This window comes from Streptomyces sp. NPDC041814, assembly GCF_055590565.1.
The window spans coordinates 382,189-439,859 of record NZ_JBVJAM010000001.1 but is presented as its reverse complement, the minus strand read 5'-3'; the positions used below and the strand labels follow the sequence as shown (position 1 = coordinate 439,859).

Annotated in this window: 46 protein-coding genes and 1 riboswitch (2 of these 47 only partly in view); of the genes, 26 read left to right on the top strand and 20 right to left on the bottom strand. The window is 71.9% G+C overall.

The window, feature by feature from the left end; all coding sequences use genetic code 11:
- On the bottom strand, positions 1–317 hold the 5' end (the start) of the coding sequence (locus ACZ6C6_RS01985; RefSeq protein WP_469198094.1) for an adenosylcobinamide-GDP ribazoletransferase. It extends 463 nt beyond the left edge of the window; 317 of the gene's 780 nt are visible here — the first part of the coding sequence; it begins with the start codon at positions 315–317; its stop codon lies off the left edge, out of view.
- Positions 318–404: 87 nt separating this feature from the next.
- On the opposite strand from ACZ6C6_RS01985, the gene ACZ6C6_RS01980 reads away from it, so the two are divergent.
- The gene (locus ACZ6C6_RS01980) at positions 405–1,166 is read left to right on the top strand and encodes a hypothetical protein (RefSeq protein WP_469198092.1); all 762 of its coding nucleotides are present in this window, start codon (positions 405–407) and stop codon (positions 1,164–1,166) included.
- Here ACZ6C6_RS01980 and ACZ6C6_RS01975 read toward each other — a convergent pair.
- From ACZ6C6_RS01975 to ACZ6C6_RS01960, 4 genes are all read right to left on the bottom strand, one after another.
- Positions 1,109–1,834, bottom strand: a complete 726-nt coding sequence (locus tag ACZ6C6_RS01975; protein ID WP_469198090.1) for a hypothetical protein — start codon at positions 1,832–1,834, stop codon at positions 1,109–1,111. The two genes, ACZ6C6_RS01980 and ACZ6C6_RS01975, sit on opposite strands and share 58 nt — an antisense overlap.
- Entirely contained in the window at positions 1,831–3,642 is a 1,812-nt protein-coding gene (locus ACZ6C6_RS01970) for a phosphatidylglycerol lysyltransferase domain-containing protein (protein ID WP_469199283.1), read from the bottom strand. Before ACZ6C6_RS01970 ends, ACZ6C6_RS01975 begins: the two co-directional genes overlap by 4 nt.
- 97 nt (positions 3,643–3,739) lie before the next feature.
- Positions 3,740–4,828: a nicotinate-nucleotide--dimethylbenzimidazole phosphoribosyltransferase gene (gene cobT / locus ACZ6C6_RS01965; RefSeq protein WP_469198088.1), complete on the bottom strand. Its 1,089-nt coding sequence runs from the start codon at positions 4,826–4,828 to the stop codon at positions 3,740–3,742.
- Between the two features lie 134 nt (positions 4,829–4,962).
- Positions 4,963–6,168 (bottom strand): bifunctional adenosylcobinamide kinase/adenosylcobinamide-phosphate guanylyltransferase, encoded by a 1,206-nt coding sequence (locus ACZ6C6_RS01960; RefSeq protein ID WP_469198086.1) that lies wholly within the window; start codon positions 6,166–6,168, stop codon positions 4,963–4,965.
- Between the two features lie 138 nt (positions 6,169–6,306).
- On the opposite strand from ACZ6C6_RS01960, the gene ACZ6C6_RS01955 reads away from it, so the two are divergent.
- Positions 6,307–6,519 carry a hypothetical protein gene (locus tag ACZ6C6_RS01955; protein WP_073863269.1) on the top strand — a complete coding sequence of 71 codons (213 nt, stop codon included), beginning with the start codon at positions 6,307–6,309 and terminating at the stop codon, positions 6,517–6,519.
- Between the two features lie 65 nt (positions 6,520–6,584).
- Here ACZ6C6_RS01955 and ACZ6C6_RS01950 read toward each other — a convergent pair whose 3' ends face one another.
- From ACZ6C6_RS01950 to ACZ6C6_RS01940, 3 genes are all read right to left on the bottom strand, one after another.
- On the bottom strand, positions 6,585–7,676 hold the full coding sequence (locus tag ACZ6C6_RS01950) for a S1C family serine protease (RefSeq protein ID WP_469198084.1): 1,092 nt from the start codon (positions 7,674–7,676) through the stop codon (positions 6,585–6,587).
- A 169-nt stretch (positions 7,677–7,845) separates the two neighbouring features.
- The gene (locus ACZ6C6_RS01945; RefSeq protein WP_469199281.1) at positions 7,846–8,580 is read right to left on the bottom strand and encodes a class I SAM-dependent methyltransferase; all 735 of its coding nucleotides are present in this window, start codon (positions 8,578–8,580) and stop codon (positions 7,846–7,848) included.
- 107 nt (positions 8,581–8,687) lie between these two features.
- Positions 8,688–9,287, bottom strand: a complete 600-nt coding sequence (locus ACZ6C6_RS01940; protein WP_469198082.1) for a DUF3043 domain-containing protein — start codon at positions 9,285–9,287, stop codon at positions 8,688–8,690.
- 274 nt (positions 9,288–9,561) lie between these two features.
- Between ACZ6C6_RS01940 and ACZ6C6_RS01935 the strand changes: the two genes are divergently transcribed.
- The 5 genes from ACZ6C6_RS01935 to ACZ6C6_RS01915 all read left to right on the top strand — a co-directional run bounded on the left by ACZ6C6_RS01935 (position 9,562) and on the right by ACZ6C6_RS01915 (position 16,045).
- Entirely contained in the window at positions 9,562–10,338 is a 777-nt protein-coding gene (locus tag ACZ6C6_RS01935; protein ID WP_469198080.1) for a PspA/IM30 family protein, read from the top strand.
- A 9-nt stretch (positions 10,339–10,347) separates the two neighbouring features.
- Complete coding sequence (gene pspAA / locus ACZ6C6_RS01930; RefSeq protein ID WP_469198078.1) at positions 10,348–10,626, top strand: PspA-associated protein PspAA; 279 nt, start codon at positions 10,348–10,350, stop codon at positions 10,624–10,626.
- 134 nt (positions 10,627–10,760) lie between these two features.
- Positions 10,761–12,029: a sensor histidine kinase gene (locus ACZ6C6_RS01925; protein ID WP_469198076.1), complete on the top strand. Its 1,269-nt coding sequence runs from the start codon at positions 10,761–10,763 to the stop codon at positions 12,027–12,029.
- Complete coding sequence (locus tag ACZ6C6_RS01920) at positions 12,026–12,721, top strand: response regulator (RefSeq protein WP_469198074.1); 696 nt, start codon at positions 12,026–12,028, stop codon at positions 12,719–12,721. The genes ACZ6C6_RS01925 and ACZ6C6_RS01920 overlap by 4 nt, the downstream gene beginning before the upstream one ends.
- A 174-nt stretch (positions 12,722–12,895) precedes the next feature.
- Complete coding sequence (locus ACZ6C6_RS01915) at positions 12,896–16,045, top strand: efflux RND transporter permease subunit (RefSeq protein ID WP_469198072.1); 3,150 nt, start codon at positions 12,896–12,898, stop codon at positions 16,043–16,045.
- A gap of 87 nt (positions 16,046–16,132) precedes the next feature.
- Here the strand turns inward: ACZ6C6_RS01915 and ACZ6C6_RS01910 are convergent, their stop codons facing one another.
- The gene (locus tag ACZ6C6_RS01910) at positions 16,133–21,169 is read right to left on the bottom strand and encodes a tetratricopeptide repeat protein (protein ID WP_469198070.1); all 5,037 of its coding nucleotides are present in this window, start codon (positions 21,167–21,169) and stop codon (positions 16,133–16,135) included.
- A 197-nt stretch (positions 21,170–21,366) separates the two neighbouring features.
- Here ACZ6C6_RS01910 and ACZ6C6_RS01905 point away from each other — a divergent pair, with 197 nt between their 5' ends.
- Positions 21,367–21,690 carry a hypothetical protein gene (locus tag ACZ6C6_RS01905; RefSeq protein ID WP_469198068.1) on the top strand — a complete coding sequence of 108 codons (324 nt, stop codon included), beginning with the start codon at positions 21,367–21,369 and terminating at the stop codon, positions 21,688–21,690.
- Here the strand turns inward: ACZ6C6_RS01905 and ACZ6C6_RS01900 are convergent.
- The 3 genes from ACZ6C6_RS01900 to nadA all read right to left on the bottom strand — a co-directional run bounded on the left by ACZ6C6_RS01900 (position 21,662) and on the right by nadA (position 29,388).
- A complete protein-coding gene (locus ACZ6C6_RS01900; RefSeq protein ID WP_469198066.1) occupies positions 21,662–26,668 on the bottom strand; it encodes a tetratricopeptide repeat protein in 5,007 nt (1,668 codons plus the stop codon). The genes ACZ6C6_RS01905 and ACZ6C6_RS01900 overlap by 29 nt on opposite strands.
- Before the next feature lie 2 nt (positions 26,669–26,670).
- Positions 26,671–28,074: an esterase/lipase family protein gene (locus ACZ6C6_RS01895; RefSeq protein WP_469198064.1), complete on the bottom strand. Its 1,404-nt coding sequence runs from the start codon at positions 28,072–28,074 to the stop codon at positions 26,671–26,673.
- Positions 28,075–28,191: 117 nt separating this feature from the next.
- On the bottom strand, positions 28,192–29,388 hold the full coding sequence (nadA, locus tag ACZ6C6_RS01890) for a quinolinate synthase NadA (protein ID WP_469198063.1): 1,197 nt from the start codon (positions 29,386–29,388) through the stop codon (positions 28,192–28,194).
- 234 nt (positions 29,389–29,622) lie between these two features.
- Here nadA and ACZ6C6_RS01885 point away from each other — a divergent pair, with 234 nt between their 5' ends.
- Entirely contained in the window at positions 29,623–29,979 is a 357-nt protein-coding gene (locus tag ACZ6C6_RS01885) for an iron-sulfur cluster assembly accessory protein (RefSeq protein WP_018103583.1), read from the top strand.
- 72 nt (positions 29,980–30,051) lie between these two features.
- Here ACZ6C6_RS01885 and ACZ6C6_RS01880 read toward each other — a convergent pair whose 3' ends face one another.
- Positions 30,052–31,470, bottom strand: a complete 1,419-nt coding sequence (locus ACZ6C6_RS01880) for a hypothetical protein (protein ID WP_469198060.1) — start codon at positions 31,468–31,470, stop codon at positions 30,052–30,054.
- A gap of 159 nt (positions 31,471–31,629) precedes the next feature.
- Complete coding sequence (locus ACZ6C6_RS01875; protein WP_469198058.1) at positions 31,630–31,824, bottom strand: hypothetical protein; 195 nt, start codon at positions 31,822–31,824, stop codon at positions 31,630–31,632.
- A gap of 156 nt (positions 31,825–31,980) precedes the next feature.
- On the opposite strand from ACZ6C6_RS01875, the gene ACZ6C6_RS01870 reads away from it, so the two are divergent.
- A complete protein-coding gene (locus ACZ6C6_RS01870) occupies positions 31,981–32,955 on the top strand; it encodes a carbohydrate kinase family protein (protein ID WP_469198056.1) in 975 nt (324 codons plus the stop codon).
- Between the two features lie 8 nt (positions 32,956–32,963).
- Here ACZ6C6_RS01870 and ACZ6C6_RS01865 read toward each other — a convergent pair whose 3' ends face one another.
- Positions 32,964–34,346, bottom strand: coding sequence for an aminotransferase class V-fold PLP-dependent enzyme (locus ACZ6C6_RS01865; RefSeq protein WP_469198054.1), 1,383 nt, complete (start codon positions 34,344–34,346; stop codon positions 32,964–32,966).
- A gap of 266 nt (positions 34,347–34,612) precedes the next feature.
- On the opposite strand from ACZ6C6_RS01865, the gene ctaC reads away from it, so the two are divergent.
- The 4 genes from ctaC to ACZ6C6_RS01845 all read left to right on the top strand — a co-directional run bounded on the left by ctaC (position 34,613) and on the right by ACZ6C6_RS01845 (position 39,085).
- Positions 34,613–35,575 (top strand): aa3-type cytochrome oxidase subunit II, encoded by a 963-nt coding sequence (gene ctaC, locus ACZ6C6_RS01860; RefSeq protein ID WP_445067394.1) that lies wholly within the window; start codon positions 34,613–34,615, stop codon positions 35,573–35,575.
- Entirely contained in the window at positions 35,572–37,308 is a 1,737-nt protein-coding gene (gene ctaD, locus ACZ6C6_RS01855) for an aa3-type cytochrome oxidase subunit I (protein ID WP_365685243.1), read from the top strand. The genes ctaC and ctaD overlap by 4 nt, the downstream gene beginning before the upstream one ends.
- The gene (locus tag ACZ6C6_RS01850) at positions 37,305–37,703 is read left to right on the top strand and encodes a cytochrome c oxidase subunit 4 (protein ID WP_161211143.1); all 399 of its coding nucleotides are present in this window, start codon (positions 37,305–37,307) and stop codon (positions 37,701–37,703) included. The genes ctaD and ACZ6C6_RS01850 overlap by 4 nt, the downstream gene beginning before the upstream one ends.
- A gap of 125 nt (positions 37,704–37,828) precedes the next feature.
- Entirely contained in the window at positions 37,829–39,085 is a 1,257-nt protein-coding gene (locus ACZ6C6_RS01845) for a L,D-transpeptidase (protein WP_469198051.1), read from the top strand.
- Between the two features lie 23 nt (positions 39,086–39,108).
- On the opposite strand, the gene ACZ6C6_RS01840 is transcribed toward ACZ6C6_RS01845, so the two are convergent.
- A complete protein-coding gene (locus ACZ6C6_RS01840; protein WP_365685239.1) occupies positions 39,109–39,510 on the bottom strand; it encodes a response regulator transcription factor in 402 nt (133 codons plus the stop codon).
- A 202-nt stretch (positions 39,511–39,712) separates the two neighbouring features.
- Here ACZ6C6_RS01840 and ctaE point away from each other — a divergent pair, with 202 nt between their 5' ends.
- The 6 genes from ctaE to ACZ6C6_RS01810 all read left to right on the top strand — a co-directional run bounded on the left by ctaE (position 39,713) and on the right by ACZ6C6_RS01810 (position 46,840).
- The gene (gene ctaE, locus ACZ6C6_RS01835) at positions 39,713–40,333 is read left to right on the top strand and encodes an aa3-type cytochrome oxidase subunit III (RefSeq protein ID WP_026171689.1); all 621 of its coding nucleotides are present in this window, start codon (positions 39,713–39,715) and stop codon (positions 40,331–40,333) included.
- A 62-nt stretch (positions 40,334–40,395) separates the two neighbouring features.
- Positions 40,396–41,205 carry a cytochrome bc1 complex diheme cytochrome c subunit gene (gene qcrC / locus ACZ6C6_RS01830; RefSeq protein ID WP_469198048.1) on the top strand — a complete coding sequence of 270 codons (810 nt, stop codon included), beginning with the start codon at positions 40,396–40,398 and terminating at the stop codon, positions 41,203–41,205.
- A complete protein-coding gene (qcrA, locus tag ACZ6C6_RS01825) occupies positions 41,202–42,257 on the top strand; it encodes a cytochrome bc1 complex Rieske iron-sulfur subunit (protein ID WP_469198047.1) in 1,056 nt (351 codons plus the stop codon). Before qcrC ends, qcrA begins: the two co-directional genes overlap by 4 nt.
- Entirely contained in the window at positions 42,254–43,900 is a 1,647-nt protein-coding gene (qcrB, locus tag ACZ6C6_RS01820; protein ID WP_469198045.1) for a cytochrome bc1 complex cytochrome b subunit, read from the top strand. Before qcrA ends, qcrB begins: the two co-directional genes overlap by 4 nt.
- 122 nt (positions 43,901–44,022) lie before the next feature.
- The gene (gene trpD / locus ACZ6C6_RS01815) at positions 44,023–45,087 is read left to right on the top strand and encodes an anthranilate phosphoribosyltransferase (RefSeq protein ID WP_469198044.1); all 1,065 of its coding nucleotides are present in this window, start codon (positions 44,023–44,025) and stop codon (positions 45,085–45,087) included.
- Positions 45,088–45,169: 82 nt separating this feature from the next.
- Positions 45,170–45,287: riboswitch (SAM riboswitch) on the top strand.
- Positions 45,288–45,463: 176 nt separating this feature from the next.
- Positions 45,464–46,840 (top strand): aminotransferase class V-fold PLP-dependent enzyme, encoded by a 1,377-nt coding sequence (locus ACZ6C6_RS01810; protein ID WP_469198043.1) that lies wholly within the window; start codon positions 45,464–45,466, stop codon positions 46,838–46,840.
- A 54-nt stretch (positions 46,841–46,894) separates the two neighbouring features.
- On the opposite strand, the gene ACZ6C6_RS01805 is transcribed toward ACZ6C6_RS01810, so the two are convergent.
- Together ACZ6C6_RS01805 and ACZ6C6_RS01800 are read right to left on the bottom strand one after the other, a co-directional pair.
- Positions 46,895–47,176, bottom strand: coding sequence for an Lrp/AsnC family transcriptional regulator (locus ACZ6C6_RS01805; protein ID WP_143622607.1), 282 nt, complete (start codon positions 47,174–47,176; stop codon positions 46,895–46,897).
- The gene (locus ACZ6C6_RS01800) at positions 47,173–47,919 is read right to left on the bottom strand and encodes a rhomboid family intramembrane serine protease (RefSeq protein WP_469198042.1); all 747 of its coding nucleotides are present in this window, start codon (positions 47,917–47,919) and stop codon (positions 47,173–47,175) included. Before ACZ6C6_RS01800 ends, ACZ6C6_RS01805 begins: the two co-directional genes overlap by 4 nt.
- A 159-nt stretch (positions 47,920–48,078) precedes the next feature.
- Here ACZ6C6_RS01800 and ACZ6C6_RS01795 point away from each other — a divergent pair, with 159 nt between their 5' ends.
- The 5 genes from ACZ6C6_RS01795 (at position 48,079) to ACZ6C6_RS01775 (ending at position 53,571) form a co-directional block, all read left to right on the top strand.
- Positions 48,079–48,321: a hypothetical protein gene (locus tag ACZ6C6_RS01795; RefSeq protein ID WP_018104398.1), complete on the top strand. Its 243-nt coding sequence runs from the start codon at positions 48,079–48,081 to the stop codon at positions 48,319–48,321.
- Between the two features lie 35 nt (positions 48,322–48,356).
- Entirely contained in the window at positions 48,357–49,721 is a 1,365-nt protein-coding gene (locus ACZ6C6_RS01790; protein WP_469198040.1) for an NYN domain-containing protein, read from the top strand.
- A gap of 285 nt (positions 49,722–50,006) precedes the next feature.
- Positions 50,007–51,032, top strand: coding sequence for a C40 family peptidase (locus ACZ6C6_RS01785; protein WP_469198038.1), 1,026 nt, complete (start codon positions 50,007–50,009; stop codon positions 51,030–51,032).
- Between the two features lie 237 nt (positions 51,033–51,269).
- Positions 51,270–52,301, top strand: coding sequence for a C40 family peptidase (locus ACZ6C6_RS01780; RefSeq protein ID WP_469198036.1), 1,032 nt, complete (start codon positions 51,270–51,272; stop codon positions 52,299–52,301).
- Between the two features lie 28 nt (positions 52,302–52,329).
- Positions 52,330–53,571 (top strand): hypothetical protein, encoded by a 1,242-nt coding sequence (locus ACZ6C6_RS01775; RefSeq protein ID WP_469198035.1) that lies wholly within the window; start codon positions 52,330–52,332, stop codon positions 53,569–53,571.
- Here the strand turns inward: ACZ6C6_RS01775 and ACZ6C6_RS01770 are convergent.
- On the bottom strand, positions 53,528–54,793 hold the full coding sequence (locus tag ACZ6C6_RS01770; RefSeq protein WP_469198033.1) for a glycosyltransferase 87 family protein: 1,266 nt from the start codon (positions 54,791–54,793) through the stop codon (positions 53,528–53,530). The genes ACZ6C6_RS01775 and ACZ6C6_RS01770 overlap by 44 nt on opposite strands.
- Before the next feature lie 108 nt (positions 54,794–54,901).
- Between ACZ6C6_RS01770 and ACZ6C6_RS01765 the strand changes: the two genes are divergently transcribed.
- Positions 54,902–56,044: a glycosyltransferase family 4 protein gene (locus ACZ6C6_RS01765; protein WP_469198031.1), complete on the top strand. Its 1,143-nt coding sequence runs from the start codon at positions 54,902–54,904 to the stop codon at positions 56,042–56,044.
- A 57-nt stretch (positions 56,045–56,101) separates the two neighbouring features.
- On the opposite strand, the gene ACZ6C6_RS01760 is transcribed toward ACZ6C6_RS01765, so the two are convergent.
- Positions 56,102–57,671, bottom strand: partial view of an AMP-dependent synthetase/ligase gene (locus ACZ6C6_RS01760; protein WP_469198029.1) — the 3' portion only. It continues 227 nt past the right edge of the window; the window shows 1,570 of its 1,797 coding nt (coding positions 228–1,797); its start codon lies beyond the right edge, outside the window — the gene reads right to left on this strand; the stop codon is at positions 56,102–56,104.

The following is a 57,671-nucleotide window of genomic DNA, read 5'->3' as shown; positions in this document are numbered from 1 at the left end:
ATGATCCGCAGCGCGTCGTCGGCCGGCTTGCCGCTGCCCAGGCCGTCCGCGGTGTCCGCGAGACCGTCCAGGTGGAGGCCCCGGGTGAGCGCCGCGGGCACGGCGGCCGAGGCGACCGCGGCGAGCAGCGGGCCCGCCCCGCCCCACAGCAGCAGGCCGCCGGGAACCGCCGCGAGGACGCCGACGACCAGCCCGGCCACGGGGGCACACAGCATCCCGGTCCGGGCGGTCTCCCGGTCCCAGCGGGTGACGCGGACGGGGAGGACGGTCAGGGTGCCGAAGGCGAAACGCAGGCCGTGGCTGTTCAGGGAGGTCACGGCGCGCAGGCTAATCGGTGGGGGTGGCCGCTAGATTGACCGAATGCCGCATAACGGGGCACAGGCGGACGAGTGGGAGTGCGTGGCATGGGTCACTGGTTCAACCAGAACTTCGTGGAGCCGGGCAAGCTGCCCCTGCTCCTGGCCCTGACCGCCTTCGTGCTGACGTTCGCGGTCACCCGGCTCATCACCCGCATGATCCGGGCCGGGAAGGGGCCGTTCCGCAACATCACGCCCGGCGGCGTCCACATCCACCATGTGGTCCCCGGCGTGGTGCTGAGCGTGGTCGGCGGATTCGGTGCGGTGGCGAGCGGGCGGCACGGGGTCACGGCCGGGATCTGCGCGGTCGTCTTCGGCGTCGGCGCGGGCCTGGTGCTGGACGAGTTCGCCCTGATCCTCTACCTGGACGACGTCTACTGGTCCGAGGAGGGACGCCGGAGCGTGGAGGTCGTCGTGCTCACGGCGGCCCTGGTGCTGCTGGTGCTCGGCGGGTTCTCGCCGCTGGGCGTGAACGACCTGAGCGACGATCAGCAGCAGGGCCGGCTGGGTGCCGTGCTCACCGTCGTCATCAACTTCTGCTTCGTGCTGATCACCCTGTCCAAGGGCAAGGCGCGGATGGCGGTGGTCGGCACGCTGGTCCCGTTCGTGGCCCTGATCGGCGCGATCCGGCTGGCCCGGCCGACCTCGCTGTGGGCCAGACGGTTCTATCGCAACCGGCACCGGGCCCGCTCCCGCGCGGTGCTGCGGGCCTACCACCACGACGTGCGCTGGGCCGGCCCGCGCCGCAGGTTTCAGGACCTGATCGGCGGGGCGCCGGACCGGGCCCCGCTCCCGCCCTCCAAGCCCTGACCTCCCGGCCGTCGCCTCCCGCGCAGCGCCCGGGCCGCGCACAGGGCGAGCGCCGCCGCGATGGCCGCCAGGTGTTCCCGGCCCGCCAGGTTGTCCTTGACCGCGGCCTCGGCCACCATCGCCACGATCACCGCCGCCCCGGTGATCCGCGCCCGGTACGCGCAGCAGACGCACACCGCCAGCGCGACGACCGCCGCCGAGGGCCCGGTGTCCACGATCCGCGCGTCCGACGCGGGCAGCCCGAGGAACGCGTCCGGCCCGGCCGCGACGCCGATCCGCGCGTACAGCGTTCCGGCCAGGGTCGCCGCGTACGCGATCAGCAGGGTCCGCCACCGGCCGAGGCAGACCTCCGCGACCCCGAACACCACCAGCATCTGGGCCAGCGCGCCCCACACCGGCAGGTCCAGCGCGGGTACGAACAGCGACAACGGGGTACGCAGCAGGGCCGCCCAGAGCGGATCGTCGGCGCGGACCGCGCCCAGCGACTGCACCGGGCCGTAGCCCCAGGGGCGGTTCTGCACCACCTGGAGCAGCCCCGTCAGCGCCACCGAAGCCAGGGTCAGGGGCACGGCCCGCGGGCCGCGGGCGGCGAGCGGCTCCCGTACGGCCGACCACAGCGGGCCCCACTCCCGGCGGGCCGCCCGGCGCAGGGCGCGTCCGGCTCTCACGCACGCGGCCCGGGCGGTACGCCGCGGCCCCGGGCCAGCCGCGAGCGGTGCAGCCACTTCGGCAGCCCCGGCGCCTCCAGGAATCCCTCCGCGCGGCCGGCCGCGACCCCGATGCGCAGCAGGTCCGCGCTCTTCTCGAAGAGCAGGAACCGGGGCTCCCAGATCGGGCGGTACTTCGCGTTGGCCCGGTACAGCGACTCGATCTGCCACCACCGCGAGAAGAAGCTGAGCAGCGACCGCCACATCCGGAGCACCGGGCCCGCGCCCAGCCGCGACCCGCGCTCGAAGACCGAGCGGAACATCGCGAAGTTCAGCGACACCTGCGTCACGCCCAGCGTCCCGGCCCGTTGCAGGAGTTCGATGACCATGAACTCCATCAGCCCGTTCTCCGCGTCCCGGTCACGACGCATCAGGTCCAGCGAGAGACCGTTCGGGCCCCACGGCACGAAGCTCAGCAGGGCCCGCAGCCCGCCCGGGGTGCCGTCACCGGACGGGGCGTCACGGCATTCCAGCATCACGCACTGCCCGTCGGCCGGGTCGCCGAGCCGGCCCAGCGCCATCGAGAACCCGCGCTCGGTCGCCCCGTCGCGCCAGTCGTCCGCCCGGCGCACCAGCTCGGCCATCTCGGCCTCCGGGATCTCCGCGTGGCGGCGCACCGTCACCTCGTAACCCGCCCGCCGCACCCGGTTGTACGCCTGGCGCACGGTCCGCATCGCGCGGCCCTCCAGGGTGAAGTCGGCCGTCTCCACGATCGCCTCGTCCCCCAGCTCCAGGGCGTCCAGGCCGTGCCGGCCGTAGACCGTGCCGGCCTCCTCGCCCGCGCCCATCACCGCCGGGATCCAGCCGTGCTCGCGGGCCTCGGCCAGCCACGGCACGATCGCCCCCGGCCAGGCTTCCGGATCGCCGATCGGGTCGCCGGACGCCAGCGACACCCCGCCGACCACCCGGTAGACGACGGCCGCCTTCCGGGTCGGCGACCACACCGCGCTCTTCTCGCGGCGCAGCGCGAAGTAGCCCAGCGAGTCCCGCTCGCCGTGCTTGTCGAGCAGCGCCCGCAGCGCCTCCTCGTCCGCCGGGGTGAGCGGATCGACCGCCCGGCGGGAGCGGAAGGCCGCCCAGACGACCGCGACGAGCAGCAGCGTGGACAGGACGTTGATGGTGACGTTGACCCAGCCCGGCGCGGTGATCCCGGGGAACCGCGAATCGGACGCGGCGACGGACACCAGCCGCAGCGCCCCGTACGCCCAGCGGTCCAGGAACGTCGAGCGGTACTCGTCGTGCGCGGTGTTGGTGACCGTGACCAGGCCCGCCGCGATCAGCGAGGTGACCAGCAGCCCGCCGGCCGCCACCAGCGCGGCCAGCTTCGGATTGGACCGGTCGCCCTTCGCGTAGAACTCGCGCCTGCCGAGCAGCAGCGCGAGCACGAAGCCCCCGGACAGCGCCAGCGAGATCCAGTTCTGCGCATAGCGGCGGACCTCCGGGAACGCGATCAGGGCGGCGGACAGCAGCAGCGTCAGCCCGCTGAGCGCCAGGTTGGCGATCCACGCGGCCCGCTTGCGCCGGCGCATCGTCACGGCCAGGAAGAGCGCCACCACCCCCGAGGAGAAGCCCGCCGTGAGCAGGTACGGGGTGAAGTAGTCGTCCGTGTTGTGGCGGCGCAGGTCCTGGCCGAAGGTGACCCAGACCGCGCTGAGGAAGTTCAGGAACGACACCACGCGCAGGTACCAGATCGCGAACGCGGCGCCGCGCCGTGAGCGCGGGGTGCCGGCCCTGCGGACGGTACCCCGCCCGGACTCCTCGACGGTCATACCGACCTCTCCCATGAAAAGCGATCATATGGGGCATCGCGCTGCATGAGGGGGCGCTCCGCGGCCGGTGTCGGCCGCCCGCGGAGCGGGGCGTACGTCAGTCCGTCGGCTCGTCCTTCTCGCCGTCCGCGTCGCCCGCCGCCGGCTCCGGCTCCCGCTCGGGCAGCTCGGCGGCCAGCGCTGCGGCGGCCTGGACGAAGGGAAGGGCGAGCAGCGCCCCGCATCCCTCGCCGACGATGACGCCGTGATCGAGCAGCGGGTTGAGCGCCATCCGGTCGAGGGCCTTCGCCTGTGCCGGCTCACCGCTCAGCTGGCCCGCCAGCCACCAGTCCGGCGCCCGGAAAGCGGCCCGCTGGCCGACCAGCGCCGCCGCGGCGCCGACCACCCCGTCCAGGACCACGGGCAGCCGCCGCACCGCGCACTGGAGCAGGAAGCCGGTCATCGCCGCCAGGTCCGCGCCGCCCACGGTGGCCAGCAGCTCCAGCTGGTCGCCCAGGACCGGCCGGGCCCGGCGCAGCGCGTCACGGATCGCCGCGCATTTGCGCATCCACGCCAGATCATCGATCCCGGCGCCGCCGCGGCCGGTCACCACCGAGGCGTCCGTGCCGCAGAGTGCCGCGATCAGCGTGGCCGCCGCCGTCGTGCCGCCCACGCTCAGGTCGCCGAGCAGCACCAGGTCGGTGCCCGAGTCGGCCTCCTCGTCGGCCACCGCGATCCCGAGCCGCACCGCGGCCTCGGCCTCCTCGGCCGTCAGCGCGTCCTCCACGTCGATACGGCCGCTGCCGCGCCGCACCCGGGTCCGTACCACGGCCTCCGGCAGCAGCTCCGGGTCGCAGTCGAGACCGGCGTCCACGATCCGCACCGGCACCGAGAACCGGCGGGCCAGAATCGCCAGCGGGGTCGAGCCGTCCAGCGTGGCCCGGACCAGCTCGTGCGCGGTGGACGCCGCGCGGCCGGACACGTCGAGCGCGGCGACCCCGTGGTCACCCGCGAACACCACCACGCGCGGCTGCTCGACCGTCCGCACCGGCGCGGCCTGCTGCGCGGTCGACAGCCACTCGCCCAGCTCGTCCAGACGGCCCAGGGCGCCCGGAGGCACGATGAACCGCTCCCGGCGTTCCTCGGCATCGCGCCGTACGCCCCCGTCGGGGCGCTCGATCAGATCGGAGAAGTCGTCCAGATTCACGGGGGTCTGCCTCGCGGGTCGATACGGGGAGTGGGCCGGGGAGCCCGGCGGCGGGCTCCCTGCGGAACAGTACCCGTCACGTTTTCCGGGCCCGCCCGGTACGGCCCCGAGCCCCGGTCCGCCGCCCCGCCGCCTCAGCCGCGCAGCGTCAGCGCCTGGCCCGCCACCACCAGCAGCACCTGCTCGCACTCCCCGGCCACCGCCGCGTTCAGGCGGCCCAGCTCGTCCCGGAAGCGCCGCCCGGCCGCGGTCGCCGGCACCACTCCGGAACCGGTCTCGTTGGTCACCAGGACCACCGTGCGCCGCGTCCCGCGTACCGCCGCGACGAGCTCCGCGGTCCTGGCCCGCAGCGCCCGCTCGCCACCCCCCGCCCACGCCGCGTCGTCCCAGGCGTCCACCCGGTCCATCGCGTCCGTCAGCCACAGGGACAGGCAGTCGATGAGCAGGGGAGGCCCGTCCGACGACAGCAGCTCCGCCGGCTCGCAGGTCTCCTCGGTGCGCCAGGCGGCCGGCCGCCGTTCCCGGTGCAGCCCGACCCGGGCCGCCCAGTCCGGGTCCCCGTCCCGGGTGCCGCCCGTCGCCACGTACACCACCTCGGGATACGTCTCCAGGCGCCGTTCCGCCTCGACGGACTTCCCGGAGCGGGCGCCTCCGGTGACCAGGGTGCGCCGGGGGACCGCCGGGGCCGGGGCGCGGAGGCCGCCGACCGCCAGCGTCGTGCCGTCCGGCACCGCCCGGGCCCCGGCGGCGGCGAGCCGGCGCTCCAGCTCGGGGGCGGGCGGCGCGTCGTGGCCCAGGTGGACGGCGATCAGGTCCGTGGCGGGCCCGATCGCCTCGACGGCCCGCAGCCGCGCCACCGCGTCGGGCCGCCCGGTCACGTCCGCGGCGACCAGGTCGTACGGCTGCGCCACCGGGTCCGTCAGCCCGGCCGGGGCGCCGCCCGGCGGGAGGTACAGCAGCCGGGCGCCCTCCGGCGAGGTCACCTCGTAACCCGTGCCGGGAGCGTCCATCGGCACGGCCCGCACCCGGTGGCCGCTGATCAGCGTCAGCACCCGCCCGTCCGGGACCCGGCCCGCCGGGGGGAGGCCGGGGGGCAGCTCGACGGCGGGTCCGTCGTGGGGGTGGGTCAGGAGCACCTGGCGCACGCCGGTGAGCGAGTGGCCGGCGCGGGCGGCGGCGAACACCGCCCCGGGCGTGAGATCGAGCAGCAGCGCGTCGTCGACCAGGAGCGCGGTCGCGGCCCGGCTGCCGGCTCCGCGGGCGAGGGCGCAGGCGGCGCAGGGGCAGTCGGGCCGCGGCAGCCCGTCGGGGGCTCCGGTGCCGAGGAGAGTCAGTTCCACGTTCCGATCCTGCCGCGTCGCCGGGCGCGGTGCGCGACGTGGGTTCCCGAAGATCCGCCGGACAGGCCGGAGAGGCCCTTCCCCTGCTGGTCGGAAGGGCTAGGCTGCCGAGGGGAACGACCTATCCGGGAGGCGCACATGGCGTGGACGTGGCGGTTCGAGAAGTCCGACGGTACGGAGACGGAACCGGCCCTGCGGCCGGAGGAGTTCACGACCCAGGGCGACGCGGAGTCCTGGATCGGTGAGTACTGGAAGGAACTCCTGGACGGCGGGGCGGACCAGGTCACGCTCTTCGACGACGGGACGAAGATCTACGGCCCGATGAGCCTTCAGGCGGACGCGGCGGGCTGAAGGCGCGCGGCTGCCGCCGGGCGGGCCCTCGCGGGACTCACCCGGCGGCAGCCGCCTCCGTACGCTCAGATCTCGCCGAGGGTGACCTCGGCCGTCTTCTGCGAGCTCCCGCGGGTGTACGTCACCTTCGCCTTCTGGCCCGGTTTGTGGCCGGCCAGCGCCTCGGAGAGCGAGGTGATCGTGGTGACCTTGGTGTCGTCCACCTTCACGATGATGTCGCCGGCCCGCAGCCCGGCCTTGTCGGCCGCGCCGCCGTTCTGCACGCTGACGATCGCGACGCCCGCCGGGCGGTAGTCGTCGTTGACGACCGTGCGGCCGGTGATGTCGAGCGCCGCCCGGCCCGAGTCGGTGACCTTGCCGTTCTTGATGATCTGGTCCGCGACCGTCCGCACCATCGAGGCCGGGATGGCGAAGCCGATCCCGGGCGCCGCGCTGTCGCCCATCTGAGGGTCGGACGCGGCGAGCGTCGGGATGCCGATGACCTGGCTGTCCAGGTTCACCAGCGCCCCGCCGCTGTTGCCGGGGTTGATCGCCGCCGAGGTCTGCACCATGTTGGCGATGGTCGCCCCGGTGCCGCCGCCCGAGCGGCTCTCGCTCACGGTGCGGCCGAGGGCCGAGACGATGCCCTGGGTGACGCTGCTGGACAGGCCGAGCGGCGAGCCCATCGCCAGCACGATCTGCCCGACCGCGACCTTCTCCGAGTCGCCGAACTTCGCTGGCCGCAGCCCGTCGGGCACGTCGTCCAGCTTGATGACGGCCAGGTCCTGCTGGGGGTAGGCGGCGACCAGCGACGCCTTCAGCACCTTCTCGCCGGTGGCCACGGTGACCTTGAACGACTTCTCGTCGCCGACGACGTGCGCGTTGGTGACGATGTGGCCCTGGCCGTCGTAGACGACACCGGAGCCCAGGCTCTCGGAGGCGTCGATCTGCACGACCGAGGGCAGAACGTCGTTGATGGTGGACTGGTACTCGCTCTGCAGATCACCGTCGGCCTTCGCGGCCGGACCGGGCTGCGCCGAGCCGGACGCCGTCGCGTCCGGCCCCGCGGCGGGAGCGTCCGAACCGGAGCAACCGCTCACCAGCGCGATCGCGCAGAAACCCGCGGACAGGGGCAGCAACAGCCGCCGCGCACGGCGGCGGGAGTGAATGGCATCCATGTCCGGATTATTACTTTTGCCTCAAAGGGTGGCCCGTTGAGCGCATCCATGGGAGGAATCCGCACATGACAGAGCCGGGCGACCGAAAATCAAGCCCGCCCGGCGATCGAGGGCAATCCCTTCAGCCCGTCCGGCGATCGAGGACAGGACGCCCGCCCGGGCGCCCCCCTCAGCCCCGTACGCCGCACAGATGCAGCAGCGCCGCGACCCCGCGATACGGGTCGGTCCGGCCCGCCCGGTCCTCCGCCGCGAGCACCCGCTCCAGCTCCGCGGCCGGCGGCAGCTCCACGTCGTTGCTCACGTTGTCCGTGAAGAGCCGCACCCCGTACCAGGCGTGCAGCGGCGCGGCGATCGAGGCCAGCGTCGCGGTCAGCGCCTCCAGCCGGTCCGCGCGTACGGACAGGCCGAGCCGGTTGGTGTACCGGTCGGAGTCGAACGCGGCCAGCGCCCCGGCGAAGTCCCCGGCCATCCCCGGCCGCATCGCCAGCGCGTCCGCGTTCCGCACGAGCAGGGACAGCAGCCCGCCCGGCGCCAGCATCCGGGCCAGGCCCGCCACCATGGCGTCCGGCTCCTGGACGTACATCAGGACGCCGTGGCAGAGGACCACGTCGAAGCTGCCGGGCAGGAAGTGGACCCCGGTGTCCTGGCCGTTGCCCTCGATGAGCCGCACCCGCTCGCGGATGCCGGCCGGTTCGCCGCCCAGCGCCTCACGGGCGAGCCGCAGCATCTCCGGGTCGGACTCGAGACCGGTCACGGTGTGCCCGGCCCGGGCCAGCCGCAGCGCCTGCGTGCCCTGACCCATGCCGACGTCCAGGATGCGCAGCCGCTGCCCGACCGGGAAGCGGGCCGCGATCTGCTCGTCCAGCTGCCGGGCGACGAGCTCCTGGCGGACGGTGTTGCGCAGGCCGGTCAGGCCCTTGGTCCAGGCCGCCGAGGCCCCGGCGAAGCCGGAGACGGCACCGGCCGGCCGGTCGGCGGACGCACCGTCGACCGGGCCGGACGGCTCGCTGCTCAGGGCCGCTCTCCGCGCTTGACCTGCGGCTTCGGCAGGCGCAGACGACGCATCTGGAGCGTACGCATCAGCCCGTAGGCGACCGCGCCGCGCTTCGGCGTGTCCGGGAACCGCGTGTTCAGCTGCTTGCGCAGGCGGAACGCGAGCCCGATCGAGTCGATCACGATCAGCACGATCACGATCAGCCAGAGCAGCAGCGAGATGTTCTGGATGCCCTGCACCTGGATCACGCTGAGGATCAGGATGACCACGGCCAGCGGCAGGAAGTACTCCGCGATGCAGAAGCGGGAGTCCACGAAGTCGCGGACGAAGCGGCGCACCGGCCCCTTGTCGCGCGCGGGCAGATAGCGCTCGTCACCACTGGCGAGCGCTTCCCGCTGCTTGGCCATGTCCACGCGGCGCGCCTCACGCTGGCGCCTCGCGGCCTCCTTGCGGTCGAGCGGCGCACCACTGGAGGCACGACGGCGCTGCGTCTGGGCCTCGCTGCGCTTGGGGGTGGGGCGACCCTTCGGGGCCTGCGGGTCGCGGGGCGTCTTGGAGAGGTCCGCCGTCACCTTGTCGGTGGGGGCCTTCTCTTCCTTGGAGCGGCTACGGAACACAAGGCCCAAGGGTACGGGGTCGCTCGCCGATCCCCGCAGGCCGCCCGGGAACGATCCGGCAACGGCCCGCGTCCTTGCCGGTGTGAGAGCGGCCGATACGGGCCTCACCTACTCCCTGGGCCGGAGCGGGGCGGGGACACAGTCGTCCTTGGGGAGGAGCCCATCCATGCTCGAACAGTGCGGTAATAGAGACAGGGCCCGTACTGTGGGTTCTGTTGGAGTGCTGGAGCCCAGTTGAGTCAGAAGGGGGCGCGCGAAGCCCATGAGCGGTGTCATGAAGCGTATGGGGATGATCTTCCGCGCGAAGGCAAACAAGGCCCTTGACCGGGCCGAGGATCCGCGCGAGACCCTCGATTACTCGTACCAGAAGCAGCTGGAGCTGCTTCAGAAGGTGCGCCGCGGAGTCGCCGACGTGGCGACCTCGCGCAAGCGGCTGGAGCTGCAGCTGAACCAGCTGCAGGGCCAGTCCTCGAAGCTGGAGGACCAGGGACGCAAGGCGCTCGCGCTCGGTCGCGAGGACCTGGCCCGCGAGGCGCTGTCGCGCCGCGCCGCCCTCCAGCAGCAGGTCACCGACCTGGAGACGCAGCACACCACGCTCCAGGGCGAGGAGGAGAAGCTCACTCTCGCGGCCCAGCGGCTTCAGGCCAAGGTGGACGCCTTCCGTACGAAGAAGGAGACCATCAAGGCCACCTACACCGCGGCCCAGGCGCAGACCCGGATCGGGGAGGCCTTCTCCGGCATCTCCGAGGAGATGGGCGACGTCGGCCTGGCCATCCAGCGGGCCGAGGACAAGACGCAGCAGCTCCAGGCCCGCGCCGGTGCCATCGACGAGCTGCTGGCCTCCGGCGCCCTGGACGACCCGACCGGCACGGCGAAGGACGACATCGCCGCCGAGCTGGACCGGATCTCCGGTGGTACGGATGTGGAGCTGGAGCTTCAGCGAATGAAGGCCGAGCTGGCCGGCGGCTCCTCCTCACAGCAGGCGATCGAGGGCGGCCGGCAGGACTCCCAGCAGCAGAACAGCCAGTCGCACAAATTCGACAAGAACTGAGGCGGCGTCATGATCGTACGGATCATGGGGGAGGGCCAGGTGGTCCTGGCCGACAGCCATCTCGCCGAGCTCGACAAGCTCGACGACGCCCTGCTGGCCGAGATGGAGCGCGGTGACGGGCCGGGCTTCCGCACCACGCTCCACGCGCTCCTGGCCCGCGTGCGCGAGCTCGGCTCACCCCTGCCCGACGACTCCCTGGAGCCGTCCGAGCTGATCCTCCCGTCGCCGGACGCGACCCTCGAACAGGTACGCGCCATGCTCAGCGACGACGGCCTGATCCCCGGCTGACGCCGACCGCTCTCCAGCACCCGCACCCCTGCCCCGCGCCCGTCCGACGGACGCGGGGCAGGGGTGCGTTCCGGGGCCGGTCGCCGATCACAGCCGGACCGGGCCGCGCGCGGCACGCCGTAACGTAGCCCGACGTGACCACCCTCGGAACCGGGGTCCTGCGCGTCCGCCACTGGCTGCGCGCCCACCCCCTCGCGCTGGACGGCGCGCTCGCCCTCGGCGTGCTCGTGGCCATGGTCTTCGGGTCGTTCGTCGACCCCGGCGGGCACGACGGGCCCACCTTCGGCGCCCGCACCCCCGCCGCGAGCAGCCTGCTGCTGATGCTGCTCAGCGCGCTGGCCCTGATCCGGCGGCGCCGCGAGCCGATGGCGGTGCTCGCCGCCACCGGGGCGCTGACCGTCGTGGAACTGGTCACCGCGGACCCGCCGGCCCCCGTCGTGATGAGCTCCGTCATCGCGCTCTACACCGTCGCCGCGCGCACCGACCGGCCCACCACCTGGCGGGTCGGGCTGCTCACCATGGCCGCGCTCACCGCCGCCGCCATGCTCTTCGGCTCGCCGCCCTGGTACAGCCAGGAGAACCTGGGCGTCTTCGCCTGGACCGGGATGGCCGGGGCGGCGGGCGACGCGGTCCGCTCCCGGCGCGCCTTCGTCGACGCGATCCGGGAGCGCGCCGAACGGGCCGAACGGACCCGCGAGGAGGAGGCCCGCCGCCGGGTCGCCGAGGAACGGCTGCGCATTGCCCGCGACCTCCACGACGTCGTCGCCCACCACATCGCCCTGGTCAACGTGCAGGCCGGGGTCGCGGCCCACGTCATGGACAAGCGCCCCGACCAGGCGAAACAGGCCCTCGCCCACGTCCGCGAGGCGAGCCGGTCCGCGCTCAACGAGCTACGGGCCACCGTCGGTCTGCTCCGCCAGTCCGGCGACCCCGAGGCCCCCACCGAACCGGCCCCCGGCCTCGCGGTCCTCGGCCAGCTCGTGGAGAGCGTGCGCCAGGCGGGGCTGCCCGTCGAGGTGGCCTGCGCCGCCGAGGGCGAGCCGCCGCTGCCCTCGGCCGTCGACCTGGCCGCGTACCGGGTGATCCAGGAGGCGCTGACCAACGTCCGCAAGCACGCGGGGCCGGGCGCCAAGGCCGAGGTGAGCGTCGTACGGGTCGGGACCACGGCCGAGGTCATGGTCCTGGACAACGGCCGCGGGAACGCCACGGGCACCGATTCCTCCTCCGGCGGCGGCCACGGCCTGCTCGGGATGCGGGAACGCGTCACCGCCCTGGGCGGCACCCTCACCGCGGGTCCCCGCTACGGGGGCGGGTTCCGCGTCCATGCGATCCTGCCCGTCGAGGCCCGCGCGCAGGAGCCCGGTCGGCCGGGCGCGGCGGGCCGGACGGGGGAGAACGCATGACACCGGCCATCAAGGTCCTGCTCGCCGACGACCAGGCGCTGCTGCGCAGCGCGTTCCGGGTGCTGGTCGACTCGGAGCCCGACATGCGGGTGGTGGGGGAGGCGGCGGACGGGGCCGAGGCCGTGGAGGTGGCCCGCGCCGAGCGGCCCGACGTGGTGCTGATGGACATCCGGATGCCCGGCACCGACGGGCTCGCCGCCACCCGCATGATCAGCGCCGACCCGGATCTCGCGGACGTCCGCGTGGTCATGCTCACCACCTTCGAGGTGGACGAGTACGTGGTGCAGTCGCTGCGCGCCGGGGCCTCGGGCTTCCTCGGCAAGGGCGCCGAGCCGGACGAACTCCTCAACGCGATCCGGATCGCCGCGGGGGGCGAGGCGCTGCTCTCACCGGCCGCGACCAAGGGCCTGATCGCCACGTTCCTCGCACAGGGCGGCAGCGGGGCGGGCGAGGGGCCGGGGGCGGCCGCGTACTCGGAGCGGCTGGCAGCCCTCACCACGAGGGAGCGCGAGGTGCTGGTCCTGGTCGCGGGCGGGCTGTCCAACGACGAGATCGCGGAGCGCCTGGTCGTCAGCCCACTCACCGTCAAGACCCATGTGAACCGGGCGATGGCGAAGCTGGGCGCCCGGGACCGCGCGCAACTCGTGGTAATTGCGTACGAATCGGGCCTGGTGCGCCCACGGGTGGAGTGAAGGTGCAGCCGGGGCGTACTCCACCTGCGGTATGCGAGGCGTAAGAAAGCGACCCTGGGGCCGAGGACTTTCGTCCCGGGCATCGGCGATCGTATAGGTGGGCGGGATCTGTCCCCCGGGTACGACCCGGCATCCCGCCCGCCTGCCGCGTAAGCCACAGAAAGAGACCCACCCATGTCCTGGCTGTCCAGATTCAGCCTCGCGCAAAGGGCCCTGATCGGTCTGATCTCGATCGTCGCGCTCGTCTTCGGAGCGATAGCGATCCCGCAGCTCAAGCAGCAGCTGCTGCCCACCATCGAACTGCCGATGGTGTCGGTGCTCGCCCCCTACCAGGGTGCGTCCCCCGATGTGGTCGAGAAGCAGGTCGTCGAACCGCTCGAAAACTCCATCAAGGCCGTCGACGGCGTCACCGGCATCACGTCGAAGGCCAGCGAGGGCAACGCCGTCATCATGGCGACCTTCGACTTCGGTGACGAGGGCACCAAGCAGCTCGTCGCCGACATCCAGCAGGCCGTCAACCGGTCCCGCATCCAGCTGCCCGACGACGTCGACCCGCAGGTCATCGCCGGTTCGACGGACGACATCCCGACGGTCGTCCTCGCCGTCACCTCGGACAAGGACCAGCAGGCGCTGGCCGACCAGCTCGACCGCACCGTCGTCCCCGCCCTGGAGGACATCGACGGCGTCGGGCAGGTCTCCGTCGACGGTGTGCGCGACATCCAGGTCACGGTCACCCCGGACGACAAGAAGCTCGCCGCGGCCGGTCTCGACGCCACCGCCCTCTCCCAGGCACTCCAGGCGGGCGGCGCGACCGTCCCGGCCGGTGCCTTCTCGGAGTCCGGCAAGAGCCGCACCATCCAGGTCGGCGGCGCCTTCACCACGCTGAAGCAGATCGAGGACCTTCGGGTCGGCGGTCAGAACCCGGCCACGGGCAAGCCCGGCAAGCCGGTCCGCCTCGGGGACATCGCGACGGTGAAGCAGGAGGCCGCCACCGCGGACTCCATCACCCGCACCAACGGCCGCCCGAGCCTCGCCGTCATGGCGACGATGGACAAGGACGGCAGCGCCGTCGCCATCTCGGACGCCGTCAAGGACAAGCTCCCGGACCTGCGCCAGGACCTCGGCTCCGGCGCCGAGCTGACCGTCGTCTCGGACCAGGGCCCGGCCGTCTCCAAGGCGATCTCCGGCCTGACCACCGAGGGCGCGCTCGGCCTGGTGTTCGCGGTCATCGTGATCCTGGTCTTCCTGGCCTCGCTGCGCTCCACCCTGGTCACCGCGGTCTCCATCCCGCTCTCCGTGGTCCTCGCGCTGATCGTGCTCTGGACCCGCGACCTGTCGCTCAACATGCTGACGCTGGGGGCGCTCACCATCGCGATCGGCCGGGTCGTGGACGACTCGATCGTCGTTCTGGAGAACATCAAGCGCCACCTCGGCTACGGCGAGGAGCGCCAGTCGGCGATCATCACCGCGGTCAAGGAGGTGGCCGGAGCGGTCACCTCGTCGACCCTCACCACCGTCGCCGTCTTCCTGCCGATCGGTCTCGTCGGCGGCATGGTCGGCGAGCTGTTCGGTTCCTTCTCGCTGACCGTCACCGCGGCCCTGCTGGCCTCGCTGCTGGTCTCGCTGACCGTGGTCCCCGTCCTGTCGTACTGGTTCCTGCGCGCCCCCAGGGGCACCGCCGAGGACCCGGAGAAGGCGCGGCGCGAGGCCGAGGAGAAGGAGGCGCGCAGCCGCCTCCAGCGGATCTACGTGCCGGTGCTGCGGTTCGCCACCCGGCGCCGTATCACCAGTGTCGTCATCGCCTTCGTCGTCCTCTTCGGCACCTTCGGCATGGCACCCCTGCTGAAGACCAACTTCTTCGACCAGGGCGAGCAGGAAGTCCTGTCCATCAAGCAGAAGCTCGACCCGGGCACCAGCCTCGCGGCATCCGACGAGGCGGCGCAGAAGGTCGAGAAGCTCCTCGCCGACGACAAGGGCGTCAAGGACTACCAGGTCACCGTCGGCTCGTCCGGCTTCATGGCCGCCTTCGGTGGCGGCACCGGCTCCAACCAGGCGTCCTACCAGGTCACCCTGAAGGACTCCGCCGAGTTCGAGGCCACCCAGGACCGCATCGAGAAGGGTCTCGCCAAGCTCGACGGCATCGGCGACACCACCATCAGCGCGGGCGACGGCTTCGGCAGCCAGGACCTGAGCGTCGTGGTGAAGGCCGCCGACGCGGACGCCCTGAAGAAGGCGTCCGAGCAGGTCCGCGCCGAGGTCGCCAAGCTCAAGGACGTCACCGACGTCCAGAGCGACCTGGCGCAGAGCGTCCCGCGGATCTCCGTGACGGTCAACGCGAAGGCCGCCGACGCCGGTTACACCCAGGCCACGCTCGGCGCGGCCGTCGCCGGAGCGGTGCGGGGCACCCCGTCCGGCAAGGCGATCATGGACGACACCGAGCGCGACGTCGTCGTGAAGTCGGCGCACCCGGCCACCACCATGCAGGAGCTGAAGGACCTTCCGCTCGGCAAGGTGAAGCTCGGTACCATCGCCGACGTGAAGCTGGTCCCCGGGCCGGTCTCCATGACCCGGATCGACGGCCAGCGCGCCGCGACCGTCACCGCCCGCCCCACCGGTGACAACACCGGCGCGGTCAGCACCACGCTCCAGACGAAGATCAAGGCCCTGGACCTCCCGGACGGCGCCACCGCCACCATCGGCGGTGTCTCCGAGGACCAGGACGACGCCTTCAAGAACCTGGGCCTGGCCATGCTGGCGGCCATCGCGATCGTCTTCATGCTGCTGGTCGCCACCTTCCGGTCGCTGATCCAGCCGCTGATCCTGCTGGTCTCCATCCCGTTCGCCGCCACCGGCGCGATCGGCCTGCTCGTCGTCACCGGCACCCCGATGGGCGTCCCGGCGATGATCGGCATGCTGATGCTGATCGGCATCGTGGTCACCAACGCGATCGTGCTGATCGACCTCATCAACCAGTACCGGGCCCAGGGCCTGGGCGTGGTCGAAGCGGTCGTGGAGGGCGGTCGCCACCGTCTCCGCCCGATCCTCATGACGGCCCTGGCGACGATCTTCGCCCTGCTCCCGATGGCGCTCGGCGTCACCGGCGAGGGCGGTTTCATCTCGCAGCCGCTGGCTGTCGTCGTCATCGGCGGTCTCATCACCTCGACCCTGCTGACGCTCCTCCTGGTGCCGACGCTGTACGCGATGGTGGAGCTCCGCAAGGACCGCCGCCGGAACAAGAAGGCCGCCAAGCGGGCCGCGAAGGCCGGCGTCCCGGCCCCGGCGGAGGCGCGGGAGTCCGGCGAACCGGAGCCGACGCGGGCCTGACCGGCCCGGCCTGATTCACCCGGCAACACCAGGGGCCCGGCCCGCACGCTCGTGCGGACCGGGCCCCTTCGCGTGTGCGGGTGGCCGTCAGGCGGCCCCGCTGAGCGCCTTGATCATGCGGAGCCACAGCTCCCCGTACGGCTCGGCGTACCGGACGCTGAGGCCCGCGATCTCCCGTACCAGCCGGGCACGGATCTCCTCCGGCGCACGCGGGATCAGCTCGGCCAGCTCCTCCGGCTCGATGCCCTGGACGGCCCCCGAGAGGACCATGCCCACCTGGGCGTGGGTGAAGGAGGACAGCCGGTCCTCGAAGACCTGCCCCTCGATGGCGGCCGCGTGCATCAGGGACGCGCCGTCACCTGCCTCCAACGACCGCTCCACGTAAGCCTGCAGCGCGTCCCGGTCCTCGACCAGCCGGTAGGCGGCGTCCATCCCCTCCGTACGGGAGACATCCAGGACGGCGACGTGCGAGAGCGGCGTTTCCGGGGACGGCCGGGCCTGGAGCAGGCGCGGATGCTCCTCCAGGTAGGCCCGCGACTCGGCCCAGGACTCGCAGCCCACCCACTCGGCCAGCTGCCCCGAGAGGATCAGCGGATCGTAGGCGGAGGTCACGCCGTGGTCGAGCACGAACGCGCGGAGCGCGGCGTGCTGCCGCGCGGTGGCCGGGTCCAGGAGCGCCAGCTCTTCCAGCGCCGTCGCGGCCTCCTCGCCGCCGAGCGTGTCGGCGTAGCGGGACCACAGATCGCGCGACGCGGTCCAGTCGGGCGCGAACATCCAGGTGCCCACCGCTTCCAGCGTCGCGGCGGAAACCGAGAGCCAGTCGGGCGCGGGGCCGTGGGTCTCCGCCTCCCACGCCTCACGCACTTCCCCCTGGTCGCCGTGGGCACGCAGGGCCCGTCGTGCCCGTACGGTCACCAGGTCCGGACCGTCCTCCGGTTCGAGACCGGCGTCCCGCCCGAGGAACGACACGAGCGCGTGTACGCCCTCCGAGGGCAGCGGGTCGGGGCAGCCCAGCAGGAAGATGCTCCGCTCGACGCCGAGGCGCCGGGCGGTCACGGGATGGACCTCCGCGAACTCGGTCGCGGTGGTCGCGTATGCCTCGGCCGCCGAGGCGTGGTCGCCGGTACGGGCCAGTGCGCGGGCCAGGTTCCCGACGGCGTGTGCCAGATCGTCCGCGAAGGGACGCGGGTTTTCGAGGGCCAGGGCGCGGTACGCGGCGACCGCCTCCCGTGCCGTGTCCACGGAGCCCTCGTGGTCGTCGTTCATCCCGCGCAGCTTGCCGAGGTTCCGCAGGGCGCGCGCCAGGTCGGGGAAGTGGGCGCCGCTGCGCTCCTCCGCGAGCAGGCGCCAGAGGTCCACCTCTTCCCGGGCCACCGGCAGAGCCTCCGCCGGGCTGCCGGTGTCGGCGAGATTCTGGGCCAGGGTGCCGAGGGCTCCCGCGAGGGAGGAGCGCAGGACGGGTGCGTCGGGGACGAGTTCACGCAGGAGCGCGACGGCCTCCGAGGCGGTCGGCAGCCCCTCCTCCGGCTCCCCGGCCCGGTTCAGATGGGAGGCGAGGTTGGCGAGTGCCGTGGCCAGCTCCGGGCGGAAGACGGCGGGCCGCAGCACGGCGAGTTCCCGGCGGAGGCCGACCGCCTTCCGGGCCGCCGCGAGCGCTCCCGACAGATCGCCCAGGGACGCGCGGTGGTTGCCGACGTTGTTGAGGGTCAGCGCGTAGTCCGGGAGGAACGCGTCCCGGTCCTCGACGGCGAGGCGCCCGTAAAGTCCGGCGGCCTCCTCGGAGTGCGTCAGGGCCTCCGCGGGCTCACCGTCGGCGGTCAGATGCATCGCGAGGTTGCTGAGCATCGCGGCCAGCCCGGGAAGCCCGGCCTTGGGCGTGCTCCTGACCACTTCACGCTGGAGCTGGAGAGCCTGGCGCGCGAACAGTACCGCCGTGGTGCGGTCCCCGATGGCGGCGGTCTTGTTGGCCATGGATGTCAGGGCCCGGGCGAGATCCGCCCGGAAGACCTCCGGGCGCTCCTGGGAGAGCGCGGCATAGGTGCGCGCGGCCTCGCGTGCGGTGGCGAGCGCGTCCTCGTGGTCCCCGGTGGCGGAGAGCCGGTCAGCCAGGTTGTGGAGGGCTGTGGCCAGATCCTGCCGGAAGGCGGCCGGGTGGTCCGCGACGAGCTCGCGGCAGATCACCACGGCCTCCCTCGCGGGTTCCAGCGCCCCTGCGAGGTCGCCCACGTCCTGCCGGTGTACGGACAGGTTGGCCAGGGATCCCGCCAGGGCCGCTCGCAGCGCGGCGGGGCGGCGCTCGGCCGCCTCCCGGTTGACCCGGACCGCCGCCGCCGCGTGCGGCAGGGCGTCCTCGGGACGTCCGACGGACTTGAGCGCGTGGGCCAGGTTGCTCAGGGAGGAGGCGAGCGCGCCCAGGAACTCGTCCGGGCGCGCCGCCGCCAGCTCGGTGTGGATCTCTACCGCTTCCCGCACGGCCGGGACGGCCTCCCGGCGCTCCCCGACGGCCAGCAGACTCACCGACAGGTTGTTCAGCGAGGCGGCGAGCCTGGGGCGGAAGGCCGCCGGTTCCTTCTCGGACAGCGCCCGGAAGGCGTCGGTGGAGTCCCGCGTGAGCGTCAGCGCGCCTTCCCGGTCGCCGGTCTCGTGGAGCCTCTGGCCGAGCGTGGCGAGGGCCACGGCGAGGTCCCCGCCGGACACGTCGCCCCCCGCCGCCGTGATGTTCCGCTGAAGCGCGACCGCCTCCCGCGCCGGGTCCAGCGCCCCGTCCGGGTCCCCGGCATCGGCGCACCGGTTGGCGAGGTTGATGAGCGCCTGGACCAGCGCCGACGAACGGTAGCCGTACGTGGGCTCCTCCAGGTCCCGCAACAGCTGCACCGCCTCCCGCGCCACGTCCAGCGCCCCGTTCAGGTCCCCCACCGCCCCCAGACGTTCCGAGAAGCCGTGCAACGCCTGCGCCAGGAGCAGGGACCCGCTGGCCCCGATCCGCTTGACGAACTCCCGCAGCGCCTCGATCCCCGGTTCGCCCGCCCGCACCGCGTGCCACGCGAGCGCCCGCACCACGTACGGGTCCACCGCCTCCCAGCCCTCGTCCGGCACCTTCCGCTCCACATGCGCGACGAGAGCCGCGAGCACCACCTCGGCGGCCTCGGCCCCGCCCGGCACCGGCCGGGACGCGAGATGCGAGACGAACTCCCGGTGGTACAGCCGGTACACCGCCTGCCCGTTCTCCGCGTCCTCCACGATGTAACGCCCGTACGCGGACAGCACCCAGTCCACGTCGCTCTCGTCGTACGGCGTGGCCCGGCCGCCCAGCGCCCCGGCGACCTCTTCCCAGACGCCCCCGGCGGGCATGCCGCGTCCGGCCGTCCAGGCCAGGGCGGTCAGCAGATCGCGTGCGGCGGACGGGAGTTCGGTGCCGTCCGCCAGGACCCGGACCGGGCCCGCCCGCAGATCGTCCTCGAACGCGGCCCCGATGGACTCCGGCAGACGGGTCTGCCAGGCGTCGTCCCTGGCGTCCCGCCCCTCCGCCAGCAGCGAGCCCGTCACCAGCCGGGCGAACAGGAACCCGCCGCCCACCGCCGTGGCACGCGCGGCGACCGCCTCGCCCGCCTCCCGCGCCCGGTCCGCCGGGAAGCCGCTCGCCTCGCACCGGCGGGCCACGTAGGAGGCGATGTCCTCCTGGGTGTCCGGCTCCTCCTCCAGGTCCGCGGTGGTGACGGCCGCCCCGATCAGCCGGGCCAGCGCGTCCGGCAGGGTCTCATCCGGGTGCCCATCGTCCGCCAGCCGGGCGCGGAACGCCCGCTCGCGCGAGCCCAGCAGGACCGGGACCGCCCGGCTGAGCGGGAAGACCAGCTCCTCGATCATGGCTTGCAGATGCTCGAGGGGCACCTCGTCCAGGCCGTCCAGGACCAGCACCGGACGCCGCTCCAGCTCGCGCAGCTCACCCCGGAAGTCGTCCGGGTTGCGCGGCTCCGGCAGCCCGAGCCGCAGGGCCAGCTCCGCAGCGGCCTGAAGCGGGCCGAGGCCCCGCAGATGCACTGCCGCGAGCGGGTGCCCGGGGCCGGGGCCGGGGCCGGGGTCGTCCTCGCGCAGGCCGCCCTGCGCCTCGGTCTCCGCGCGCCACTCCGGGTCGGTGAGCGTCGCGATCCGGCCCAGCACCGCCGACTTGCCGCAGCCCGCCGGGCCGGTCACCAGGAAGAGCCCGGCCTCGTCCGCCTTCAGCCAGTCCGTGATCCGGCCCAGGACCCGCTTCCGGCCCGTGAAGAACGAGCCCTCCTCGCGGAACCCGACGCCCCGGGCCGCGAGCACCAGGTGCTCCACCAGTCGAGCGGGCGCCCCGCGCACATGGCGCGGATTCGGGAAGACCGGCCGCCCGGTGCCCAGGGCGGCCGGGACCGGCGTCTGCCCCTCGCCGCGCCACCGCTCGCCGAGCGCGGCGAGCACGTCCGGGCCGCTGACCATCGCGTTGTGTGCGCTCCATGCCGAGCGGTACTCGCTGGTGGCCGGGCCCTCCCTCAGCACCTCGGCCAGCGCGTCGAGCAGCGGCCCTGCGCCGTCCGAGGTCTCACCGCGCCGACAGCTCGTCATGATCCCGAACCACTGGACCCGGCCGGGCGGCGCGGAGGTGGTCTCCCAGCGCCGGAGCGCCTTCTCCAGGCCCCGGCCCACGGCGTCCCCGGCGTGGCAGGCGTCGATGAGCACCAGGATCTGGTCGGCGCCGGATGCCACCGCCTCGTTGACCAGCGTCTCGGGCGAGACCCCGTGCCGCAGGGCACGCGTGTCCCGGGCCACTTGATCGACATCGAGGTCCAAGTCGCAGAGTGCCAGCCGCAGTTCGTCGTCCACGAGCACGCCGTGCCCGGACCAGACGATGATCGCGGGCTTTCCGGCGCCGGACGCGCTCCAGGCGGTGAGGTCCTGGTCGAAGTCCGCCCAGGCCGGGTTGCCGCCGCCTGCCAAACGGGCCGCGATCCCCAGCGCCTCAAGGCGGTTGACGATCCCCTCCATCTGGGCCGTCGCGCCGGTCAGCCGCGGGAAGGTCCGCTCGTCGGCGTACGTCTCGCACACCACGCACAACGCGGTTCCCACGGCCTCGCCGCCCACCACATCCGCCTCATCCGCCACTGGGCGCCCCGCCTTCCCGTGCATACGCCGCTGAAATGGACAGCAGCGTATGCACGGATGGGACGCCGGAGGGCCGCTCCGGACAAACTCGGCTCTTTCCGGCCCTCGGGTGATAAGGAAACGGCCTGTCCCACACCCAGGTGCGGGACAGGCCGTTGTGCTGCGTGCTACTTCAGGGAGGCGGAGGCGGAGGCGACATGATGTTCGACGCGCAAGGGAACGCGATGCGGCTGCTCCCCTGGGTCGGCGAGAGCGGCACCCCGTGCTACCTGAGCAGCGACGACCCCGGCGGCCGGCTGTCGCGGCTGGCCGACGAGGTGGAGACGGACCTGCTCGACTCGGCCCAGTACGTGTTGCGTGAAGCGCGGGCGCTGCTGGCCGAAACGGGCGTGGGCACGCGCGAGTTGAGGTTCACCGGGGTCCGGCTGGCGGAGTCGTTGCAGGACGCCCTGCGGATCGCGGAGAGCCGGGGATACCGGATCGCTCCGGCGCTCACCCCGGCGACGCCAGTACCTGAATGATCCGCGCCCAGTGCGCGGCGTGCTGCGGTGCGTGGGCCGCGCTGAGGGCGGCGGTCTCGGAGATCAGGCGGTTGCGTACGTCGGGCGAGGCGTCGGCGACGAGGAGGGCGAGGCTTTCGGGGTCGGCGTCCTCAGGGGTGCCCGCGAGGAGCAGGGCGGCTTGGTGGTGGGTACGGGCGGAGAGCCGGTCGTCGTACACCTCGTCCTCGATGGAGGCCGCGTGGCGGAGGGCTTCGGCGTCGCCGGTGGTGAGGGCGGTGTCGACGTACTGCTGGAGGGCGGTGCGGTCGCGCACGAGGGAGTAGGCCGTGGGGATGCCGTGGGTGCGGGCTGCGTGAAGGAGGGCGGCGGGTGTGGAGTGGGGCGGGGTGAGGTGGAGGAGGTCGGGGTGGGCTTGGAGATACTGCTCGGACTCCTCCCAGGTGTCGGCTTCTGCCCAGTCGGCGAATTGCTCGCCGAGTAGGCGGGGGCGATAGGCGGCGTACGCGCCTTGGGCAAGGATCTCCTGGCGGAGCGCCTCGTGGTCGGCTGCGGAATCGGGGCTGAGGAGTGCGTACTCGGTGAGGGCCAAAGCGCCTTCCGGGCTGCTCAGAAGCTCCGCGTGTTGAGCCCACTGCGCGTACGAGTCGGCCCAGGTGGACGCGTACACCCATGCGGCGGCCGAAGCCAGCGCCTGAGGGGTGAGGGCCAGCCAGGCAGGGGGCGCTGCGGAGAACTCCTCCTGCCAGACCGCTGCTACTTCCTCGTGGTGTTCGACGTGCTCCCGCGCGTACGAGCGGAGGGAGTTCCGCGCTTGGAACGTCACTTCGTCCGAGGCGTCGGAGGCTTTGATGTCCGCCAGTCGAGCGAGACGATGGAGGCCCGCTGCGGTTGAACACTCCTGTCTCCGCATCAGGAATTCAGCCTGTCCGAGAGCGAGAGTCCGGCCTGCTGCCGGGTGTTCGGCGCCGAGGTCGGCGATGACTCGCTCGTACATCTGGGCTGCGGCTGAGGGATCTCCGGCATTGGCGAAGTGGTTGGCGAGGTTGCTCAGTGACGTGGCGAGGTTCGGGAGGTAGGCGCCGGGGTGCTGTTTGGCCAGGGCACGGAAGAGGTTCGTGGCTTCGTGGGCAGTGGTGAGCGCCTGGTGCTGGTCTCCGGTTTCCGTGAGGCAGATGGCGAGGGTGTTGAGGGACGCGGCGAGGTTGGGCGTGTAGGTGGCGGGGTGTTGTGCGGCGAGGGTGCGCCGGATGGCTACGGCTTCACGGGCAAGGGCGAGTGCGCCTTGGTGGTCTCCGGTGATGGAGAGTCGGACAGCGAGGTTGCTGAGGGAGGTGGCGAAGCCGGGAGTGAAGGCTGCGGCGTCCTGTTCGGCGAGGGTGCGGAAGAGATCGGTGGCTTCGCGAGCGGCGGCGAGTGCCCCCTGGTGGTCTCTGGTGTTGGCGAGGTGGCTGGCGAGGTTGCCGAGGGAGCCTGCGAGGTCGGCAGTGTGGATGGTGGGGTGTTGTGCGGCGAGGGTGCGCCGGAGGCGTACGGCCTCGTCGGCGGGGGCGAGTGCCCGTTGATGGTCCCCGGTCTCCGAGAGGCGAATGGCGAGGTTGTGGAGGGCGCTGGCGAGGTCGGGGGTGTGGGTGGCGGGGTGTTGTTCGGCGAGCATGCGTCGGATACGTACGGCTTCGTGGGCGGGGGCGAGTGCGTCCTGCCGGTCACCGGCGTTGGCGAGGCAGCTGGCAAGGGTGTTGAGGGAGCTGGCGAAGTCGGGGGTGAAGACTGCGGCGGCCAGCTCAGCCAGAGTGTGGAAGAGGCCGGTGGCTTCGTGGGCGGCGGCGAGTGCGCCTTGGTGGTCTCCGGCGCTGGTGAGGCGGATGGCGAGGTTGTTGAGGGAGGTGGCCAGATCGGGGGTGAAGGCTGCTGCGTCCTGTTCGGCGAGGGTGCGGAAGAAGCCGGTGGCTTCGCGAGCGGCGGCGAGTGCGCCTCGGGGGTCGCCAGCGGCGATGAGGTGGTTGGCGAGGTTGTTGAGGGCCTTGGCGAGGTTGGGGGCGTGGGTGGCGGGGTGTTGTTCGGCGAGGGTGCGCCGGATGCGTACGGCCTCGTGGGCGGCGGTGAGTGCGTCCTGCCGGTCTCCGGTCTCTGCGAGACAGATGGCGAGGGTGTCGAGGGAGGTGGCGAGGTTGGGGGCGTTGGTGGTGGGGTGTTGTTCGGCGAGGGCGCCGAAGAGGTTGGTGGCTTCGCGCGCAGGTGCCAGCGCGCCTTGATGGTCTCCTGCGGCCGTGAGGTGGTTGGCGAGGTTGTTGAGGGCGCCGGCGAGGCTGGGGGTGTGGGTGGCGGGGTGTTGTTCGGCGAGGGTGCGTCGGATGTGTACGGCTTCGTGTGCGGCGTCCAGTGCGCTCGGGTGTTCGCCGGTGTCGGCGAGGTGGGTGGCGACGTTGCTGAGGGCCTTGGCGAGGTTGGCGGAGTGGATGGTGGGGTGTTGTTCGGCCAGGCCGCGCAAGAGGGCGGCGGCTTCGAGCGCCGGTGCCAGCGCGCCTTGACGGTCTCCTGCGTCGGCGAGGCGGCTGGCGAGGTTGCCGAGGCACACGGCGAGGTCGGCGGTGTGGGTGGCGGGGTGTTGTTCGGCGAGGGTGCGTCGGATGCGTACGGCCTCGTGGGCGGCGGTGAGTGCGCCCTGCCGGTCTCCGGTTTCTACGAGACAGATGGCGAGGCTGTTGAGGGAGTCGGCCAGGTCAGGACGGTAGGTGTTCGGATCGCTCGCGCTGAGCTCCTCGTAGAGTCCGACTGTCGCGCGCGCGTACGTCAAGGCCTCGTCCCGTATTCCTGCGTTCGACAGAACGAAGCACAATCCGTGCAGCCCTTCGGCCAGGTGAGGCATTCCACTCTCCTCATCCCAGGCCGCCACCCCCCGCAGCACTTCAATCCCCGCCGCGCCACACCCCACCGCATGCCGCACCAGCCCTCGCGTCACATACGGGTCCACCTCCGACCAGTCACCCACCCGCCCCTGCCGCTTCACCAACTCCACCAGCGTCCGCAGCACCACCTCGCCCGCCGCCGCCCCACCCGGCCCCTCCCGCCGCCTGAGGTGCGCAACGAACTCCCGGTGGTACAGGCGGTACACCGCCTGCCCCTCCTCCGCGTCCTCCACGATGTAGCGGCCGAAGGCGGACAGCGCCCAGTCCACGTCGGTCTCGTCGTACTCGACGCCGCCGCCCAGCGCCCCGGCCACCGCCTCCCACACACCGCCCGCAGGCATCCCCTGGCCCACCGTCCAGGCCAGCGCGGTCAGCAGGTGCCAGGCCGCCGAGGGGAGCACCGTGCCGTCGTCCCGCACCCGCGCGGGCACCGCGCGCAGCTCGTTCTCGAACGCGGCGTCGATGGAGTCGGGCAGATTCGTCAGCAGGGGCCCGTCCTCCCCTGACGCGACCCGGGCCAGGGCCGTGCTGGTGACCAGGCGGGCGAAGAGGAAGCCGCCGCCGATGTCCGTGGCTCGCTCCGAGATCGCCGCTCCGACCTCCCGGACCGGGCCTTCCACCATCCCGGCTGCGTCGCACCGGCGCCGCACGTACTCGCCGATGTCTTTCTGCGTGTGTGGTTCGTCTTCGAGGTCGACGGTCGTCACGTCTGCCCCGATGAGACGGGCCAGAGTCTCAGGCAGGGTCTCGCGGCCCTCCTGCTGACTGCGGAAGACCCGCTCCCGCGAACCCAGCAGCACGGGCACCGACCGGCTCAGCGGGAACACCAACTCCTCGATCATGCTCTGCGTGTGCTCGGCCGGTACCTCGTCCAGGCCGTCCATGACCAGGACCGGCTGAGGCGCCAACTCCCGCACCTCCGCCCGGAAATCGTCTGTACTGCGCGGCCGGGGCAACCTCAGGGCATGGGCCAGCCGTTCCGCCGCCTGCAACGGAGTCAGGTCGCGCAGGTGCACCGCCGCGAGGGTGCGTTCCGCACGGATGCCCGGGTCCGGGTCACCGCCGCGCAGTGCGCCGCTCGCAACGGCCCGCTCCCGCTGCTCCGGGTCCGCGAGCGTGGCGATACGGCCGAGCACGGCGGACTTCCCGCAACCGGCGGGCCCGGTCACCAGGAACAGGCCGGGCGCGTCCTCGTCCAGCCACTCCACGATCCGGCCCAGCACCCTCGTACGGCCGGTGAAGAACCAGCCCTCTTCCCGGTGGCCGACCCCGCGTGCCGCCTGCACCAGGTGTTCTACGAGCCGGGGCGGGGCCTCGGGGGAGTGGAGTGGGTTGGGGAAGGCGGGCCGCCCGTCGCCGAGGGACGCGGGAACCGGTGTCTGGCCCTGGCCGTCCCACCGTGTGGCGATGGCGCTCATCAGGTCCGGGCCGCTGACAAGGGCGTTGTGGTCGCTCCACGCCGAACGGTACTGGTTGCCCGCCGGGCCGGCCTTCAGCACCTCGGCCAGAGCGGCCAGCAGCGGGCCGCTGCCGTCCGAGGTCTCGTGGCTCTGACAACTCGCCAGGAATCCCAGCCACTTGGCGTGCCCGGGGGGTGCTGATTCCTCCGCCCAGCGCGCGAGAGCCGTATCCAGCGCCGGGGCCGCGCCGCCGCCCGCGTAACAGGTGTCGATGATCACCAGTACGTGTTCGGCGCCGGAAGCGACCGCGTCGCTGACCAACTGGTCGGTCGTCACGCCGTGCCGCGTCGCCCGCGCTTTCCACTGCCCGGGGTCTGCGGCAGGCTTCAGGTCCGACAGCACGAGCCGCGTCCGGCCGTCGACCCGCACCCCGTGCCCCGACCAGATGACCAGCGCCGGTTTGGCGTCACCCGTGGCCACCCACCCCTCGGACCACTCCTCGCTCTCCTTGCGGAACGCGTCCGACGAAGGATTCCCGCCCCCCACCTTCCGCGCCTCGTACCCCAGGCCCTCCAGCAGCCGCACGATCTCGTCCATCTGGGCCGCCGCCCCCACGAGCCGTGGAAACCTCCCCCCGTCCGCGTACTCCTCGCACACCACACACAGCGCCGTCCCCGCCGCACCGGTCATCGTCAGCCCCGCTCCAGAACCAGCACCAACGCGGTCATCACCACATTGGCCGAAACACGCGTCCCGATTCGCACCCGGTGCCCGCCCACCGGAAGCCCGTTGACACGCGCGGTGTACACCCCGCCACCCCGGTTCGTCATCGTCCGCATCGGACCGTCCTCCACCCCCGCGAAGACGGCGACCCGATCGTGCCCCGGCACGTCCGGGGGCACCGTGGCCCGGATCTCGTAGACCTCGCCCTCCACCAGGATCTCCGGCGCGTCCACCGAGAGCGGCACGTCCTCGTCCTCCGAGCCCCGGTGCACCGGCGGTTCGGGGGTGAGCCAGTTGTAGAGGGCCTGGCGGACGGCCCTGTTGTTCTGGAGGGAGCCGTGCTTCTCCCACGGGGTGTACGCATGCCGCCCCGCCCCCACCGCGCGGCTGGAGAGATCGGGCACCCGCCCATCGCCCCCCTCGTCCACCCCTTCGATGGTGAGCAGCGCGCTCAGCGTCTCGCCCTCCATCTCGGCGGTCGTCGGCGTCGGCTGCCGCACCCCGCCGACCGGGACGTACTCCACCCCGTACCGCGCCCCCGCGCCGGACTCCCGCAGATCCGCATGGAACCGGCCCGCGAGGCGCAGCAGCTCCCCGTCCACCCCGGGCAGCCCCGTGACCTCACGTGCGTACCGCAGCCCCGAGCCCCCGGCGGCCGCCAGGCACGCGTAATCCGGCGTGAGCTGGTGCAACGACGGCAGGCTCCGGGCGAACGCCGTGAGGTCGAGGCCGACCGGGCCGATCCCGTACCGCATGCCGTTGACCAGGTACAGCAGCGCGTCCAGCGACCCCCGGTACGGCGTTCCCAGCGTGACCACGCGGCGCGTGACCTCCGCGCCGCCGCACTGCTCGACGTAGCTCCGGGTCACCAGGCCGCCCATCGAGTGGCAGAGGAAGACCACCTTCGCGTCCCGCCGGTCCGGCCGGGAGGCGCGCCAGCGGCCCAGCTCCTCGTCCACCCGCTCGGCCAGCCGCTCCGCGTTGTAGCGGCAGGAGAGCCGCCAGTCGTAGGCGAAGCCGACCAGGTTGGCCGGGACGTCCGCCGCCTCGCCCGGCAGGCGGCGCCGGAGGGTGAAGTTGGCTTCCAGCCAGTTCAGCAGGCCGCTGTACCCGTCCACGGGCTTCCACACACCCGGCAGGGCGTGCACATCGGACATGAGCCCCGCGGGCCGTACGCCGTCGCCGGGGTGCTCGTCGCCCAGGCCGGCCGGGAGCGTCAGGTCCTTGACCGAGTTGCCGAAGGTGCGGATGCCCCGCGTCAGGGCCTTCCCGGAGGCCGCCCAGACCTCGTGCCCGTCCGCGTCCGCGAGCGTGCTGCCGAGGATTCCCGGTACGACGACCACCAGGTCCTCGGCCCTGCTGCGCTGCCCCATATGACCGTCCCCCGTATCCACGCCGCCGAATGAGGACAGCAGCGTAGATACGGGGGACAGGGTTCCGGGCCGGTCCGGACAAAATCGGCCGCGTCCGGACCTTCCGTACGAGGATGCCTACGGCAGCGCCAGCATCCGCTCCAGCGCCAGCTTCGCGTACTTCTCCGTCTCCGGGTCCACCACGATCCGGTTGACCTCCTTGCCCTCGGCCAGGGACTCCAGGGTCCAGACCAGGTGCGGCAGGTCGATGCGGTTCATCGTGGAGCAGAAGCAGACCGTCTTGTCGAGGAAGACGATCTCCTTGCCCTCGGGGGCGAAACGGTTCGCCAGGCGGCGGACGAGATTCAGCTCGGTGCCGATCGCCCACTTCGAGCCGGCCGGGGCCGCCTCCAGGGCCTTGATGATGTACTCCGTCGAGCCGACGTAGTCCGCGGCGGCCACGACCTCGTGCTTGCACTCGGGGTGCACCAGCACGTTGACGCCGGGGATGCGCTCGCGCACGTCGTTGACCGAGTCGACCGAGAAGCGGCCGTGCACCGAGCAGTGGCCGCGCCACAGGATCATCTTCGCGTTCCGCAGCTCCTCGGCGGTCAGGCCGCCGTTCGGCTTGTGCGGGTTGTAGAGGACGCAGTCCTCCAGGGACATGCCCATGTCCCGCACGGCGGTGTTCCGGCCCAGGTGCTGGTCGGGCAGGAAGAGCACCTTCTCGCCCTGCTCGAAGGCCCACTCCAGGGCGCGCTCGGCGTTGGACGAGGTGCAGATCGTGCCGCCGTGGCGGCCGGTGAACGCCTTGATGTCGGCGGAGGAGTTCATGTACGAGACGGGCACGACCTGCTCGGCGACACCCGCCTCGGTCAGCACGTCCCAGCACTCCGCGACCTGCTCGGCGGTGGCCATGTCGGCCATCGAGCAGCCCGCCGCCAGGTCCGGCAGCACGACCTTCTGGTCGTCGGTGGTCAGGATGTCCGCCGACTCGGCCATGAAGTGCACACCACAGAAGACGATGTACTCCGCCTCCGGGCGGGCCGCGGCGTCCCGGGCGAGCTTGAACGAGTCACCGGTCACGTCCGCGAACTGGATGACCTCGTCGCGCTGGTAGTGGTGACCCAGGACGAAGACCTTGTCGCCCAGCTTCTCCTTGGCCGCGCGGGCGCGTGCCACCAGGTCCGGGTCGGACGGGGAGGGCAGGTCGCCGGGGCACTCGACACCGCGCTCGCTCCTGGGGTCGGCGTCGCGGCCCAGCAGGAGCAGGGCGAGCGGCGTCGGCTGGACATCGAGATCCTGGACGGGGTGGGCCGTGGTCACGTCACGCACCCTTTCTTCTGCGGACTTCTCTGGGGAGAAAGCCTTTTCGTCTAATTGACGTTATCTATCATAGCCGCTTCACGTCACTTTGACGATGCCGAAAGCGTCAATGTGACGCATCCGCCCGCAGGACGGGTGTGCGAGCATGAAGGGAACAGGCAAGCGCTCGGCCCGGAATGAATCCGCGGCCCCGACGGTTGCAACGTCGGCAAGCAGTCTCCGTACAACCCGGGAGAGAAGCAGATGTCCGTATCGGACGAGACCACCACCGTGAGCGACGGCATCCTCCTGTCCGACGCCGCCGCAGCCAAGGTCAAGGCCCTGCTGGAGCAGGAAGGCCGTGACGACCTGGCGCTTCGCGTCGCCGTCCAGCCCGGCGGCTGCTCCGGCCTGCGCTACCAGCTCTTCTTCGACGAGCGCTCGCTCGACGGCGACGTCGTCAAGGACTTCGACGGTGTGAAGGTCGTCACCGACCGCATGAGCGCCCCGTACCTGGGCGGCGCCTCGGTCGACTTCGTCGACACCATCGAGAAGCAGGGCTTCACCATCGACAACCCGAACGCCACGGGTTCCTGCGCCTGCGGCGACTCCTTCAGCTGAGTCGCGCCACAGCGTGAAGACGGCGGCCCCGGGACCTCGGTCCCGGGGCCGCCGTCGTCGTACGGAAAGGGCTCAGGCCCGCGGCACCACGGAGCCCGACGCCTCGTCCACGACCTTCCGGCCGTCCAGCGGCCGCTCCAGCGTGACCGTACGGGTCAGCTCCTTCGCGATCATCACGCAGATCTTGCCCGGGTCCTTCTTCTCCGTCACGGTGACCCGGACCGTGTCCCCGTCCTCACGCGCGGCGGCGGTGTACGTACTGCACACCCCGCCCCAGAACGTCACCGCGAGCGTGCGCCCGTCCGCGCTGTACGACTGGACCGCCCGGTCCTTCGTCGTACCGCCGCCGCCCGTGGACTCGCCCGGCACCGGCTCCCGCTTCAGGTACTCCGGGTCCACCGCCACCTGCGTGACCGTGTCACCGACGCCACCGGCCGGCTTCACCGAGAAGATCCAGGACGGCACGAGCAGCTGCTCGCCGCCCGCCGTGTGCACCGCCAGGCCGAAGACCGCCTTCTCCACCGTCACCGTCGTCGCGGGCCGCTCCGCACCCGTCTTCGCCCCGCAGCTGACGCCGTCCGACAGCGGGGCCGGTGAGGCGCACCCGCCGATCTCCCTGGCAGGCGGCTGCGCCGCGTTGAGCCGCTTCAGCGCGTCGGCCGCGCCGATCACCGGATAGGCGTCGCCCTTCTCCAGGGCCTTCAGCTTTCCGGCGCCCCCGGTCACCTGGCCGTCGGGGCCGACCTGGATGCCGGTCGCCCAGCCGTACGTGGGCAGCCCGTCCACCACCGGATCGGCGTTGACCACGCGGGCCGAGCCCATGACCTGACCGGCGTCCACCGCAGCGCCGCCCTGGCCCGCCGCCTTCAGGACCGGCGCGGCGGCGGCCTTCGCGGTCTTCTCGTCCACGGGCTGCCCGGAGCCGCCCGGGGCCACCGAGCAGACGGCCCCCTTCTTGCAGTTGTCCGTCCCGCCGGAGCCGTACCGGGTGAAGGTCCAGCTCCCCGGCGCCTGCTTGTTCACCCGCAGCACCGGACCCGAGCCGTCCCCGTCGGAGCCGACCTTCCAGGAGGTGGCCTCCGACTGCGGGGTGCCCGAGAGGCCGAGCGCCTTCGCCAGCCGGGTGACCTCGGCGGCCGTGACCGTGCCCCCGGCGCGCTGGACGGCGGCCTTCTCCGGCCCGTCCGGCAGCTTGCCGGACGCGCGGTAGACCAGCCGCCCGCCGTGCGGATCGGGCTCGCCGGGGGCGATGCCCTCGCGGGAGGGGGCGGTCGGCGTTCCGGCGTCGTCCAGGGCCAGGGGCGGGGGAGCGGGAGCGGAGCCGCCGTCGGCCGCCGTGCTCCGCGTGTCGTCGCCGCCGTCCGCCGCGGTCGCGGCCCAGTACGCTCCGCCGCCACCGGCCAGCAGGACGGCGGCCGCCACCGAGGCCGCGACCAACGGGGAACGCCGCCGGGTGATGGTCACGTCGTTGTCGGGTCGCTCGGTGCTCACCGGATCGCTCCTTCGCCTGCTTCGCCGTCGTACGCCCGTCCGGCGCACGGCCCGCCGCGTGGGGCGGACAGGGCTGGGACGGATCAGCGAGGCCGCTGGTTCCCCAGGGTCTGTCCTCGAACTGGCGTCGCGCGGCAGACGGCAGTTTGACGACAGGCCCTAGGGCCTCTCCTCCATCGCGTCGAGCAGCCGGGCCGAGGCGGGCGGCACGGTGACGCCGTGGATCAGGGCGGGTGCGACGCGGGTAGGGGTGATCCTCGTGGGGACCACCCAGTGCGGCGCCATCCGGGCGCAGTCTCCGCGCAGCTCGGCCAGACCGGTCTCGGAGTCGCGCGGGGCGATGTGATTCGGCATACGGCACCGTAGGCACCCCGAAGCCCGCGAAGAAAGCCCTACTATCGGGTAGTTTTTCCACTTCGGGTCGGGCGGGAGCGGGTAGCGTGAACTGTCACGTCGCCCCTGGGACGCGGACATCCGTTCCCCTTCGACCTCCGCAGGAGACGTCTCCCCGTGCGTATCGCAGTCACCGGCTCCATCGCCACCGACCACCTCATGACCTTCCCCGGCCGCTTCGCCGACCAGCTGGTCGCCGACCAGTTGCACACGGTGTCGCTCTCCTTCCTGGTCGACAACCTGGACGTACGCCGGGGAGGGGTCGCCGCGAACATCTGCTTCGGCATGGGCCTGCTCGGCACGAAGCCGATCCTGGTCGGAGCGGCCGGCTCCGACTTCGACGAGTACCGCGCCTGGCTCGAACGGCACGGCGTCGACACCAGCGGGGTGCGGATCTCCGAGGTCCTGCACACCGCCCGCTTCGTCTGCACGACGGACGCCGACCACAACCAGATCGGCTCCTTCTACACCGGCGCCATGAGCGAGGCACGCCTCATCGAGCTCAAGGCCGTCGCCGACCGCGTGGGCGGACTCGACCTCGTCTCCATCGGCGCCGACGACCCGGAGGGCATGCTCCGCCACACGGAGGAGTGCCGTACGCGCGGCATTCCGTTCGCCGCCGACTTCTCGCAGCAGATCGCCCGCATGGACGGCGACGAGATCCGCATCCTCCTCGACGGCGCCACGTACCTCTTCTCCAACGAGTACGAGAAGGGGCTCATCGAGTCCAAGACCGGCTGGACCGACGAGGAGATCCTCGGCAAGGTCGGCCACCGGGTCACCACGCTCGGCGCCCAGGGCGTGCGCATCGAGCGGGCCGGCGAGGAGCCCATCGAGGTCGGCTGCCCCGAGGAGACCGCCAAGGCCGACCCGACCGGCGTCGGCGACGCCTTCCGCGCCGGCTTCCTCTCCGGTCTCGCCTGGGGCGTCGGTCTGGAGCGCGCCGCCCAGGTCGGCTGCATGCTCGCCACCCTCGTGATCGAGACCGTGGGCACCCAGGAGTACACCCTGCACCGCACCCACTTCATGGACCGCTTCACCAAGGCGTACGGCCACGAGGCCGCCGCCGAGGTCCACGCGCACCTCGCCTGAGCGGCCCGTCAGGAAAGCCGGCGGACCACATGGGCCGCGCCCCGGTCCGCCGGCTCCTCGCCCACGTACTCCTGCTCGCGCATCGCGCACCAGGCCGGGATGTCCAGCCGGGCCGCCTCGTCGTCGGAGAGCACCGTCACCGTGGCGCCCACCGGTACCTCTCCGATCACCTTTGCGAGCTCGATCACCGGGACCGGGCACCGCTTGCCCAGCGCGTCGACCACCAGCGAGTCGTCCCGGGCGGGGGAGGAGGCCGGGGTCACCGGCGCGTCCAGCTTCTCGCGGACCCCGGCGACCAGGCCCGGCAGCACCTCCAGGAAACGGTCGACGTCCTCCTCCGCGGTGCCCCGGGGCAGCGACACGCGGACGTTCCCCTCCGACAGGACGCCCATCGCCTTGAGCACGTGGCTCGGCGTCAGCGTGCTGCTCGTACAGGACGAACCGGATGAAACGGAGAAACCGGCCCGATCCAGCTCCCCGAGCAGTGTCTCCCCGTCGACATAGAGACAGGAGAAGGTCACCAGATGCGGCAGCCGCCGCACCGGATCGCCGACCACCTCCACATCGGGCACCAGCGCGGGCACCCGGGCCCGGATCCGGTCCACCAGCGCCCGCAGCCGGGCCCCCTCCGCTTCCGCCTCCGCCCGCACCGCGCGCAGGGACGCCGCCGCCGCGACGATCGCCGGCAGGTTCTCGAACCCCGGCGCCCGCCCCGACTCCCGCTCGTCCGCGGGCCCCTGGGAGGCGAACCGGACACCCTTGCGCACCGCGAGCAGCCCGACCCCGGCCGGGCCGCCCCACTTGTGCGCGCTGCCCGCGAGCAGCGACCAGCCCTCCGGCACCGGGCCCCAGGCCAGCGACTGCGCCGCGTCCACCAGCAGCGGCACCCCGGCCGCCCGGCAGAACGCGGCCGCCTCGGCCACCGGCTGCTCGGTGCCCACCTCGTGGCTGGCGGACTGGAGGCAGGCCAGCGCGGTGTCATCGGTGAGCGCCCGCCCGAACGTCTCCGCGTCCACCGCGCCGGTGCGCTCCACCGGGACCCGGGCGACCGTGCCGCCCCGGTCCTCGTGGTCCGCCGCCGCGTGGAGGACCGACGAGTGTTCGACCGCCGACACCACCAGACGGCGTCCGACACGCCGACGCCCGGCGAGCGCGCCGGAAATTCCGGAATGCACCGCCCGGGTGCCCGAGGAGGTGAAGACGAGCTCGTCGGGGCGGCACCCGACGCCCTCGGCCGCCGCCTCCCGGGCCGCGTCCAGGAGCAGCCGGGCGCGGCGTCCCTCGCGGTACAGCCGGGCCGGATCGGCCCAGCCCTCGTCCAGCGCGGCAAGCAGCGCCTGGCGGGCGACGGGGTGCAGGGGGGCGGCGGACGCCGCGTCGAAGTAGGGCACCCGCTCACGCTAGCCCGGAGAGCCCCGCCGCCCGCCACCGCCCGCTCCGCCAGGTGGAGGGAGCGTCAGATGGCGGCCGGAGGCGCGAATTCCACCCCTTCGGGGAGTCGGGCGGCGCGTTGGGCACCCTCCCCGCGCGACCCCAAATAGCGTCCAGTAGGGTTTGGTCCGCATAAACATCCAAACCCCTGCCCGCACCGGGCCGGCGACCGACCAGCGAGACGGCCGCGGCGACCGTGCGGGCGAGACTCTCGGGAAGGCGCTACGTGAGTCCCAACGGCTCCGACCGCTCGTCGCGGCGCCCGATGCGGCGGAAGCTGCCGCAGGTGCTGACTGCGGGCCTGATCCTGGCGACCGCCACCGGTTGCACGTACAAGGACTTCCCCCGCCTTGGTATGCCTACGCCGGTAACGGAAGAGGCCCCACGGATCCTTTCCCTCTGGCAGGGCTCGTGGGCGGCAGCGCTCGCCACGGGCGTGCTGGTCTGGGGCCTGATCCTGTGGAGCGTCATCTTCCACCGGCGCAGCCGCACCAAGGTGGAGGTACCTCCGCAGACCCGGTACAACATGCCCATCGAGGCGCTGTACACCGTGGTCCCCCTGATCATCGTCTCGGTGCTGTTCTACTTCACCGCACGGGACGAGACGAAGCTCCTCACGCTCTCCCCGAAGCCCGCCCACACCATCAACGTGGTCGGCTACCAGTGGAGCTGGGGCTTCAACTACATCGAGAACGTGGACGGCTCCGCCGCCACGGGCAACGAGGTCCCCAAGGAGCTCGACGCCATCCCGAACAGGTTCCGCAAGGACTTCCCCAAGGGTGCGGACGGCGTCTACGACGTCGGCATCCCGGGGGACCGGAACCCGCAGACCGGCAACCCGGGGCCGACCCTCTGGCTGCCCAAGGGCGAGAAGGTCCGTTTCATTCTGACTTCGCGTGACGTCATCCACTCCTTCTGGGTGGTGCCGTTCCTCATGAAGCAGGACGTCATTCCGGGCCACACCAACGCCTTCGAGGTGACTCCGACCCAGGAGGGCACCTTCATGGGCAAGTGCGCCGAGCTCTGCGGCGTCGACCACTCCCGGATGCTCTTCAACGTCAAGGTCGTCTCCCCGGAGCGCTATCAGGCGCACCTCAAGGAGCTGGCGAAGAAGGGCCAGACGGGCTACGTGCCGGCCGGCATCGAGCAGACTGACCCGGCCAGGAATGCGGAGACGAACAAACTGTGAGCATCCTCAACGAACCTCAGGGTGCCGCGGCAGCAGACGACTCGTACGAGGACGAGCTGCCGGTCCGGCGCAAGCAGCCGGGAAACGTCGTCGTCAAGTGGCTGACCACCACTGACCACAAGACGATCGGCACGATGTATCTGGTCACATCGTTCGCCTTCTTCTGCATCGGCGGCCTGATGGCGCTCTTCATGCGCGCCGAGCTGGCCCGGCCGGGCACGCAGATCATGTCGAACGAGCAGTTCAACCAGGCGTTCACGATGCACGGCACGATCATGCTGCTGATGTTCGCGACGCCGCTGTTCGCCGGCTTCGCGAACTGGATCATGCCGCTGCAGATCGGCGCGCCCGACGTGGCGTTCCCGCGGCTGAACATGTTCGCGTACTGGCTGTACCTCTTCGGCTCGATCCTCGCGGTGGCCGGCTTCCTCACCCCGCAGGGTGCCGCCGACTTCGGGTGGTTCGCCTACTCCCCGCTCTCGGACGCCGTCCGTTCGCCGGGTGTCGGCGCCGACATGTGGATCATGGGTCTGGCCTTCTCCGGGTTCGGCACGATCCTCGGTTCGGTCAACTTCATCACCACGATCATCTGCATGCGCGCGCCCGGCATGACGATGTTCCGCATGCCGATCTTCGTCTGGAACGTCCTGCTGACCGGTGTGCTGGTCCTGCTGGCCTTCCCGGTCCTGGCGGCCGCGCTGTTCGCCCTGGAGGCGGACCGCAAGTTCGGTGCCCATGTATTCGACGCGGCCAATGGCGGCGCCTTGCTGTGGCAACACCTCTTCTGGTTCTTCGGCCATCCAGAGGTGTACATCATCGCCCTGCCGTTCTTCGGAATCATTTCCGAAGTGATTCCGGTCTTCAGCCGCAAGCCGATGTTCGGTTACATCGGCCTGGTGGCCGCGACGATCTCCATCGCCGGCCTCTCGGTGACCGTGTGGGCCCACCACATGTACGTCACCGGCGGTGTGCTCCTGCCGTTCTTCTCCTTCATGACGTTCCTCATCGCGGTACCCACCGGGGTGAAGTTCTTCAACTGGATCGGCACGATGTGGAAGGGCTCGCTGTCCTTCGAGACACCGATGCTCTGGGCGATCGGCTTCCTGATCACCTTCACCTTCGGTGGTCTGACCGGCGTCATCCTGGCCTCGCCGCCGATGGACTTCCACGTCTCCGACTCGTACTTCGTGGTCGCGCACTTCCACTACGTCGTCTTCGGCACCGTGGTGTTCGCGATGTTCTCCGGATTCCACTTCTGGTGGCCGAAGTTCACCGGCAAGATGCTGGACGAGCGGCTCGGGAAGATCACCTTCTGGACGCTGTTCGTGGGCTTCCACGGCACGTTCCTGGTGCAGCACTGGCTGGGCGCGGAGGGCATGCCGCGGCGTTACGCGGACTACCTCGCCGCGGACGGCTTCACCGCGCTGAACACCATCTCGACCATCTCGTCGTTCCTGCTCGGCCTGTCGATCCTGCCGTTCTTCTACAACGTCTGGAAGACCGCCAAGTACGGCAAGAAGATCGAGGTGGACGACCCGTGGGGCTACGGCCGTTCGCTGGAGTGGGCGACGTCCTGCCCGCCGCCGCGGCACAACTTCCTCACGCTGCCCCGTATCCGCTCCGAATCCCCGGCGTTCGACCTGCACCACCCGGAGATCACCGCGCTGGAGCAGCTGGACCACGCCTCCGAGGGTGACAAGGCCCTCGCGGGCGGCAAGGAGGCGGGCAAGTGAAGATCCAGGGCAAGATGTTCCTCGGTCTGGCGCTGTTCATCCTCATCATGGCCATCACGTACGGCGTGTGGTCGAAGGAGCCCGTCGGCACCACCGCGCTGCTCCTGGCGTTCGGCCTGAGCGTCATGATCGGCTTCTACCTGGCCTTCACGGCCCGGCGGGTCGACGCGATGGCGCAGGACAACAAGGAGGCCGACGTCGCGGACGAGGCCGGCGAGGTGGGGTTCTTCTCCCCGCACAGCTGGCAGCCGCTCTCGCTGGCGATCGGCGGTGCCTTCGCCTTCATGGGCGTCGTCTTCGGCTGGTGGCTGCTGTTCTTCTCGGCGCCGCTGCTCCTGGTCGGCCTCTTCGGCTGGGTATTCGAGTACTACCGCGGTGAGAACCGCACCCAGTGACACCGGTCCGCCGGTAACACACCGCTCCACCTGACGGGGGGCCGACACTTCGACACGAAGTGGCCGGCCCCCCGTTTGCAGTCGTCCCGCGCGCTGAAACGGACGAATGTTCTTAGCGTGAGTCCATGAACCAGACGCCGCGCTTCCGTCCCGTAGTGAGCTGCACTCTGCTGGCCGCGACCTTGGTCGCCGGGGCGGCAGCCTGCGGGAGTTCCGATGGTCACCCCCTGTCCTCGCAGCCGTTCGACGCGGCCGACGAGGTCTCCTTCAACACGCCCGACGGCGGCAAGAAGGTCGACCCCGACAAGCCCCTGGAGGTCCGGGTCGACGCCGACGACGGCCGGATCACCGACGTAACGGCCGTGGACGCCGCAGGGCGCCATCTGGCGGGCGAACTCGACGCCGACGGACACCGGTGGCACTCCACCGCTCCACTGGCCGCAGGGACCCGCTACACCGTCAAGGTCCGTATGGAGGACGACGACGGGGCCCCAGGCACCCGCACGATGTCCTTCGACACCGCCAAGGCCACCAAGTTCCTCAAGGTCGCCTTCGGCCCCCAGGCGGGCACCTACGGCGTCGGCCAGCCCCTCGTCGCCACCCTCAGCGCCCCCGTCACGGACAACGCCTCACGCGCCACCGTCGAGCGCGGCCTGCGGGTCCGTTCCACGCCCTCGGTCACCGGCTCCTGGTACTGGGTGGACGACAAGACGCTGCACTACCGGCCCAAGGAGTACTGGCCGGCGAAGGCCAGCATCGAAGTCAGCTCCAACCTGACCGGCATAAAGGTCACCAACTCGCTCTACGGGGCACCCGCCAAGGCGTTGAAGATCACCACGGGGGACCGCATCGAGGCCGTCACCGACGCCTCGGAGCACTCCATGACGGTGCTCCGCAACGGCGAAGTGATCAACACCATTCCAGTCACCACGGGCAAACCCGGGTTCGACACGCGCAACGGCGTCAAGGTCGTGCTCGGAAAGGAGCAGTACGTACGTATGCGCGGGGAGTCCATCGGGATCGCCGCCGGGTCCTCCGACTCGTACGACCTCGACGTCTACTGGGCCACCCGGGTGACATGGAGCGGTGAATACGTGCACGCGGCGCCCTGGTCCACCGGCTCGCAGGGGTACGCCAACGTCAGCCACGGCTGCACCGGCATGAGCACCAGCGAGGCCGAGTGGTTCTTCAACACCGTGCGCGAGGGCGACATCGTCAGCGTCGTCGGCAGCGACGGCGAGACGATGACGCCCTTCGACAACGGCTACGGCGACTGGAACCTGTCCTGGGCCAAGTGGCAGAAGGGCAGCGCGCTGAACAACGACACCACCGCGCCGCGGGTCGACACGGTCAAGGCGGCGCGGCTGCGCCCCCAGGTCTGACCGTGCGACCGGTCCGTGGGGGCTCAGGCTCCCACGGACAGCCGTGTGCGCAGCAGGGCGGCCAGGGAGTCCGCGAACTCCACCGGCTCCACCGGCAGCGTCACCGCGGCGTCCGCACGGCTCCAGGTGGCCAGCCAGGCGTCCTGCGGGCGCCCGATGAGGACCAGGACCGGCGGGCAGCGGAAGACCTCGTCCTTGATCTGCCGGCAGACGCCCATGCCGCCCGCCGGAGCGGTCTCGCCGTCCAGCACGCAGACGTCGACGCCCCCGTGCTCCAGGGCGTCCAGAACGGCGGGCAGGGTGGCGCACTCCAGGAACTCGACCGGTGGCACGTCCGCCGCGGGCCTGCGCCCTGCTGCCAGCCTCACCTGCTCACGGGTGTGCGCGTTGTCGCTGTAGACCAGGACCGTGGCGGTCGGCTGCATGGTTCCTCCGTGACATCCGTGTCTTCGGGGCACTCGGGGCGCTCGGTGGGCGAGAGCCTTCCGATGCGCGGATCGTACTCCGCCCGACAGCGTGTCAGCACCGGTTCGCACCGGCCTTCCATGGGCCGTTCGGGCAGGACACACCCCTCTGACACACCGAACGGCACCCCCCGGAGTGAGGGCGGGATAAGCGACCGACATAATGTCGGTCGTGGCGACAGCAACGACAGTAGAAACCGGGCACGCGCACCCGTCGGTCAATCGACCGAACCTCACCAGCGTCGGAACCATCATCTGGTTGAGCTCCGAGCTGATGTTCTTCGCGGCCCTCTTCGCGATGTACTTCACCCTGCGATCGGTGACCGGACCGGAACACTGGAAGGAAATGGCGTCCGCCCTGAACTTCCCGTTCTCGGCGACGAACACCACGATCCTGGTGCTCTCCTCACTCACCTGCCAGCTCGGCGTCTTCGCCGCGGAGCGGGGCGATGTGAAGAAGCTCCGTGCCTGGTTCGTGATCACTTTCGTGATGGGTTCGATCTTCATCGGAGGCCAGGTCTTCGAGTACACCGAGCTGGTGAAGAAGGACGGCCTCTCGCTGTCCTCCGACCCGTACGGCTCGGTGTTCTACCTGACGACCGGCTTCCACGGTCTGCATGTGACGGGCGGTCTCATCGCCTTCCTGCTCGTTCTGGGCAGGACATACGCGGCCAAGAGGTTCACCCATGAACAGGCGACCGCCGCCATCGTCGTGTCCTATTACTGGCACTTCGTCGATGTCGTGTGGATCGGCCTCTTCGCCACGATCTACATGATCAAGTAACCGGGCCCGAGCCCGAACCACATCCAGCATCGACGCAGAAGATCCTGACACCGGGGTAATCCGTGAAAAAGCTCTCCGCACGACGACGCCATCCGTTGGCGGCGGTCGTCGTACTACTCCTCGCGCTGGCGGCCACCGGGGGGCTGTACGCCGCGTTCGCGCCCGCGAGTAAGGCGCAGGCCGACGACACCGCCCAGTCCCTCGCCATCGACGAGGGCAAGAAGCTGTACTCCGTCGGTTGCGCCAGCTGCCACGGAACCGGCGGTCAGGGCACCACCGACGGGCCGCAGCTTGTCGGCGTGGGCTCCGCCGCCGTGGACTTCCAGGTCGGTACGGGCCGCATGCCCGCGCAGCAGCCTGGCGCCCAGGTACCGAAGAAGAAGGTCATCTACAGCCAGGCCGAGATCGACCAGCTCGCGGCCTACGTCGCGTCGCTCGGCGCCGGTCCGGTCGTCCCGACCAAGAGCCAGGTCAGCCCTGAGGGCGCGGACGTCGCCAAGGGCGGCGACCTGTTCCGTACCAACTGCGCGCAGTGCCACAACTTCACCGGCAAGGGTGGCGCACTGACGCACGGCAAGTACGCGCCCGACCTGGACGGCGTGAGCCCGAAGCACCTCTACGAGGCCATGCTGACCGGCCCGCAGAGCATGCCGTCCTTCCCGGACTCGACCATGCCCGAGAAGCAGAAGCGGGAAATCATCGCCTACGTCAAGACCGTGAACGGCTCCGAAGCGGAGTCCCCCGGCGGCCTCAGCCTCGGTGGTCTGGGTCCGGTCAGCGAGGGCCTGTTCGGCTGGATCTTCGGTCTGGGCGGTCTGATCGCAGTTGCCATTTGGGTCGCGGCCCACACCGCTAAGGCCAAGAAGTCATGAGTAGCCAAGAGATTCCAGAAGAGAACCTGCCCGACGAGCAGGGTGCCGCGCACGGCGCGGTGGACCAGGCGCACGACGACCCGTTCGCCGACCCGGGGCTGCCGGCCCACAGGCCGCGCATCCAGGACATCGACGAGCGGGCCGCGAAGCGCTCCGAGCGCACCGTCGCGACCATGTTCCTGTTGTCCATGCTGGCGACGGTGGGCTTCATCGCCTCGTACGTCATCTTCCCGGTCGACAAGATCGTCTTCATCTTCCCGTTCGGTCATGTCAGCGCGCTCAACTTCTCCCTGGGTCTGACCCTGGGGCTGGCGCTCTTCCTGATCGGCGCGGGCGCCGTCCACTGGGCGCGCACCCTGATGTCCGATGTCGAGGTCGCCGACGACCGGCACGCCATCGAGGCGACGCCCGAGGTCAAGGCGAAGGTGCTGTCCGACTTCGCGGACGGCGCCCGGGAGTCCGCGCTCGGCCGGCGCAAGCTGATCCGCAACACCATGTTCGGCGCGCTGGCCCTGGTGCCGCTCTCCGGTGTGGTGCTGCTGCGCGACCTGGGTCCGCTGCCGGAGAAGAAGCTCCGCAAGACCCTGTGGGCCGAGGGCAAGCAGCTCGTCAACATGAACACGATGGAGCCGCTGCGTCCCGAGGACGTGGTCGTCGGTTCGCTGACCTTCGCCATGCCCGAGGGCCTGGAGGAGCACGACGAGGACTTCCAGACGCAGATCGCCAAGGCAGCCCTGATGATCATCCGCATCGAGCCGGACGACATCAAGGACAAGCGCGAGCGCGAGTGGGCGCACGAGGGCATCGTGGCCTTCTCGAAGATCTGCACGCACGTCGGCTGCCCGATCAGCCTGTACGAGCAGCAGACGCACCACGTGCTCTGCCCGTGCCACCAGTCCACCTTCGACCTCTCCGACGGCGCCCGCGTCATCTTCGGTCCGGCCGGCCACGCCCTCCCGCAGCTGCGGATCGGCGTGAACAGCGAGGGCAACCTCCAGGCGCTCGGTGACTTCGAAGAGCCCGTCGGTCCTGCATTCTGGGAGCGCGGATGAGTACTGCGACGAACACACCCGGCGCAGCGGCGCCGGGCAACCGCAAGGCGCCCGCCGGTGAGCGGGTGGCCGACTGGGCCGACGGTCGGCTGGGGATCTACTCCCTCGCCAAGGCCAACATGCGCAAGATCTTCCCGGACCACTGGTCCTTCATGCTCGGTGAGATCTGCCTCTACAGCTTCATCATCATCATCCTCACGGGTGTGTACCTGACGCTGTTCTTCCACCCGAGCATGAACGAGGTCGTCTACCACGGCCCGTACGAGCCCATGCAGGGCATCCGGATGTCGGAGGCGTACGCCTCGACGCTGGACATCAGCTTCGACGTCCGCGGTGGTCTGCTGGTCCGGCAGATCCACCACTGGGCCGCGGTCATCTTCCTGGCCGGCATGTTCGTGCACATGATGCGCGTGTTCTTCACCGGCGCGTACCGCAAGCCGCGCGAGATCAACTGGCTGTTCGGCTTCCTGCTGTTCGTCCTCGGCATGTTCACCGGTTTCACCGGTTACTCGCTGCCGGACGACCTGCTCTCCGGTACCGGTGTCCGCTTCACGCAGGGCGCGATCCTGTCGACGCCGATCGTGGGTACGTACATCTCGATGTTCCTGTTCGGCGGGGAGTTCCCCGGCGGCGACATCATCGCGAGGTTCTACTCGATCCACATCCTGCTGCTGCCGGGCATCATGCTCGGGCTCGTGGTCGGCCACCTCATCCTGGTCTTCTACCACAAGCACACCCAGTTCGCGGGTCCCGGCAAGACGAACAAGAACGTCGTCGGCATGCCCCTGCTGCCGGTGTACATGGCGAAGGCCGGCGGGTTCTTCTTCCTGGTCTTCGGCTTCATCGCGATCATCGCGGCGATCGCCTCGATCAACCCGATCTGGGCCATCGGCCCGTACCGCCCCGACCAGGTGTCCACGGGCGCCCAGCCGGACTGGTACATGGGCTTCGCCGAAGGCTTCGTCCGTGTGATGCCGGGCTGGGAGATCAACCTCTGGGGCCACACGCTGGTCCTGGGTGTCTTCATCCCGCTCGTCCTGTTCGGTGTGGTGCTCGGTGCGCTGGCCCTGTGGCCGTTCATCGAGTCCTGGATCACCGGTGACAAGCGCGAGCACCACATCCTGGACAAGCCGCGGAACGCGCCGACCCGGACGGCCCTCGGTGTCGCCTGGGTGACGATCTACTTCGTCATGCTGATCGGTGGCGGCAACGACATCTGGGCGACGCACTTCAGCCTCTCGCTCAACTCGATCAGCTGGTTCGTCCGTATCGCCTTCTTCGTCGGCCCGGTCATCTCGTTCATCGTGACCCGGCGGATCTGCCTCGGCCTCCAGCGCCGCGACAAGGAGAAGGTGCTGCACGGCCGCGAGTCCGGGCTCATCAAGCGCCTGCCGCACGGTGAGTTCGTGGAGGTCCACGAGCCGCTGTCGCCGGAGGCCCGGTACGCGCTCACCGCGCACGAGCAGTACGAGCCGCTCGAGATCGGCCCGACGGTCGACGAGAACGGTGTGGAGCGCAAGGTCTCCGCGATCACCAAGGTCCGGGCGCGGCTCAGCAAGAGCCTGTACGGCGAGAACAACCAGATCGCCAAGCCCACCGCCGAGGAGTACAAGGAGATCACCAGCGGCCACGGCCACCACTGATCACCCGTTCTGATCGCCACGGCGAGAGCCCCGTCCATCCGCTGGACGGGGCTCTTTGCCGTCCCCGGGGCTCGATAGGGTGGAGCCGATCCCTTATCGGCTGTGGACCCCAGGAGCGGACCATGAACGTTGTGACCCCGGACGGCGGCGACAGCGTGGCGGCCTTCTCCTGGCCCAGCGTGCTGACCCCCCTGCTGCGCGGCGAGGACCTGAGCGCCGACGCCACCGCGTGGGCCATGAACCGCGTCATGAGCGGCGAGGCGACCGACGCGCAGATCGCCGGCTTCGCGGTCGCCCTCCGCGCCAAGGGCGAGACGGTCACCGAGGTCTCCGGCCTGGTCCGCGCGATGTACGAGCACGCCACGACCATCGAGGTCCCCGGCCGCACCGTCGACATCGTCGGCACCGGCGGCGACATGGCCAAGACCGTCAACATCTCGACCATGTCCGCCATAGTGATCGCGGGGACGGGGGCCAAGGTCGTCAAGCACGGCAGCCGCTCCGCCTCGTCGGCCAGCGGCTCCTCCGACGTGCTGGGCAAGCTCGGCGTGAACCTGGAGCTGTCCCCGCAGCGCGTCGTGGAGGTGGCCGAGGAGGCGGGCATCACCTTCTGCTTCGCGGTGCGGTTCCACCCCGCCCTGCGCCACGCGGCCAAGGCGCGCGCGGAGCTGGGCGCGCCGACCACGTTCAACATCCTGGGCCCGCTCACCAACCCCGCCCGGGTGCGCTCCCAGGCGATCGGGGTGGCCGACCTGCGCATGGCCCCCATCGTCGCGGGCGTCCTCGCCGAGCGGGGCAACTCCGCCCTGGTCTTCCGGGGCGACGACGGACTGGACGAGCTGACCACCACCGCGACCTCGCGGGTCTGGGTGGCCCGGAACGGTGTGGTCCGCGAGGAGACCTTCGACCCGCGCGACGTGGGCGTCGAGCTGGTCCCGGTGGAGGCGCTGCGCGGCGCCGACGCCTCGTACAACGCGGATGTGGCGCGCCGGCTGCTGGCCGGGGAGACCGGCCCGGTACGGGACGCCGTGCTGCTCAACTCGGCGGCGGCGCTGGTCGCGCTGGACCCGGGCGAGGGGCCGCTCACCGAGCAGATCCGGGCGGGTATGGAGAAGGCCGCCGAGGCGATCGACTCGGGTGCGGCCGGGCGGGCGCTGGAGAGATGGGTCGTCGCCAGCAACGCGTGAGCACGTCGATGTGCGGCAGGGCGCAGTCCGGATCGCGGACTGCGCCTTGCGCGTTCCCGTACGTATGGCAAGATGCTGCGCAGGTCATGAGTGACAGCGACTACGGCCCCGGCCCGCTGTCCGGCAACCCTCCGTCCGTGGCGGGGTGCCCCGGGTGAAGACCAGGCCGCAGGCAGCGAGGTCTGCGGCAAGCGCGGACCCCTCGACGTCGCGTGACGTCCACCCGTGGGGTCCTTGGTCCTCAGGGAGCCTCTTGTGAGCAAGCGAATGCGTTAGGGCCCGAGGCCCTTCTCCGCACACCCCTCTTCTCTTTCACTCCGTGCTGCCGCGTCTGCGCCGGTGCGCGGAATTCGCCTGCCTCTTACGGGAGTTCGCCATGTCTGTCTTCACCGCTGCCGCCGACCAGTCGCTTTGTGCCCCGCTGCCGGTTCTGGGCGAGGATGTCCTCGTCCCGCTGGTCACCGGTGGCGAGGTCGGCTACGCCGCGCTGGACTACGCGGCGAGCGCCCCGGCGCTGAAGCGGGTCTGGGACGACGTGGCCGCGTACGCCCCGTACTACGGCAGCGTGCACCGGGGCGCCGGATACCTCTCGCAGCTCTCCACGGACCTCTTCGAGTCGAGCCGGGCCACCGTGGCGGAGTTCCTGGGCTGCCGCCCCGAGGACCAGGTGGTCTTCACCCGGTCCACCACGGACTCGCTGAACCTGCTGGCCGCCGCGCTGCCCGCCGACTGCCAGGTCTTCGTCTTCGAGACCGAGCACCACGCCTCGCTGCTGCCCTGGCGCGACGCCCGCGTCACCTACCTGAACGCCCCGCGCACCCCCGCCCAGGCCGTCGCCACGCTGGAGCGGGCCCTCGCGGACCGTGAGCCCTACGGCCCCGCGCTGGTCTGCGTCACCGGCGCCTCCAACGTGACCGGCGAGCTGTGGCCGGTACGGGAGCTGGCCGCCGCCGCGCACGCCCACGGCGCGCGGATCGTCCTGGACGCCGCCCAGCTCGCCCCGCACCACCCCGTGGACATCGCCGGACTCGACGTGGACTGGGTCGCCTTCTCCGGGCACAAGCTGTACGCGCCGTTCGGCTCGGGCGTCCTGGCCGGCCGGGCGGACTGGCTGCGCGAGGCCGAGCCGTACCTGGCCGGCGGCGGCGCCTCCCGCACGGTGGCCCGGCGGGCGGACGGCGGCGTGGACGTCGAGTGGCACACCACGGCCGCCCGCCACGAGGCCGGCTCGCCCAACGTCATCGGTGTCTACTCCATCGCCTCCGCCTGCAAGGCGCTCACCGAGGCCGGATTCGACCGGCTGGTCGCCCGCGAGCAGCACCTCGTCCGCGAGGTCCTGGCGGGGCTGGCCGAGGTCCCCGAGGTGAAGGTGCTCTCGCTGTTCGGGGACGACGCGCCGAGGGTCGGCGTGATCTCGTTCGTGGTGGAGGGCTGGAACAGCTCGCACTTCGCCGCCGCCCTCTCCGCCGAGTACGGCATCGGGGTGCGCGACGGCCTCTTCTGCGCCCACCCGCTCGTGCGCACCCTGCTCGGCAGCGACCCGGGCGAGGCGGGGGAGTGCGGCGCGCCGGAGGCGGAGCCGGGGGAGCGGTCCCTGAACGCGATCCGCGTCAGCTTCGGCGCCGGGACCCCGGACGAGCACGTCGAGCGCTTCCTGCGCGCGGTCCGGGAGCTGGTGAGCGACGGGGCACGCTGGAAGTACCGCACCGAGGACGGCCGTTGCGTGCCGGACCGGGGCGCCGCTCAGGTCTGACGCGCCGGTGGGTCCGCCGGGTACGGGGTCCGTACCCGGCTTCGGCGTACGCCGTTACGCGTCCAGGCCGATGGAGAACGCGGCCTCCAGGTCGTGCTGCGAGTACGTACGGAAGGCGACATGGGTGTCGGTCGCCTCGACGCCCTGGATCTTGCTGATCCGGCCGGGGATGACCTCGGCCAGGTCGTCGTGCTTGGCCACCCGGACCATGGCGATCAGGTCGTAGGTGCCGGTGACCGAGAAGACCTCGCTGACGCTGTCCAGCGCGGCGATGGCCTCGGCAATCTCGGGAATCCGGTCCACGCTGGTTTTGATGAGCACGATCGCGGTGATCACGGCTGTGTTTCTCCCTCGGTGGCCGTGGCTGGAGACTTCACTCTAGGGCCTCCGGTGTCGCGCCTGTAGCGGCCCCAGGCGTAGAGGAACCCGGTCGCGAAGCCGACGACATGGGCCAGGTACGCCACGCCGGGGCCGCTTCCCGCGCCCTCGGCCGCCAGCCACTGGAGCACGAACCAGAAGATCAGCACCACCCACGCGGGGAAGCGCAGCGGCAGGAACAGCAGGAACGGGAAGACGCTGGTCACCCGGGCCCGGGGGAAGAGGTAGAGGAACGCCCCGAGCACCGCCGAGATGGCCCCCGACGCGCCGACGAGCGTCTGGTCGGACGTGGCGTGCGCGGCGGCGTACGCGAGCAGCGCCAGATAGCCGCAGCCCACGTAGAACAGGGCGAACTCGGTGTGCCCCATGCGCTCCTCGGCCATCGCGCCGAACACGTACAGGAACAGCATGTTGCCCAGCAGGTGCAGCCAGCTGCCGTGCACGAACAGTGCGGTGAACGGGGTGAGCAGGGCGTGCGCCGAGCCGTCCCACAGATCGCTCGGGATCACGCCCCACCGCTCGAAGTAGCCCGCCTGAGCGGCGAGCAGCGCGTCGGCCCCGCCGCGCACCGGGACGAAGCCGGAGAGCGGGCTGATCACGAAGACCGCGCAGCACAGGGCGATGAGGGCGTACGTCACCGGTGGCCCGCCCGAAGTGGCCGCGCGCAGGAGCCTGCCCGCGGCGGCCCGCCGATCGATCATGAACAGAGCATGACGCAAACGGAGCGAACGGGACAGACCGCCTCGCCGTGCCGGGGAGATGCGCCGAGGCCGTAGGGTGACAGGTGGACATCCGCAGTTCGACGGCGCACCGCGAGACCCTTGTCCGGCAGCTCACGGCTCGACGAAAGAGGACGCACGATGACGACCGTTCCCCAGCCGACCGACACGACCCGCTGGCGCTGCACGCTCTGTGGGAATCTCACGCGCTTCGACGTGACGCGGTCCTCGAAGGTCGTCGAGTACGTGCACCTCGACCTGGCCGGTGAGTCGAGCGTCGAGGAACGCGAGGTGGTCAGTGAGACCATCGAGTCGGTCCGTTGTCGTTGGTGCAACGCGGTGGACCAGATCGAGCTCGTCGACAGGCCGGGTGCCGACTCCTGACGGGGCCGTGCGGAGACAACACAATGGGGTGACGGATGGTGGAGCAGCCCGAGGGCGGCGCCGCGTCGGCCGACAGGGCCGATGACGCCGTGGAGGCGCTCGACCGCCCGCTGCCCGAAGGGGTACGGCGCCGGGTCGTCGCGCTGGTCTCCGACGCGTTCGGCGGTCTCACGGTCGCCGAACTGCCCGCCCAGCTGAGGCAGTACGCCCGCTTCACGGCCCCCCGGCGTGCCAAGTTCGCCGGGAACGCCATGGCGGCCGCGGTGGCGAACGACGACGGGTTCCGCCGCCGCATCGGTGACCGTTTCCGGGAGGCCCAGCCCGAGCTGGCGGCTGCCCTGGAGTCCGGCGCGCCGCCCGCCGCCGCCGACCCGGTGGACGTGGCGGCGGCGGCGTACGTGCTGCGCCCGGACGGCTGGGTCAAGCTGGTCGCGGCGGCCGGCGAGGAGGTCCAGCGCGCCGACGCCGAGCGGGCCGGCGAGGAGAACCGGCGCGAAGTGGTCCGGCTGCGCGAGGAGCTGGCCGAGGCCAGGGCCCACACCAAGGGCGAGACCGAACGGCTCCGCGCCGAACTGGACGCCGCCCGCAAGGAGGCGGACTCCCTCCAGCGCAAGCTGCGCAGTGCGCTCAGCGAGGTCAAGCGCGGTGAGGCGGCGCTGCGCAAGGCCAAGGCCGAGACCGAGTCCGTACGCGCCGAGGCGGCCGCCCAGGTGTCCGCCGCCGAGAGCGAGACCCGGCGGCTGAGGGCGAGGCTCGGGGAGGCCGAGGCATCCGTCGAGGCGAGTCGCAGGGCGGCCCGGGAGGGGCGTTCGGTCGAGGACATGCGGCTGCGGCTGCTGCTGGACACGGTGCTCGAAGCGGCCGGCGGGCTGCGGCGCGAACTGGCGCTGCCGCCCTCCTCGATGCGGCCGGCGGACAGTGCGGACGCGGTGGAGCCCGGCCGGATGTCGCCCAAGGACATCGCGGCCAGGGCCCTTTCGGAGACCGACCCGGCGCTGCTCGACCAGCTCCTGGCGCTGCCGCAGGCCCATCTGATCGTGGACGGCTACAACGTCACCAAGACGGGTTATCCGCAGATGCCGTTGGAGAAGCAGCGGCTGCGGCTGCTCGGCGGGCTCTCGGTCCTCGCGGCGCGCACGGGCGCGGAGATGACGTGTGTGTTCGACGGGGCGGAGCTGGCCGCCCCGGTGCTGCTCGCGCCGCCGCGCGGCGTGCGGGTGCTGTTCAGCAAGCCGGGGGTCACCGCCGACGAGCTGATCCGCCAACTGGCGCGCGCGGAGCCGCCGGGACGGCCTGTGGTGGTGGTCTCCACCGACCGCGAGGTGGCCGACGGAGTGGCGAAGGCGGGGGCCAGGCCCGTTGCGTCCGCCTTGCTCCTGAAGCGGCTTTCGCGGGTTTAGCGCTCCTTGTGGGGAGTTCGCCCGAGATCAGGGAACGGACCGTCAAGTCGTCGCTACGCGCCGTGGGGTGTGGGTAAAGAAGTGCCGTGTGTGACGAGATTTTTCCTGCGAGGATTTGAACTGATCACAAGATGGTCACTAGGGTCGGGCCTCGAACCTTCGCGCGGTCGATCACCCACCCGGGGTGGCGGCGAAGGAACCGCCGAGTCCGTGACGTGCACGGAGCCGGGGATCCCCTCCCCCACAGATCCGGTAGGCGGCTCGAGGAAGAAGGAGCTCGCCTTCGTGGCGTCCCACCGTCGTCCCAAGCAGCCGAGCCGCACTCGTGTGACCGTGCTCACCGCGACCGCAGCCGCGGCCGTCGCCCTGTCCTCCCAGGCCGCCCACGCCGACCCCAAGCCGACCAAGAGCGAGGTCAAGGCGAAGGTCGACAAGCTCTACCACGAGGCCGGGGCCGCCACCGAGCAGTACAACGGGGCGAAGGAGAAGCAGGAGAAGCTCGAGAAGCAGATCGGCGCGATCCAGGACAAGGTGGCCCGCGGCCAGGAGGAGCTCAACCAGCTCCGGTCCGGCCTCGGTTCCCTCGCCGCCGCGCAGTACCGCTCCGGAGGCATCGACCCCTCCGTCCAGCTCTTCCTCTCCTCCGACCCGGACAGCTTCCTCGACCAGGCGTCCGCGCTCGACCAGCTGACGGCCAAGCAGACCGAGGCCCTGTCGAAGGTCCAGGAGAAGCAGCGGGCCCTCGCGCAGCAGCGCAAGGAGGCCCAGGACAAGCTGAGCGACCTCGCCTCCGTCCGCAAGACGCTCGGTGAGAAGAAGAAGAAGCAGCAGGAGAAGCTGGCCGAGGCCCGCCGCCTGCTGAACACCCTCACCGCGGCCGAGCGCGAGAAGCTGCGCCAGGACGAGGCCCGCGCGAGCCGTGCCGCCGGTACCCGGGTCGAGCTCGGCAACGAGGTCGCCGCCTCCGGTCTCGGGAAGGCCGCCCTCAACGCCGCCGCCACCCGCATCGGCAAGCCGTACGTGCCCGCGGCCACCGGCCCCAACTCGTTCGACTGCTCGGGCCTGACCATGTGGGCCTACGCCCAGGCCGGCGTCAACATCACCCGCACCACGTACACCCAGGTCAACCAGGGTCACCGGATCGGCGTCAGCCAGCTGGCCCCCGGCGACCTCGTCTTCTTCAACGGCAACGAGCACGTCGGCCTCTACGCCGGCAACGGCCAGGTCCTGCACGCCCCGTACCCCGGCGCGTACGTCCGCTACGAGTCGATGAGCACCATCGGCAGCATCTACGCCGCCGTGCGCATCTGAACCGCGCCCGAACGGGCGAATTCCCGCGCCCCGTACTGACGCCCGCCCCGCCGGAGACCACAGGTCACCGGCGGGGCGTCACTGTGTGTGGCCCCCGCCGGTCCGGCGTGTCTTTGTCCGCTCCGTGATCACGCGGCTACTGTCTGCCTGCTGTCGTGGCTCCCGTACGTCGGTCCGCCCGCCCGGGCGGTAGGGGCCGCGCGCGTCTGCGTACAGCGGAAGGGAGTGCGGCGTCCTGTGGGGTCCCATCGCCGTTCCACACAGCCCGGTACCGGTCGCGGTGCCCGGGCCACCGTCCTGACGGCGGCGGCCGCGACCGCGGCCGCGACACTCGGCGCCGCCACCGCGCACGCCGAGCCGCACGACACCCCGCAGTCCGCCGGGGCCCGGGTCGACCACCTCTACGCCGAGGCGGAGCGCGCCACCGAGCGGTACAACAGGGCCGGCGAGGACGTGACCCGGCTGCGCGGCGAGTTCAGCCGGGCCCAGGACCGGGCCGCCCGGGGCCAGGAACGCATCAACCGGATGCGCGAGGAGCTGGGCTCGGCGGCCCGGGCGGAGTACCGCGCGGGCGGCATCGACCCCTCGCTGGCCCTGCTGCTCACCTCGGACCCCGACAGCTACCTCGACCGGGCCTCCGCCGTCACCATGGCCGACGCCCACCGGGCCGCCGCCCTCGCCGAACTGCGCAAGGCCCAGCGGGCGCTCGCCCAGACCCGGGCCGAGGCCGCCCGCTCGCTGGCCGGGCTGGAGAGCCGCCGGGAGGCCGTCAGCCGCCACAAGCGGACCGTCGAACGCAAGCTCGCCCGGGCCAGGCAGCTGCTGAAGTCGCTCCCGGCCGCCGAACGGGCCGCCCTGGCCCGCGCCTCGCGCGACGGCCGCGACCCGGGCGCCACCCTCCTGGCCGGGCTCCCGGCGGGTTCCGCCCGCGCCGCCGCGGCCGTCCTGGCCGCACAGCAGGCGCTCGGCAGGCCGTACGTGTGGGGCGCCAACGGGCCCTCCGGCTTCGACTGCTCCGGGCTGATGCAGTGGGCCTGGGCCCAGGCCGGGGTGAGCCTGCCCCGGACCTCGCAGGCCCAGCGGTACGCCGGGCACATGGTGCCGCTCTCCGAGGCCCGCCCCGGAGACCTCGTCGCCTACCGGGCGGACGCCAGCCACATCGCCATGTACGTGGGAAACGGGCAGGTCATCCACGCCCCGTACCCCGGCGCCCCGGTCCGCTACGACCCCGTCGGGATGATGCCCGTCTCCTCGGTCACCCGGGTCTGAGCCCGGCGACAGCCCGTACGCTCGTCATGTGGTCGAACGGGTGCGCATACGCGGCGGGCGGCGGCGGGCGGCGGGTGCCGTCCTCGCCGCGCTGCTGGGCGCCGCCGCCTGCTCCGCCCCGGCCGACCGGGCGCCCGACAGCACCTCCCGGGGCGTCCGCGCCACCCTGGACCGGCGCGCCGCCGCCGTGCTGCACCACGACCCGGCCGCCTACGCCGCCGCCGTCGACCCGGACGCCACGGCGCTGCGCACCGCCCAGCGCCGGGAGGCCGCCCGGCTGGCGGACGTGCCGCTCGGCTCCTGGGCGTACCGGCTGACCCACCTCACCCCGCACGGGGCGGACCGGGTCACCGCCGACGTCACGCTCGGCTACCGCATCGCCGGCTACGACAGCGCCCCGGTCTCCGTCGACCGGGTCGTGGACCTGGCCCGGGACCCGGCGGACGGCCGCTGGTACGTCACCGCGGACCGGGCCGCCGACGGCAGCGCCGGGCAGCTGTGGGAGCAGGGCGACATCGAAGTGGTGCGCGGGAAGCACAGCCTGGTCCTGGGCGTCGGCCGCTCACGGGACGAGCTGGACGCCATCGCGGCGACGGCGGACGAGGCGGTGCCCGCGGTCTCCGCCGCCTGGCCGGAGCGGTGGGCGGGGCGCGTGGTGGTGCTGGTGCCGGACAGCGTGACGGAGATGGGCCGGCTGCTCGGTTCGCCCGCCTCGAACTACAAGGGCATAGCGGCCGTCACCACCGGCGAGACCGGCGGCACCGGGAAGGCCCCCGCCGACCGGGTGATCGTCAACCCCGAGGCGTACGCCCTGCTCGGCGGGTTCGGGCAGCGCGTCGTCCTCACCCACGAGACCGCCCATGTGGCCACCCGCAAGCGGACCTCGTCGGCCACCCCGACCTGGCTCTCCGAGGGCTTCGCGGACTGGGCGGCCTACCGGGACCAGGACCGGACCGCCGAGGAGATCGCGCCCGAGCTGGCCGACGCGGTCCGGGCCGGTGACGTACCGGCCGGGCTGCCCGAGGACGAGGACTTCGCCTTCGCGGGAGAGGCGGACCGGCTGGCGCAGGCGTACGAGGGCGGCTGGCTGGCCTGCGAGCTGATCGCGGACCGCTGGGGCGAGGAGAAGCTGTTCGCCTTCTACCGGGCCGTCGGCGCCCGCCACGGGCGCGACGGGGCGGTCGAGGACGCCCTGCACGAGGTCCTGGGCACCACCCCGCAGGACTTCACGGCGCGCTGGCGGGTGTATCTGCGCGACCGGCTCGGCTGAGCGCGGGCTCCGCCACCGCCTTCGCCGCCGCCGCGCCCCTCGGGGCCCGTACGGTGTCGCGCCACAGCCGCGCGGCCGCCAGCACGGACGCGGCGACCAGCAGCCCGTTGCGCAGGAACATCAGCGTCAGCCCGTGCGCGTCGCTCGTCACCACGTGGACGAAGCCGATCGGGAACTCCAGCTGCGTCACCCCCGTGGCCGCGACCACCAGGACGGCCGGCCACATCATCCGGCTCTCCCGCAGCACCAGGCACACCGCCGCGAGACCGACCAGCCACAGCATGTACTGCGGGCTGATCACCCGGCTCGTCGTGGTGAACAGCAGCACCGCCGTGAACGCGGCGTCCGCCGGCGTACTCACCCCGAACGTCCGCGCCCGCAGCCGCCACACCAGCAGCCAGCCGAACGCGGCCACGCTCAGCCCCAGCGCCAGCGTGCTCACCAGCGGTACATGCGGCCCCAGGAACTCCAGCGAGCCGTAGTGCAGCTCCACCCGGCCCTCCCAGCCGAACTGCCGCCACACATGGAAGACCAGCGCCCCCAGCGACTCGACCTCGGTACCCCGGTCCCGCTGGAAGCCGAGGAACGCCAGCGCGCCCGGCGCCGCCGCCACGCACACCAGCAGCAGCCCGGCCGCCACCGCGGCCGCCGTCCCCCAGGCCAGCCGGGTCGCGCGCCCCCGGGCCGTCCCGGCCAGCAGCAGCGCCGGCCACACCTTCAGCAGCGCCCCGAACGCGGCCAGCGCCCCCAGCACACGGGGGTGCCGCAGCCCGGCCAGCAGCGCCGCCACCGCCACGGCCGTCACCATCACGTCGTACCGGGCGTACGCGGTCGTGCCGAGCAGTGGCACGCCCGCCACCCACACCCACACCCCGGCCGCCCGGCGGCCCGGACCGTCGCTCGCGCGCAGCAACAGCCCCAGGACCAGCGCGTCGCACAGGAACGCCAGCACGAAGAAGGCCGTGGCGTAGTCCAGGAACGGCAGCAGGGCGGGGGAGAGGATCGCGAGCGCCGCCACCGGCGGGTACTGCCAGGTGACGTCGGACTCCGGGTAGGTGCCGGAGCGCAGCACCTCGGACCAGCCGTGGTAGATCACCGACACATCGCTCGTCACGTCGAGCCCGGGCGGGGTGACCACCTTGGTCACCCAGAGCAGCAGCACCGCCCTGGTGAGCGCCCACACCGCGAAGGCCGCCGGACGCGTGCCGCTGGAACCCGTCATGACCTGCCCTCACCCGTCCTGTACGCCGTACGAAACAGCCATGATGCCCGTACGCCCTGTGTGCGGGCCATCAGGCACGGCCGCCGGGGCCCGGTACTGTCGGCTGCGATGGACAAGACCTTGATCGTGACCAACGACTTCCCGCCCCGCCCGGGAGGCATCCAGGCGTTCCTGCACAACATGGCGCTGCGGCTCGACCCCGACCGGGTCGTCGTCTACGCCTCCACCTGGAAGCGCGGGGCCGAGGGCGCGGCCGCCACCGCCGCCTTCGACGCCGAGCAGCCCTTCACCGTCGTCCGCGACCGTACGACGATGCTGCTGCCGACCCCGCGGGTGACCCGGCGCGCCACCGAGCTGCTGCGCGCGCACGGCTGCTCGTCGGTCTGGTTCGGCGCCGCCGCCCCGCTCGGCCTGATGGGCCCGGCGCTGCGCGAGGCGGGTGCCCGGCGGCTCGTCGCCACGACGCACGGCCACGAGGCGGCCTGGGCGCAGCTGCCCGCGTCCCGGCAGCTGCTGCGCCGGATCGGCGAGGGCACCGACACGCTGACCTACCTCGGCGAGTACACCCGCTCCCGGATCGCCGCCGCGCTGAGCCCGGCCGCCGCCCGCCGCATGGTGCAGCTGCCGCCCGGGGTGGACGAGAAGACGTTCTGCCCGGACTCCGGCGGCGACGAGGTCCGGGCCCGGCTCGGGCTCACCGAACGGCCCGTCGTGGTCTGCGTGTCCCGGCTGGTGCCCCGCAAGGGCCAGGACACCCTGATCCTCGCGATGCCCGCGATCCTGGCCGCCCAGCCGGACGCGGTCCTGCTGGTCGTGGGCGGCGGGCCCTACGAGGACGACCTGCGCAAGCTCGCCGCGCGCACCGGGGTGGCGGACTCCGTGCGGTTCACCGGGCCGGTGCCCTGGTCCGAGCTGCCCGCGCACTACGGCGCCGGGGACGTCTTCGCGATGCCCTGCCGGACCCGGCGCGGCGGCCTGGACGTGGAGGGCCTGGGCATCGTCTACCTGGAGGCGTCCGCGACCGGGCTGCCGGTGGTGGCCGGCGACTCCGGCGGAGCTCCGGACGCGGTGCTGGACGGCGAGACCGGCTGGGTGGTGCGCGGCGGCGAGCCCGGCGAGGCGGCGGAGCGGATCACCGCGCTGCTGGGCGACGCGGACCTGCGGCGGCGCATGGGCGAGCGGGGCCGGGAATGGGTCGAGGAGAAGTGGCGCTGGGACCTGCTCGCGGAACGGCTGCGCGAACTGCTCTGATACGCGTACGAGGGGGCCCGCACCGATGTGGTGCGGGCCCCCTCGTACGCGTACGCCTCACGAGCGGTAGATCGACTCCACCTCGTCCGCGAAGTCCTTCGCCACCACGTTCCGCTTCAGCTTCAGCGAGGGCGTGATGTGGCCCCCCTCCTCGGTGAACTGGGCGCCCAGGATGCGGAACTTGCGTACGGACTCGGCCTTGGAGACCGCCGCGTTGCCGTCGTCCACCGCGCGCTGCACCTCGGCGATCAGCTCCGGGTCGTCGCGCAGCGACAGCGCGGTCGAGCCGGCCGGCTTGCCGTGCTCCTCGGCCCAGCGGCCCAGGAACTCCTCGTCCAGCGTGACCAGCGCGCCCACGAAGGGCCGCCCGTCGCCGACCACCATGCACTCCGCCACCAGGGCGTGGCCGCGGATGCGGTCCTCGATGACGGCGGGCGCGACGTTCTTGCCGCCGGCCGTGACGATGATCTCCTTCTTGCGGCCGGTGATCGCGAGGTAGCCGTCCTCGTCCAGCGTGCCGATGTCCCCGGTGTGGAACCAGCCGTCCGCCAGCGCCTCGGCCGTCGCCGCCTCGTTGTTCCAGTAGCCGGAGAACAGGTGCTCACCGTGGAGCAGCACCTCGCCGTCGTCCGCGATGCGCACCACGGAACCGGGGAGCGGCTGGCCGACCGTGCCGATCTTCTGCCGGTCCCACGGGTTGAAGGCGGTGGCCGCGCAGGACTCGGTCAGGCCGTAGCCCTCCAGGACGGTGAAGCCGATGCCGCGGTAGAAGTGGCCCAGGCGCTCGCCGAGCGGGGCGCCGCCGGAGATCGCGTGCTCGCCGCGCCCGCCGAGCACCGCGCGCAGCTTGCCGTAGACGAGGCGGTCGAAGACCTTGTGCCGGAACTTCAGGCCCAGCGAGGGTCCCTGCGGGGTGCCCAGCGCGCGGCTGTAGGCGATGGCGGTGTCGGCGGCCCTGTCGAAGATCCTGCCCTTGCCGTCGGCCTGCGCCTTGGCGCGCGCCGCGTTGTAGACCTTCTCGAAGACGCGCGGCACGCCGAGGATCAGCGTCGGGCGGAACGCGGCCAGCTCGTCGGTGAGGTTCTTGATGTCCGGGACGCAGCCGAGCTTGATCGGCGCCATCACCGAGGCCACCTCGACCAGCCGCCCGAAGACGTGGGCGGCGGGCAGGAAGAGCAGGACCGAGCACTCGCCGGTACGGAAGAGGGGCTTCAGGCGCTCCACCACGTTCCCGCACTCCGCGAAGAAGCTGCGGTGCGTCAGGACGCAGCCCTTGGGGCGGCCCGTGGTGCCCGAGGTGTAGACGATGGTGGCCGGGTCGTCCGCCCGGGCCGCCGCGCTGCGCAGGTCCACGGTCTCCTCGGAGACCCCTTCGCCCTCGGCCCGGAGCGTGTCGACGGCGCCCTTCTCGATCTGCCAGACGTACCGCAGCCCGGGCAGCCGGTCGCGCACGGAGGCGACGGCGGCGGCGTGGACGTCGCTCTCGACCAGGACCGCGACGGCCCCCGAGTCGCCGAGGATCCACTGCACCTGCTCGGGCGAGCTGGTCTCGTACACCGGCACGGTGACCGCGCCCGCGCTCCAGATGGCGAAGTCCAGCAGCACCCACTCGTACCGGGTGCGCGAC

What these genes read in the sequence shown, in the direction of transcription:
- ACZ6C6_RS01765 (WP_469198031.1), top strand. Translation starts at nt 54,902, where the DNA reads ATGGACAAGACCTTGATCGTGACCAACGACTTCCCGCCCCGCCCGGGA.
- ACZ6C6_RS01980 (WP_469198092.1), top strand. Translation starts at nt 405, where the DNA reads ATGGGTCACTGGTTCAACCAGAACTTCGTGGAGCCGGGCAAGCTGCCC.
- qcrB (WP_469198045.1), top strand. Translation starts at nt 42,254, where the DNA reads ATGAGTACTGCGACGAACACACCCGGCGCAGCGGCGCCGGGCAACCGC.
- ACZ6C6_RS01900 (WP_469198066.1), bottom strand. Translation starts at nt 26,668, where the DNA reads ATGACCGGTGCGGCGGGGACGGCGCTGTGTGTGGTGTGCGAGGAGTAC.
- ACZ6C6_RS01840 (WP_365685239.1), bottom strand. Translation starts at nt 39,510, where the DNA reads ATGCAGCCGACCGCCACGGTCCTGGTCTACAGCGACAACGCGCACACC.
- ACZ6C6_RS01795 (WP_018104398.1), top strand. Translation starts at nt 48,079, where the DNA reads ATGACGACCGTTCCCCAGCCGACCGACACGACCCGCTGGCGCTGCACG.
- pspAA (WP_469198078.1), top strand. Translation starts at nt 10,348, where the DNA reads ATGATCGTACGGATCATGGGGGAGGGCCAGGTGGTCCTGGCCGACAGC.
- ACZ6C6_RS01895 (WP_469198064.1), bottom strand. Translation starts at nt 28,074, where the DNA reads ATGGGGCAGCGCAGCAGGGCCGAGGACCTGGTGGTCGTCGTACCGGGA.
- ACZ6C6_RS01920 (WP_469198074.1), top strand. Translation starts at nt 12,026, where the DNA reads ATGACACCGGCCATCAAGGTCCTGCTCGCCGACGACCAGGCGCTGCTG.
- ACZ6C6_RS01935 (WP_469198080.1), top strand. Translation starts at nt 9,562, where the DNA reads ATGAAGCGTATGGGGATGATCTTCCGCGCGAAGGCAAACAAGGCCCTT.
- ACZ6C6_RS01770 (WP_469198033.1), bottom strand. Translation starts at nt 54,793, where the DNA reads ATGACGGGTTCCAGCGGCACGCGTCCGGCGGCCTTCGCGGTGTGGGCG.
- ACZ6C6_RS01790 (WP_469198040.1), top strand. Translation starts at nt 48,357, where the DNA reads ATGGTGGAGCAGCCCGAGGGCGGCGCCGCGTCGGCCGACAGGGCCGAT.
- qcrA (WP_469198047.1), top strand. Translation starts at nt 41,202, where the DNA reads ATGAGTAGCCAAGAGATTCCAGAAGAGAACCTGCCCGACGAGCAGGGT.
- ACZ6C6_RS01885 (WP_018103583.1), top strand. Translation starts at nt 29,623, where the DNA reads ATGTCCGTATCGGACGAGACCACCACCGTGAGCGACGGCATCCTCCTG.
- ACZ6C6_RS01875 (WP_469198058.1), bottom strand. Translation starts at nt 31,824, where the DNA reads ATGCCGAATCACATCGCCCCGCGCGACTCCGAGACCGGTCTGGCCGAG.
- ctaE (WP_026171689.1), top strand. Translation starts at nt 39,713, where the DNA reads ATGTCGGTCGTGGCGACAGCAACGACAGTAGAAACCGGGCACGCGCAC.
- ACZ6C6_RS01950 (WP_469198084.1), bottom strand. Translation starts at nt 7,676, where the DNA reads ATGGATGCCATTCACTCCCGCCGCCGTGCGCGGCGGCTGTTGCTGCCC.
- ACZ6C6_RS01915 (WP_469198072.1), top strand. Translation starts at nt 12,896, where the DNA reads ATGTCCTGGCTGTCCAGATTCAGCCTCGCGCAAAGGGCCCTGATCGGT.
- ACZ6C6_RS01800 (WP_469198042.1), bottom strand. Translation starts at nt 47,919, where the DNA reads ATGATCGATCGGCGGGCCGCCGCGGGCAGGCTCCTGCGCGCGGCCACT.
- ACZ6C6_RS01810 (WP_469198043.1), top strand. Translation starts at nt 45,464, where the DNA reads ATGTCTGTCTTCACCGCTGCCGCCGACCAGTCGCTTTGTGCCCCGCTG.
- trpD (WP_469198044.1), top strand. Translation starts at nt 44,023, where the DNA reads ATGAACGTTGTGACCCCGGACGGCGGCGACAGCGTGGCGGCCTTCTCC.
- ACZ6C6_RS01845 (WP_469198051.1), top strand. Translation starts at nt 37,829, where the DNA reads ATGAACCAGACGCCGCGCTTCCGTCCCGTAGTGAGCTGCACTCTGCTG.
- ACZ6C6_RS01905 (WP_469198068.1), top strand. Translation starts at nt 21,367, where the DNA reads ATGATGTTCGACGCGCAAGGGAACGCGATGCGGCTGCTCCCCTGGGTC.
- ACZ6C6_RS01955 (WP_073863269.1), top strand. Translation starts at nt 6,307, where the DNA reads ATGGCGTGGACGTGGCGGTTCGAGAAGTCCGACGGTACGGAGACGGAA.
- ACZ6C6_RS01970 (WP_469199283.1), bottom strand. Translation starts at nt 3,642, where the DNA reads ATGACCGTCGAGGAGTCCGGGCGGGGTACCGTCCGCAGGGCCGGCACC.